At 66.2% G+C, this 54,546-nt stretch carries 54 protein-coding genes, 3 tRNA genes and 1 pseudogene (1 of these 58 only partly in view); 18 read left to right on the top strand and 40 right to left on the bottom strand.

Annotated elements, in window-relative coordinates; translation table 11 throughout:
• Positions 1–73: 73 nt before the first annotated feature.
• Together istA and istB are read left to right on the top strand one after the other, a co-directional pair.
• The gene (istA, locus tag ACQ3DC_RS02540; RefSeq protein ID WP_430751448.1) at positions 74–1,291 is read left to right on the top strand and encodes an IS21 family transposase; all 1,218 of its coding nucleotides are present in this window, start codon (positions 74–76) and stop codon (positions 1,289–1,291) included.
• Positions 1,291–2,079 carry an IS21-like element helper ATPase IstB gene (gene istB / locus ACQ3DC_RS02545; RefSeq protein ID WP_430751449.1) on the top strand — a complete coding sequence of 263 codons (789 nt, stop codon included), beginning with the start codon at positions 1,291–1,293 and terminating at the stop codon, positions 2,077–2,079. Before istA ends, istB begins: the two co-directional genes overlap by 1 nt.
• Before the next feature lie 6 nt (positions 2,080–2,085).
• Here the strand turns inward: istB and ACQ3DC_RS02550 are convergent, their stop codons facing one another.
• The 5 genes from ACQ3DC_RS02550 to ACQ3DC_RS02570 all read right to left on the bottom strand — a co-directional run bounded on the left by ACQ3DC_RS02550 (position 2,086) and on the right by ACQ3DC_RS02570 (position 5,691).
• Positions 2,086–2,334 carry a type IV toxin-antitoxin system AbiEi family antitoxin domain-containing protein gene (locus ACQ3DC_RS02550; protein ID WP_430751450.1) on the bottom strand — a complete coding sequence of 83 codons (249 nt, stop codon included), beginning with the start codon at positions 2,332–2,334 and terminating at the stop codon, positions 2,086–2,088.
• Between the two features lie 165 nt (positions 2,335–2,499).
• Positions 2,500–3,609 carry a winged helix DNA-binding domain-containing protein gene (locus ACQ3DC_RS02555; protein ID WP_430751451.1) on the bottom strand — a complete coding sequence of 370 codons (1,110 nt, stop codon included), beginning with the start codon at positions 3,607–3,609 and terminating at the stop codon, positions 2,500–2,502.
• A 73-nt stretch (positions 3,610–3,682) separates the two neighbouring features.
• Positions 3,683–4,750 carry a UDP-N-acetylmuramate dehydrogenase gene (locus tag ACQ3DC_RS02560; RefSeq protein WP_430751452.1) on the bottom strand — a complete coding sequence of 356 codons (1,068 nt, stop codon included), beginning with the start codon at positions 4,748–4,750 and terminating at the stop codon, positions 3,683–3,685.
• Between the two features lie 39 nt (positions 4,751–4,789).
• Positions 4,790–5,227, bottom strand: a complete 438-nt coding sequence (locus ACQ3DC_RS02565) for a MaoC family dehydratase (protein ID WP_430751453.1) — start codon at positions 5,225–5,227, stop codon at positions 4,790–4,792.
• A gap of 2 nt (positions 5,228–5,229) precedes the next feature.
• On the bottom strand, positions 5,230–5,691 hold the full coding sequence (locus ACQ3DC_RS02570; protein ID WP_321214102.1) for an FAS1-like dehydratase domain-containing protein: 462 nt from the start codon (positions 5,689–5,691) through the stop codon (positions 5,230–5,232).
• 120 nt (positions 5,692–5,811) lie between these two features.
• On the opposite strand from ACQ3DC_RS02570, the gene ACQ3DC_RS02575 reads away from it, so the two are divergent.
• Together ACQ3DC_RS02575 and ACQ3DC_RS02580 are read left to right on the top strand one after the other, a co-directional pair.
• Entirely contained in the window at positions 5,812–6,192 is a 381-nt protein-coding gene (locus ACQ3DC_RS02575; protein WP_321214103.1) for an ArsR/SmtB family transcription factor, read from the top strand.
• Positions 6,189–7,862, top strand: a complete 1,674-nt coding sequence (locus ACQ3DC_RS02580) for a SulP family inorganic anion transporter (protein WP_430751454.1) — start codon at positions 6,189–6,191, stop codon at positions 7,860–7,862. Before ACQ3DC_RS02575 ends, ACQ3DC_RS02580 begins: the two co-directional genes overlap by 4 nt.
• Here ACQ3DC_RS02580 and ACQ3DC_RS02585 read toward each other — a convergent pair.
• The 4 genes from ACQ3DC_RS02585 to ACQ3DC_RS02600 all read right to left on the bottom strand — a co-directional run bounded on the left by ACQ3DC_RS02585 (position 7,850) and on the right by ACQ3DC_RS02600 (position 11,862).
• Positions 7,850–8,074: a DUF3188 domain-containing protein gene (locus ACQ3DC_RS02585; RefSeq protein WP_321214105.1), complete on the bottom strand. Its 225-nt coding sequence runs from the start codon at positions 8,072–8,074 to the stop codon at positions 7,850–7,852. The two genes, ACQ3DC_RS02580 and ACQ3DC_RS02585, sit on opposite strands and share 13 nt — an antisense overlap.
• Before the next feature lie 103 nt (positions 8,075–8,177).
• On the bottom strand, positions 8,178–9,041 hold the full coding sequence (locus ACQ3DC_RS02590; RefSeq protein ID WP_157241578.1) for an HpcH/HpaI aldolase/citrate lyase family protein: 864 nt from the start codon (positions 9,039–9,041) through the stop codon (positions 8,178–8,180).
• A 167-nt stretch (positions 9,042–9,208) separates the two neighbouring features.
• Positions 9,209–10,150 (bottom strand): aldo/keto reductase, encoded by a 942-nt coding sequence (locus ACQ3DC_RS02595; protein ID WP_421092457.1) that lies wholly within the window; start codon positions 10,148–10,150, stop codon positions 9,209–9,211.
• The gene (locus ACQ3DC_RS02600) at positions 10,150–11,862 is read right to left on the bottom strand and encodes a glycoside hydrolase family 13 protein (protein ID WP_421092456.1); all 1,713 of its coding nucleotides are present in this window, start codon (positions 11,860–11,862) and stop codon (positions 10,150–10,152) included. The genes ACQ3DC_RS02595 and ACQ3DC_RS02600 overlap by 1 nt, the downstream gene beginning before the upstream one ends.
• Before the next feature lie 96 nt (positions 11,863–11,958).
• Between ACQ3DC_RS02600 and ACQ3DC_RS02605 the strand changes: the two genes are divergently transcribed.
• The gene (locus ACQ3DC_RS02605; protein ID WP_421092455.1) at positions 11,959–13,164 is read left to right on the top strand and encodes an ROK family protein; all 1,206 of its coding nucleotides are present in this window, start codon (positions 11,959–11,961) and stop codon (positions 13,162–13,164) included.
• 6 nt (positions 13,165–13,170) lie between these two features.
• Here ACQ3DC_RS02605 and ACQ3DC_RS02610 read toward each other — a convergent pair whose 3' ends face one another.
• From ACQ3DC_RS02610 to ACQ3DC_RS02640, 7 genes are all read right to left on the bottom strand, one after another.
• Positions 13,171–13,821, bottom strand: a complete 651-nt coding sequence (locus tag ACQ3DC_RS02610; RefSeq protein ID WP_157241574.1) for an NAD(P)H-binding protein — start codon at positions 13,819–13,821, stop codon at positions 13,171–13,173.
• 16 nt (positions 13,822–13,837) lie between these two features.
• Entirely contained in the window at positions 13,838–14,395 is a 558-nt protein-coding gene (locus ACQ3DC_RS02615; protein ID WP_157241573.1) for a dihydrofolate reductase family protein, read from the bottom strand.
• 70 nt (positions 14,396–14,465) lie between these two features.
• Positions 14,466–15,662: an acyltransferase family protein gene (locus ACQ3DC_RS02620; protein WP_430751455.1), complete on the bottom strand. Its 1,197-nt coding sequence runs from the start codon at positions 15,660–15,662 to the stop codon at positions 14,466–14,468.
• A gap of 153 nt (positions 15,663–15,815) precedes the next feature.
• A tRNA-Met gene (locus ACQ3DC_RS02625) sits at positions 15,816–15,889 on the bottom strand.
• A gap of 61 nt (positions 15,890–15,950) precedes the next feature.
• Positions 15,951–16,022 (bottom strand) — tRNA-Thr (locus ACQ3DC_RS02630).
• Between the two features lie 248 nt (positions 16,023–16,270).
• Entirely contained in the window at positions 16,271–18,415 is a 2,145-nt protein-coding gene (locus ACQ3DC_RS02635) for a DEAD/DEAH box helicase (protein ID WP_157241571.1), read from the bottom strand.
• A gap of 405 nt (positions 18,416–18,820) precedes the next feature.
• Entirely contained in the window at positions 18,821–19,477 is a 657-nt protein-coding gene (locus ACQ3DC_RS02640; protein ID WP_157241570.1) for an MOSC domain-containing protein, read from the bottom strand.
• A 195-nt stretch (positions 19,478–19,672) separates the two neighbouring features.
• Here ACQ3DC_RS02640 and ACQ3DC_RS02645 point away from each other — a divergent pair, with 195 nt between their 5' ends.
• The 3 genes from ACQ3DC_RS02645 to ACQ3DC_RS02655 are packed head-to-tail and all read left to right on the top strand — an operon-like array spanning position 19,673 to position 23,065.
• A complete protein-coding gene (locus tag ACQ3DC_RS02645; RefSeq protein WP_421092452.1) occupies positions 19,673–20,293 on the top strand; it encodes a Tat pathway signal protein in 621 nt (206 codons plus the stop codon).
• 2 nt (positions 20,294–20,295) lie between these two features.
• Positions 20,296–21,507: a glutathionylspermidine synthase family protein gene (locus tag ACQ3DC_RS02650; RefSeq protein WP_421092451.1), complete on the top strand. Its 1,212-nt coding sequence runs from the start codon at positions 20,296–20,298 to the stop codon at positions 21,505–21,507.
• Positions 21,508–21,520: 13 nt separating this feature from the next.
• A complete protein-coding gene (locus tag ACQ3DC_RS02655) occupies positions 21,521–23,065 on the top strand; it encodes an APC family permease (protein ID WP_430751456.1) in 1,545 nt (514 codons plus the stop codon).
• Positions 23,066–23,139: 74 nt separating this feature from the next.
• Here ACQ3DC_RS02655 and ACQ3DC_RS02660 read toward each other — a convergent pair whose 3' ends face one another.
• The 6 genes from ACQ3DC_RS02660 to ACQ3DC_RS02685 are packed head-to-tail and all read right to left on the bottom strand — an operon-like array spanning position 23,140 to position 28,823.
• Positions 23,140–23,910 carry an SDR family oxidoreductase gene (locus tag ACQ3DC_RS02660; RefSeq protein WP_421092449.1) on the bottom strand — a complete coding sequence of 257 codons (771 nt, stop codon included), beginning with the start codon at positions 23,908–23,910 and terminating at the stop codon, positions 23,140–23,142.
• A 34-nt stretch (positions 23,911–23,944) separates the two neighbouring features.
• Entirely contained in the window at positions 23,945–25,252 is a 1,308-nt protein-coding gene (locus ACQ3DC_RS02665; RefSeq protein WP_430751457.1) for an MFS transporter, read from the bottom strand.
• Complete coding sequence (locus ACQ3DC_RS02670) at positions 25,249–25,740, bottom strand: winged helix-turn-helix transcriptional regulator (RefSeq protein ID WP_157241566.1); 492 nt, start codon at positions 25,738–25,740, stop codon at positions 25,249–25,251. The genes ACQ3DC_RS02665 and ACQ3DC_RS02670 overlap by 4 nt, the downstream gene beginning before the upstream one ends.
• Positions 25,741–25,790: 50 nt before the next feature.
• Entirely contained in the window at positions 25,791–26,954 is a 1,164-nt protein-coding gene (locus ACQ3DC_RS02675) for a cystathionine gamma-synthase (protein ID WP_430751458.1), read from the bottom strand.
• A gap of 39 nt (positions 26,955–26,993) precedes the next feature.
• Complete coding sequence (locus ACQ3DC_RS02680) at positions 26,994–28,379, bottom strand: cystathionine beta-synthase (RefSeq protein WP_157241564.1); 1,386 nt, start codon at positions 28,377–28,379, stop codon at positions 26,994–26,996.
• Positions 28,380–28,415: 36 nt separating this feature from the next.
• A complete protein-coding gene (locus ACQ3DC_RS02685; RefSeq protein WP_430751664.1) occupies positions 28,416–28,823 on the bottom strand; it encodes a VOC family protein in 408 nt (135 codons plus the stop codon).
• Between the two features lie 163 nt (positions 28,824–28,986).
• Between ACQ3DC_RS02685 and ACQ3DC_RS02690 the strand changes: the two genes are divergently transcribed.
• A complete protein-coding gene (locus ACQ3DC_RS02690) occupies positions 28,987–29,970 on the top strand; it encodes a DNA-3-methyladenine glycosylase family protein (protein ID WP_321214119.1) in 984 nt (327 codons plus the stop codon).
• Between the two features lie 45 nt (positions 29,971–30,015).
• On the opposite strand, the gene ACQ3DC_RS02695 is transcribed toward ACQ3DC_RS02690, so the two are convergent.
• Both ACQ3DC_RS02695 and ACQ3DC_RS02700 read right to left on the bottom strand, forming a co-directional pair.
• Positions 30,016–30,957 carry a hypothetical protein gene (locus tag ACQ3DC_RS02695; RefSeq protein ID WP_157241562.1) on the bottom strand — a complete coding sequence of 314 codons (942 nt, stop codon included), beginning with the start codon at positions 30,955–30,957 and terminating at the stop codon, positions 30,016–30,018.
• Between the two features lie 153 nt (positions 30,958–31,110).
• Positions 31,111–32,787, bottom strand: a complete 1,677-nt coding sequence (locus ACQ3DC_RS02700; RefSeq protein WP_430751459.1) for an AMP-binding protein — start codon at positions 32,785–32,787, stop codon at positions 31,111–31,113.
• Between the two features lie 113 nt (positions 32,788–32,900).
• On the opposite strand from ACQ3DC_RS02700, the gene ACQ3DC_RS02705 reads away from it, so the two are divergent.
• On the top strand, positions 32,901–33,179 hold the full coding sequence (locus tag ACQ3DC_RS02705) for a putative quinol monooxygenase (protein ID WP_104999812.1): 279 nt from the start codon (positions 32,901–32,903) through the stop codon (positions 33,177–33,179).
• Positions 33,180–33,255: 76 nt separating this feature from the next.
• On the opposite strand, the gene ACQ3DC_RS02710 is transcribed toward ACQ3DC_RS02705, so the two are convergent.
• On the bottom strand, positions 33,256–33,681 hold the full coding sequence (locus ACQ3DC_RS02710) for a thioredoxin family protein (RefSeq protein WP_157241560.1): 426 nt from the start codon (positions 33,679–33,681) through the stop codon (positions 33,256–33,258).
• A gap of 159 nt (positions 33,682–33,840) precedes the next feature.
• Between ACQ3DC_RS02710 and ACQ3DC_RS02715 the strand changes: the two genes are divergently transcribed.
• Both ACQ3DC_RS02715 and ACQ3DC_RS02720 read left to right on the top strand, forming a co-directional pair.
• Entirely contained in the window at positions 33,841–34,764 is a 924-nt protein-coding gene (locus ACQ3DC_RS02715) for an ABC transporter ATP-binding protein (protein ID WP_430751460.1), read from the top strand.
• Positions 34,761–35,558: an ABC transporter permease subunit gene (locus ACQ3DC_RS02720; RefSeq protein ID WP_430751461.1), complete on the top strand. Its 798-nt coding sequence runs from the start codon at positions 34,761–34,763 to the stop codon at positions 35,556–35,558. Before ACQ3DC_RS02715 ends, ACQ3DC_RS02720 begins: the two co-directional genes overlap by 4 nt.
• Before the next feature lie 3 nt (positions 35,559–35,561).
• On the opposite strand, the gene ACQ3DC_RS02725 is transcribed toward ACQ3DC_RS02720, so the two are convergent.
• Positions 35,562–36,110 (bottom strand): acyl-CoA thioesterase, encoded by a 549-nt coding sequence (locus tag ACQ3DC_RS02725; protein ID WP_430751462.1) that lies wholly within the window; start codon positions 36,108–36,110, stop codon positions 35,562–35,564.
• A 70-nt stretch (positions 36,111–36,180) separates the two neighbouring features.
• Here ACQ3DC_RS02725 and ACQ3DC_RS02730 point away from each other — a divergent pair, with 70 nt between their 5' ends.
• Together ACQ3DC_RS02730 and ACQ3DC_RS02735 are read left to right on the top strand one after the other, a co-directional pair.
• Positions 36,181–36,912, top strand: a complete 732-nt coding sequence (locus ACQ3DC_RS02730) for a potassium channel family protein (RefSeq protein WP_157241557.1) — start codon at positions 36,181–36,183, stop codon at positions 36,910–36,912.
• A gap of 358 nt (positions 36,913–37,270) precedes the next feature.
• Positions 37,271–38,245, top strand: coding sequence for a LysM peptidoglycan-binding domain-containing protein (locus tag ACQ3DC_RS02735; RefSeq protein WP_430751463.1), 975 nt, complete (start codon positions 37,271–37,273; stop codon positions 38,243–38,245).
• Positions 38,246–38,341: 96 nt separating this feature from the next.
• Here ACQ3DC_RS02735 and ACQ3DC_RS02740 read toward each other — a convergent pair whose 3' ends face one another.
• The 5 genes from ACQ3DC_RS02740 to ACQ3DC_RS02760 all read right to left on the bottom strand — a co-directional run bounded on the left by ACQ3DC_RS02740 (position 38,342) and on the right by ACQ3DC_RS02760 (position 42,295).
• On the bottom strand, positions 38,342–38,773 hold the full coding sequence (locus tag ACQ3DC_RS02740; protein ID WP_157241555.1) for a CBS domain-containing protein: 432 nt from the start codon (positions 38,771–38,773) through the stop codon (positions 38,342–38,344).
• 139 nt (positions 38,774–38,912) lie between these two features.
• The gene (locus ACQ3DC_RS02745; protein ID WP_430751464.1) at positions 38,913–40,271 is read right to left on the bottom strand and encodes a CoF synthetase; all 1,359 of its coding nucleotides are present in this window, start codon (positions 40,269–40,271) and stop codon (positions 38,913–38,915) included.
• A 232-nt stretch (positions 40,272–40,503) separates the two neighbouring features.
• Positions 40,504–41,640 (bottom strand): hypothetical protein, encoded by a 1,137-nt coding sequence (locus ACQ3DC_RS02750; protein WP_430751465.1) that lies wholly within the window; start codon positions 41,638–41,640, stop codon positions 40,504–40,506.
• A 151-nt stretch (positions 41,641–41,791) separates the two neighbouring features.
• Positions 41,792–41,873 (bottom strand) — tRNA-Tyr (locus ACQ3DC_RS02755).
• A 167-nt stretch (positions 41,874–42,040) separates the two neighbouring features.
• A complete protein-coding gene (locus tag ACQ3DC_RS02760; RefSeq protein WP_430751466.1) occupies positions 42,041–42,295 on the bottom strand; it encodes a hypothetical protein in 255 nt (84 codons plus the stop codon).
• Between the two features lie 185 nt (positions 42,296–42,480).
• Here ACQ3DC_RS02760 and ACQ3DC_RS02765 point away from each other — a divergent pair, with 185 nt between their 5' ends.
• Complete coding sequence (locus tag ACQ3DC_RS02765; RefSeq protein WP_104998705.1) at positions 42,481–42,972, top strand: YajQ family cyclic di-GMP-binding protein; 492 nt, start codon at positions 42,481–42,483, stop codon at positions 42,970–42,972.
• A gap of 112 nt (positions 42,973–43,084) precedes the next feature.
• On the opposite strand, the gene htpX is transcribed toward ACQ3DC_RS02765, so the two are convergent.
• Positions 43,085–43,954: a zinc metalloprotease HtpX gene (gene htpX / locus ACQ3DC_RS02770; RefSeq protein ID WP_321214133.1), complete on the bottom strand. Its 870-nt coding sequence runs from the start codon at positions 43,952–43,954 to the stop codon at positions 43,085–43,087.
• Positions 43,955–43,986: 32 nt separating this feature from the next.
• On the bottom strand, positions 43,987–45,258 hold the full coding sequence (locus ACQ3DC_RS02775) for an MFS transporter (RefSeq protein WP_430751467.1): 1,272 nt from the start codon (positions 45,256–45,258) through the stop codon (positions 43,987–43,989).
• 93 nt (positions 45,259–45,351) lie between these two features.
• Between ACQ3DC_RS02775 and ACQ3DC_RS02780 the strand changes: the two genes are divergently transcribed.
• The 3 genes from ACQ3DC_RS02780 (at position 45,352) to ACQ3DC_RS02790 (ending at position 48,105) form a co-directional block, all read left to right on the top strand.
• Positions 45,352–45,837, top strand: coding sequence for a Fur family transcriptional regulator (locus ACQ3DC_RS02780; protein ID WP_157241553.1), 486 nt, complete (start codon positions 45,352–45,354; stop codon positions 45,835–45,837).
• A gap of 7 nt (positions 45,838–45,844) precedes the next feature.
• Complete coding sequence (locus tag ACQ3DC_RS02785; RefSeq protein ID WP_430751468.1) at positions 45,845–47,341, top strand: catalase; 1,497 nt, start codon at positions 45,845–45,847, stop codon at positions 47,339–47,341.
• 128 nt (positions 47,342–47,469) lie between these two features.
• A complete protein-coding gene (locus ACQ3DC_RS02790) occupies positions 47,470–48,105 on the top strand; it encodes a DUF2461 domain-containing protein (RefSeq protein ID WP_430751469.1) in 636 nt (211 codons plus the stop codon).
• On the opposite strand, the pseudogene ACQ3DC_RS02795 reads toward ACQ3DC_RS02790, so the two are convergent.
• From ACQ3DC_RS02795 to ACQ3DC_RS02825, 7 genes and pseudogenes are all read right to left on the bottom strand, one after another.
• A pseudogene (locus tag ACQ3DC_RS02795) lies at positions 48,083–48,805 on the bottom strand (ABC transporter ATP-binding protein); the annotation flags it as partial. The gene ACQ3DC_RS02790 and the pseudogene ACQ3DC_RS02795 overlap by 23 nt on opposite strands.
• A gap of 130 nt (positions 48,806–48,935) precedes the next feature.
• A complete protein-coding gene (locus tag ACQ3DC_RS02800; RefSeq protein ID WP_430751470.1) occupies positions 48,936–49,709 on the bottom strand; it encodes an ABC transporter permease in 774 nt (257 codons plus the stop codon).
• Entirely contained in the window at positions 49,706–50,548 is an 843-nt protein-coding gene (locus ACQ3DC_RS02805) for an ABC transporter permease (protein WP_421092436.1), read from the bottom strand. The genes ACQ3DC_RS02800 and ACQ3DC_RS02805 overlap by 4 nt, the downstream gene beginning before the upstream one ends.
• Positions 50,545–51,531, bottom strand: coding sequence for an ABC transporter substrate-binding protein (locus tag ACQ3DC_RS02810; RefSeq protein ID WP_157241548.1), 987 nt, complete (start codon positions 51,529–51,531; stop codon positions 50,545–50,547). Before ACQ3DC_RS02810 ends, ACQ3DC_RS02805 begins: the two co-directional genes overlap by 4 nt.
• 228 nt (positions 51,532–51,759) lie before the next feature.
• Positions 51,760–52,365 (bottom strand): TetR/AcrR family transcriptional regulator, encoded by a 606-nt coding sequence (locus ACQ3DC_RS02815; protein WP_157241547.1) that lies wholly within the window; start codon positions 52,363–52,365, stop codon positions 51,760–51,762.
• 77 nt (positions 52,366–52,442) lie between these two features.
• Positions 52,443–53,990, bottom strand: a complete 1,548-nt coding sequence (locus ACQ3DC_RS02820; protein ID WP_430751471.1) for an amino acid permease — start codon at positions 53,988–53,990, stop codon at positions 52,443–52,445.
• Between the two features lie 176 nt (positions 53,991–54,166).
• On the bottom strand, positions 54,167–54,546 hold the 3' portion of the coding sequence (locus ACQ3DC_RS02825) for a DUF779 domain-containing protein (RefSeq protein WP_430751472.1). The gene runs 28 nt beyond the window's last position; the window shows 380 of its 408 coding nt (coding positions 29–408); the start codon falls outside the window, past its right edge; its stop codon occupies positions 54,167–54,169.

Consider the following 54,546-nt stretch of genomic DNA (forward strand, 5'->3'; position numbering starts at 1 on the left):
TGTCGGTGATGGTCGAAAAGTGAGCCATTGTGACGGTTGAAAACTGAGCCACCCGTTCCAAACGATTGGGTGGGTGATCACAGTGGAGGATTGGGCGCTTATTCGGCGGTTGCATCTGGCCGAGGGTGAATCGATGAGGTCGATAGCGGCGCGGTTGGGGGTCTCCAGGAACACGGTCGCGAAGGCAGTCAGCTCGGAGGGTCCGCCAGCGTACGTTCGGGCGCCGCAGGACTCTGGTATCAAGGCTGTGGAACCGGCTATTCGTGCGTTGCTGCTGGAGAACCCGCGGATGCCGGCGACTGTGTTGGCTGAGCGGGTGGGCTGGTCTGGGTCGCCGGCGTGGTTCCGGGAGAACGTTGCCAGGATCCGGCCCGAGTATGCCCCGGCTGATCCTGCGGACCGGATCTCTTACGATCCCGGGGATCAGGCGCAGTGCGATCTGTGGTTTCCCGAGGTGCGGATACCCGTCGGCGCGGGCAAAGCCAGGGTGTTGCCTGTGCTGGTGATGGTGTCCTCGCATTCTCGGTTCATCATGGCCCGGATGATCCCGTCCCGGATGACCGGGGACCTGCTGGCCGGAATGTGGGAACTGCTCGGATCCCTGGGCGCGGTTCCGCGGCGGCTGATCTGGGACAACGAAACCGGCATCGGCCGGCGGAACAGCTACGCCGCCGGAGTCGCGGCGTTCGCCGGGGTCCTCGCGACCAGGATCGTGCAGGTTAAACCCTACGACCCGGAGAGCAAGGGCGTGGTGGAGCGGGCCAACCAGTTCCTGGAGACTTCCTTCCTGCCGGGCCGGGTTTTCACCTCTCCGGAGGACTTCAACACCCAGCTCGGGCAGTGGCTGCCGAAGGCCAACGCCCGGCTGGTCAGACGGACCGGCGCCCGCCCGTCGGACCTGCTCGCTGCGGACAAAGCGGCCATGCTGGCGCTGCCGCCGGTTCCACCGGTCATCGGTTTCACTTCAAGGGTTCGGCTGCCGAGGGACTACTACGTCCGGATGGGATCCAACGACTACTCCGTTCACCCGCAGGCCATCGGCCGGTTCGTCGACATCACCGCCGGCCTCGAATCCGTCACGATCAGCCTGGATGGCCGATGCGTCGGCACCCACGCCCGGTCCTGGGGCGCCGGCCTGACCATCACCGACCCGGACCATGTTGAGGCGGCACGGGCGCTGCGGAAGGCTTTCCAAACCCCGCAACCTGTGGGCGAGACCACCGCGCTGCGGGACCTTGCGGATTATGACCGGGCGTTCGGTGTTGTCCTGGACGACGGTCAGGTCGCCTGATGCCGGACGCTAAGGAAACCATCGGCCAGATCGAGTACTACTCCCGGGCGATGAAAGCACCCCGGATCCGGGAAGTAGCACCCCGCCTCGCGGACCAGGCCCGTGAAGGAGGCTGGACCCACGAGGAATACCTCGCCGCTGTCCTGTCCCGGGAAGTCGCCGCCAGGGAAGCCTCCGGCGCCGAGATCAGAGCCCGGGCCGCCGGGTTCCCGGCCCGGAAATCACTCGAGGACTTCAACTTCGATCACCAGCCCGGCCTCAAACGCGACACCATCGCGCACCTGGCCACCGGCGCGTTCCTCACCGAAGCGTCCAACATCGTCCTGCTCGGACCGCCAGGAACCGGCAAAACACACCTCGCCACCGGCCTGGGGCTGCGGGCCACCCAGCTCGGTCACCGGGTCCTGTTCGCCACCGCCATCGACTGGGTCGCCCGGCTCCAGGCAGCCCACCAGAACGGCAGGCTGCCTCAGGAACTGGTCAGGCTGCGCCGCTACGGACTGATCATCGTGGACGAAGTCGGCTACATCCCCTTCGAACAGGATGCCGCGAATCTGTTCTTCCAGCTCGTCTCATCACGCTACGAGCACGCCTCACTGATCCTGACCTCGAACCTGCCCTTCGCCCGCTGGGGAGACGTCTTTGGCGACCAAGTCGTCGCTTCGGCCATGATCGACCGCATCGTCCACCACGCCGAAGTCATCACCCTCAAAGGCTCCAGCTACCGCCTCAAACACACTCAGGTCAATTCGCTGCCCTCGACAAGACCGGAAAATACGGCAGAATAACCAGCGTCAAAGTGGCTCACTTTTCAGCCCGCGAAACGGCTCACTTTTCGACCATCGCTGACACCATGGCTTCAAACCGTGCCAGTAGGTGCTTCGGACGTACGCACCCCGACGCAGCCGGATGACCAGTCCCGTGCGCACTGCCGCCGTCAGTATCCTGTCTTCGAGGCCCACGCGCGACAACTGCTGAGTTGCTGCCACAGGGAACTCGGGCCAGCGCTCGTCCAGCAGTTCCCGGATCTTGTCAGGTTTCATGGTCCAAGAGTGGTCCGCCATGGCGCACTGGCGGAAGCAGGCCGCAGCAGGATGTGGACAGTCGCCACGACCTGATACCCGACAGCGGCTCTGCCCCGCACGAGCGGTCTTGGACAGCACCGCTTGTGCGGGGCAGCACCGCTCGTGCGGGGCAGGGCCGCAGAGTCAGTTGTCCAGGAACGTGAGGTAGCGTTGGGCGGCTTTGGCGAACGCTACCCTGGCGGCCGGCCCCAGCGGCTTGGTGGCGTCGAAGAGTTCGGGCACGACGGCGGCACGCGGGCCGGCGCCGTCGCGGGACCATGTGCCGATCACCTCTCCCCCGGCCACCAGTGTCTTCTTGAAGACGCCATTGCCGCCGGGCACGATCCTGTCGGAATGCTCGGGCGGCAGGACCGCGCGCCGGTCAGCATAGCCCAGCAGGAACTCGTCGAAGCCGGGCAGCAGGAGGACGGACCGCTGTCCGGGCAGGCCGCCGTCAAGGAAGGATGCTGTCTCAGCCGACAGCCAATAGGTTGTGCCCCGGAATTCCAGCTCAACCAACTCATGCTTGGCGTCCTCAAAGGCGGCGCGAACCTCGGTGAGGGGAAGCTGGGTCCACCAGGCGAAGTCACGAAGGGTGGCAGGGCCGTGGCTTCGGAGGTACCGCAGCAGGAACTCCGCGACGGCTTCCTGCCGCTCCAGGCTGCGCGAAACGGGTATCCATTCCTCGAACGGCACCAGCAACTGCTGGTTCTTGGCCAGCGGCCCCTGAACCAGCCACGCGTGCCGGCACAGGGCCCCCAGGATGTGGATGCCCCGTTGGCCCCGGGTCGGCTGCCCCGCTGCGTCGAAGGCGGCGAACAGTTCGGTGCGGCTGGCGGGACCGGCCCCGGCAATATGCTCCAGCGCGATGTCCCGGCACTTCTCGATGTCCGCCCACGTGATCTCCAGTTCCCGGTGCCGCGCGGCAATACTCCTTGTGAGCCGGTCCGCTGTGAGGTCAAGCATCCACCGCAGGTCCTCCGGAGCCACCAGGTGCAACGTTCCGCGCATCGGCCAGGACCGCACCACGGCACCTGAATCAATGGCGGACCGGACGTCGGTGAGGCCGCATCCGGAGACCCTGGCGCCCACAGCCCACATGGCTGCCTGGAGGTCCTGCGCCTGCATGGCGGTCATCCAACGCACCGCTTCGGCGACCGGGCCGATCGCGTGGGTTCCCCCTGCGAGGCCCTGCGAAACCATCCTCAGGCGGCCCAGGATTTTGGGGTTGCGCCGGTGCAGGTCGACAGCCATGTGGCCATCTTAGGCCCGGTTCCGGGACGCCCGCGCCTGGCCCGGGTGGTGGATGACCGCGGCGCCGCCTGGGCTAAAGCTCCGAGCCGATAAGCAGTGGTTCCGGGTGCAGCCGGATGCCAAAGCGCTTTTCGACGCCGGCGCGCACCTCCCGCGCCACCGCCAGCACGTCCTGGGCGCTGGCAGAGCCCCGGTTGGTAATGGCGAGGGTGTGCTTGGTGGACAGGGACGCCCGGCCCCCGCTCACACTGCCCGGCTCCAGTCCAAAGCCCTTGCCGAAGCCCGCCTGGTCGATGAGCCAGGCCGCGGACAACTTCACCAGCCCGTCATGGCCCGCCGGGTAGCGGGGTGCCTTTTCCGGAAGGGCTGCGGCGATTTCAGCGGGGACGATCGGGTTGGTGAAAAACGACCCCGTGGAATAGGTGTCCCTGTCCGCCGGGTCCAGCACCATTCCCTTTGATGCCCGCAGCCGCAGCACTTCCCGGCGCACGTCCGTGGAGTAGGCCCGCTTGCCCTGCTCCACGCCCAGCGAGCGGGCCAGCTCCGCATACCGGATGGGAGCGCTCATCCGGCCGATGGGCAGCTGGAACTCCACGGTCAGCACCACGTAACGCGGCGAGCCATTGGTGGTGGTCTGTTTGAGGATGGAGTCCCGGTAGCCGAACTTCAGCTCCGAGTTCGTGAAAGTCTTGACGGCGTTCCGCTCGCGGTCCCAAGTCCGGACGGCGGCGATGGTCTGGGACACGTCGGAGCCGTAGGCGCCGACGTTTTGCACCGGGGTGGCCCCCGTGGAGCCCGGGATGCCGGCGAGGGCCTCAATCCCGGACCACGCGTGCAGAACAGCGTATTCCACCAGCCTGTCCCAGTTGTGGCCGGCCTGCACCACCACGGCCACGCCGCCGCAGGAATCCTCCGCGTTGACCGTGAAGCCTTCCGAGGCGATCTTCACCACGGTACCCGGGAACCCGTCGTCGGAAACCAGCAGGTTGGAGCCTCCGCTGATGATCAGCAGGGCCTCCCCGGCAGCGTCGGCTGACCGGACGGCCTCGATGATCTCAGCCTCGGTGCGGGCCTCGATGTAGGTGCCGGCGGGGCCCCCGACGGCGGCCGTTGTGAGCTGGGAAAGCAGGGTGGAAGTCACCAGACAACCCTATCGGCAAAGTGGGACACGCTTCCCGGCTCAGCTGAGCCGGACGACGGCCTGGGCCTTCATCAGGACCTTTTGTCCCGCGGAAACAACGGTGAGGTCAACCCGCGCGGTGTTCGCCTCGGCGTCGAGCTTGCCAATGATGCCGCTGACTTCGATGGTGGCGCCGGGGTGGTCGGTGCCCGTGGTGTCGGTGACCAGGACGGGCTTGGTGAAGCGGGTCTGGAAGTCGACGACGGCGGCCGGGTCGCCTGCCCAGTCAGTGACCAGCTGCACGGCCGAGCCCATGGTGAACATGCCGTGGGCGATGACGCCGGGCAGTTCCACGCTGGTGGCGAAGGCTTCGTTCCAGTGGATGGGGTTGAAGTCGCCGGATGCGCCGGCGTACTTGACCAGGTCGGTGCGGCTGACCTCGATGGTGCGGCTGCCGATCTCCTGGCCGGCGCTGAGGTCGTGAATGCTGTGGCTCATGGTTACTGTCCCTCTCCGCGGACCAGGATGGACGACGTGGTGGTGGTGACGGGGTCACGGGAATCATCCGTACCGAGGGCAAAGATCTCCGAACGCGTGGTGATCATTGCACCGCCGCCCATGGCCCGGACGCCGTCGACGTGGAGTTCCGCCACGAGGCGGTCTCCGGCGAAAATCGGCCGGTGGTGGGTGAAGCGCTGGTCTGCATGGACCACGCGGGAGAAGTCGATGCCCGCTTCCGGATCCTCGATGAGCTGGGCGTCGGCGCGCTGGGCGATGATGATGGCAAACGTCGGAGGGGCAACGAGATCCGCGTGGCCCAGGGCCTTGGCGGCGTCGACGTCGAAGTGCGCGGGATGGGTGGCCTTCACGGCGCGGGCGAACTCGCGGATTTTCTCACGGCCAACGTCGTACACCTCTGCGGCAGGGTAGCTTCGGCCCTGCAGGTCCGGATTGATAGTCATGGGTTCCAGCCTATCGTTGCCCCGCCCGGCAGGGGACTTGCACCACCTTGATATGATGAATTTATCAATCCATCAATTCGCTGGCGCATTGGCCATCAGTGTCACGTCGAGGAGCTTCCCGTGCTGCCTTCCGCCCAGGCTCCGCTGTACGAAATCAAGGCCAACCTCTTCAAGGGGCTGGCGCACCCTGCAAGGATCCGCATCCTTGAGCTGCTGGCAGCGTCGCCGCAGGAGACCGCAGCAGTGAGCTACCTCCTGGCGGAGACCGGGCTTGAAGCCTCGCACCTCTCCCAGCACCTGGCCACGTTGCGCAAGCACAAGGTGGTCACCTCTGTGCGCACCGCCAATGCCGTGACCTACCGGCTGGCGCACCCCGGGATTTCCCAACTGCTTGCCATCGCGCGGACATTCCTCCTGGACAACCTTGCCGATTCAAACGAACAGCTCCGGCTGGCGCAGCAGTTGCCTGCGGGGCACCTCGCTGCCGGGCCCGCCTCGTGAAGCCGGGCGTAAGCACTGACAGGCGGCACCCCGGCCGGTTCCTGCCCTCGAAGCTGGATTACGCGGGACTTGGAACATCGTGGCGGACTGACCTGCTGGCCGGCATCACGGTGGGCATTGTTGCTTTGCCGCTGGCCCTGGCGTTCGGCGTCAGCTCGGGAGTGGGTGCGGAGGCCGGGCTCATCACGGCGATCGTCGCCGGCCTGGTGGCAGCCGTGATGGGCGGATCACCCGTCCAGGTGTCCGGCCCGACCGGTGCCATGGTTGTGGTGCTGGCCCCTGTGGTGGCAGTCCACGGCGCCGGCAGCGTGGCCCCGTTGTCACTGATGGCGGGGCTCCTGGTCTGTGTCCTGGGATTCAGCGGCCTGGGCCGGGCGGTCGCTTTCATCCCCTGGCCCGTGGTGGAAGGCTTCACCCTGGGGATCGCCGCCATTATCTTCCTCCAGCAGGTTCCGCCCGCCACCGGAACATCCGGCGTCCCGGGCCACAACACCCTCATCGCTGCAGTGGAAGCCGCATCCGCCGCAACGGTTCCGGCTGCCCTGCTGACCCTCGCGGTCGTGGCGGGAGTCGCCGTCGTGATGGTCCTGGTGCAGAAGCTGCTCAAGGCCCTGCCCGCCAGCCTGGTCGCGGTGCTCCTCGCCACGGCGGCCGCCGAGCTGTTCCGGCTGGACATCCCCAGGATCGGCCCCCTGCCGCATTCCCTGCCCGCCCCCGCGGTTCCCGTCTTTGACCTGGATCTGCTGGGCAGCCTGGCCATGCCCGCGGTGGCCATCGCCTGCCTTGCGGCCATCGAGTCGTTGCTGTCCGCCCGGGTTGCGGCAGGCATGACCGGGCCGGACGGCAGACCGAGTGGACCGTACAGCCCGGACCGGGAACTGACAGGCCAGGGCCTGGCGTCAATCGCTGCGGGCCTCTTCGGCGGCATGCCCGCCACCGGGGCCATCGCACGGACGGCTGTGAACGTCCGCTCAGGTGCTAAAACCCGCCTGGCTGCCGCTGTCCACGCCGTGGTGCTGCTCGCGATTGTCTACCTCGCCTCAGGCATGGTCAGCCGGATTCCGCTGGCAGCCCTCGGCGGAGTCCTGATGGTCACTGCGGTGCGGATGGTGTCCCGGCGGACCGTTGCGGCGATCCTCCGCTCCACCAGGTCCGACGCCGCCGTCTTCATCCTGACGGCGATCATCACGGTGGCGTTCGACCTGATCGTTGCCATCCAGATAGGGCTCGCGGCGGCAGCCCTCTTTGCCCTGCGCACGTTCGCCTCGCTGAGCAGCGTGCAGCGGGAGGAGATCCCCGGTCCGCGCGCCGAGGGTGACGAGCACATCGCCGTCCTCCGACTGGACGGGGCCATGTTCTTCGGCGCCGCCGAACGGATCCTGCAGGAGATCAGCCAGGTCAAGGACGTCCAGGTGGCCATCATCAGACTTTCCCAGCTGAGGATGCTGGACGCCACGGGCGCGCATGCACTGGTGGAGGTGGTCTCCGCGCTTGAGCTCCGGGGAATCACCGTTCTACTCAAGGGCGTCCGGCCGGACCACCTGCGGCTGGTGACCAACGTGGGAGTGATCCGGTCCCTGCGGCACCACAAGCACCTGTTCGGGCACCTCGGGGACGCAGTGGAACACGCCCGCAGCCACGTCCGCCGTAACGCCGGCTACCGCTTGTAGCCCTTCCGGATCGCCTGGCCGCGGACCACAATCCCGGCGATGTGCAGGACCAGGCCCAGCCCGATCAGCGGGAGGGATGCCGTGGCCAGGCCGGAGTTGCCGCTGGTGTTGCCTACCAGGTTGAGGATAATTCCGACGGCGATCAGTCCCATCGCACTGAAAACCAGGACTTTGTAGCGGGTGGGCGCGGTGGCCCAGAATTCGTTCAGCACCCTGAAAGTCTACCGGGCAGCCTCAGCCGCTCAGCCCGGGGCGCCATGCCTTGGCGGCTGACCGCACCTGTTGCGGAAGCCCCCCGTCGCGCGTTGCAAGGTCCTACAGGGCGGGCTGCACCCCGAAGGCTACCGCGAGCTTCATGATCTTTTCGGCGCGGCCCAGGCGGGGCAGGTCGGAACCGTCACGGATCACGCGGCCGTTGGCTTCGAAGTCGGCCATGAAGTCGGTGGCCCAGGCGACGTCCGACGGTGTGGGGCTGATGACTTCGTTGATGACGGGGGTCTGGTCGATGGCCAGGCAGAGCTTGCCGGTCATGCCCATCATCACGGTGATGCCGGTCTGCTCCCGCAGGATGGGGTGGTTGGTGCCGACGGTGGGGCCGTCGATGGGCCCGGGCAGGTTGCCGACGCGGCTGGCGACAACGAGCTTGGCGCGCGGGTAGGCCATGGCTTCCGGGGTGGCGGCCATGCCGGTGTCGCGGCGGAAGTCGCCGGAACCGAAGGCCAGCCGGAAGGCGCCCTGCGCCTTGGCGATGTTGTTGGCTTCCTCGATGCCGACGGCGGATTCCACCAGCGGGATCACGGGCGTATTCCCGTCCATGCGGTGGAAGCTCTCAGTGACCTGGTCCGCGGATTCGGTCTTCGCCAGCATGATGCCGAGCAGGCCCGGCGTGCCGCGGAGTCCGGCCAGGTCCGCTGCCCAGAACGGGCTGGTGGCGTCATTGATGCGGACCCAGGCCTTGCCGCCGGCGGTCAGCCAGTCAATGACGTTGTTCCGGGCATGGTCCTTCTGGGAAGGGTCCACGGCATCTTCAATATCCAGGATGATCGAATCGGCGCGGGACATTGCCGACTGGTCGAAGAGCTCCGTCTTCATGGCATTCACGAGGAGCCATGAGCGGGCGATCTCTGCTGGGATATTGCGTTCCGGCCTTACGGTCTCGGTGGCGATGGTAGACGTCATGTATCTACCGTATCCGCCCGGGCAGGGGCACGGGGCACAAAAACGGCCAGCTTGTGGGGTTCAATACGAACTAAACGGGATATGACGGCCGGGCAGCGAAAGTAGGTAGCAGCAGGTGTCGTTTCGGGGCGCCAAAACGACACCTGCTGCCAGTCAGTTGGGGTGGGTCAGGGGATGTTGCTGCCGCGCGCAGTCACCCAGAGTCGGTACCAGTCCGTCCGGGTCATCGCCTGGGCCACGCGGGCGGCGTCGGCACAGGCCCGGATCCGGCCCGGGTTGACGGTCCCGATCACCGGCGCGATGCCGGCCGGGTGCTTCATCAGCCACCCGAGCAGGACCGATTCCCCGGAGCTGCCGTACTCCCCCGCCAGCTGCGCCACGAGCTCGACGGTGGCTGCCTCCGCCGACGTCGGGCTCTCCGGTTCCGCGCCCGTGTACAGGCCCCTGGCGAGCGAGCCGTAGGCCTGGAGCGTGATGGAGTTCCGGACGCAGTACTCCAGGGTGCCGTGCGGGAAACTGTAGTCCAGGTGCTCGGCGTGGTTGACCAGCACCTGGCTCTCCAGCCACGCCCGCTTGAGCAGGCTCATTTCCAGCTGGTTCGCCACCACCGGGGTTTCCAGCCGGTCCTGCAGCGCCTCGATCTGCGCCCCGGACATGTTGGAAACACCCAGCTGCCGCACCTTGCCTTCGGCCATCAGCTGCCCGACGGCGGCGGCCACGTCCGCCGGGTCCGCCAAGGGATCCGGGCGGTGCAGCAGGAGGATGTCCACGTAGTCTGTCCGCAGCCGCTTCAGGCTTTCGTTGACGCGCTCCAGGATGGCCTCGCGGCTGAGGTCGTAGTGCCCGGGCAGCCCGGGTTCGCCGAGCCTGATGCCGCACTTGGTCTGCAGCCGGATGCGGTCACGCAGCCCGGGAGTGGACGCCAGCACCTCGCCGAAGACTGCCTCGGACTTGCCCCTGCGGTAGATGTCCGCGTGGTCGAACAGGGTGATTCCCGCGCCCAGGGCAGCCTCGACGGCGGCAGCGGCCTCGTCAACATGCTCGGTGGCATGCGGCTCGTCGGACCAGCTGCCGCCCAGGCCCATGCAGCCATAAATCAGTTCCTGCATCAGCGCAGCCATGCCGTGGTGTTGGCGGGCAGCTTGCCGTCCTCCAGGACGTCGCTGCTGACCAGGACGGTGCCTGCCGGGAGGTCGACGGCGGTGTCCCCGAAGTTGGTCACGGACTGCCAGCCGTTGGGGCGGCGGAAGTGGAGGACCTCCGGGTTGCCGGTTTCCACCCATTCCAGCGCTTCGTCCGTCTGCAGCTCGCGGCGGAGCTTCAGGGCCTTGCGGTAGAGCTCCAGCGTGGAACCCTCGGTCCCGTCCTGCGCCTCGACGGCGTACTTGCTGAACCAGTCAGGCTGCGGCAGGTGCGCGCCGCCGTCGCCGAAGCCGAAGGAGGTTCCCTCGACCTTCCAGGGCAGGGGCACCCGGCAGCCGTCCCGGCCGATTTCGACACCCTTGTTGCGGAAGAACGAGGGGTCCTGGCGTTCGGACTCCGGGATCTCCGCCACTTCCTGGAGTCCCAGCTCCTCACCCTGGTACAGGTAGGCGGAGCCCGGGACGGCGAGCATCAGCAGGGTGGCGGCGCGGGCACGGCGTTCGCCGAGCTCCACGTCCAGCTCCTCCTTGGGGCCGCCGGCCAGCAGCCAGTCCTTGCCGTCCTGGCCCTTGGTGCGCTCTTTGCCCTTGGAGACCTGCGGCAGGCCGTACCGGGTGGCGTGGCGGACAACGTCATGGTTTGAGAAGACCCAGGTGGAGGAGGCCCCCGTGGCAGCTGCCTCGGCAAGGTTGCGCGTGATGATTTCGCGGAACTCCGCCGCATCGAAGTCGGCCTGCAGGAGGTCGAAGTTGAAGGCCTGGCCGAGGCCCTCGGGGCTGGCATAGCGGGCCCGGCGGGTCGCGTGGACCCACGCCTCGGCGACGGCGGTGCGCGGCGGGTTGTACTCGTTGAACACCTCGCGCCACTCGGCGTAGATCTCATGCACTTCGTCGCGGTCCCAGAAGGGGTGCGTGCCGTCGTCGAAACCGTCCACGCCGGTGTTGGCCGCGCTCAGTTCCAGCTTGGACAGCAGCGGTTCGGTGAGGTCCTTGGTGAGCGCGTGCGCCACGTCCACCCGGAAGCCGTCCACGCCGCGGTCGGACCAGAAGCGCAGGGTCTTCAGGAAGTCCTCGCGGATTTCCCGGTTGGACCAGTTCAGGTCCGGCTGCTCCTTGGCGAAGATGTGCATGTACCACTGGCCCGGGGTGCCGTCCGGCTCGGTGATGCGTTCCCAGGCGGGCCCACCAAAGACGGAGTCCCAGTCCGACGGCGGAAACTCGCCGTTGGGGCCCTTGCCGTCACGGAAGATGTACCGGTCCCGTGCGGGGGATCCCTTGGGCGAGGCGAGCGCTTCCTTGAACCATTCGTGCCGGTTGGAGGAGTGGTTGGGGACGATGTCGGCGATGAGCTTGATGCCGGCCTGGTGCAGCGCCCTGGCCATCTCGTCAAAATCGGCCAGCGTGCCCAGCTTGGGGTCAACGTCGCGGTAGTCGTCCACGTCGTAGCCGCCGTCGGCAAGCGCCGAGGGGTAGAACGGGCTCAGCCAGACGGCGTCGATCCCGAGCGACTTCAGGTACGGGACCTTGGCGGTGATGCCCTTGAGATCGCCGATGCCGTCGCCGTTGGAGTCCGCGAAGCTGCGCGGATAGATCTGGTACACAGAGGCTTGGCGCCACCAGTTCGGATCGGCCAGGCGGTCGGAATCGGAAAGAGTTGCCAGAGTGGCGGTGGTGGACAAGGGGTGATCCTTTGCTGCTTGTCGACTATATTTATTTTGGTTCTAAATTTAGCTGCCCGATCATTATCTGGCGCGTTGCACGGAAAGGTCAACAGCATGGCTGAAACCACCGCCGCCACCCCCCAACTGCTGCGCCGTGTCAGCGCCGGCGCCGTACTGGACTTCATGCGCTCCTCCGGCGTCGTCACCGTCACCGAAGTCATGGAAGCCACCGGCCTCACCCGCGCCACCGCCATCTCCGTCTGCGAGGACCTCAAGGAGCGGGGCTGGCTCCGCGAACTGGAGAACCAGCGTGCATCCGGCGGGTACCGGAAGGGCCGGCCCGCCCGCCGCTTCCAACTCAACGAGCGTGCCGGCTACGTACTGGGCATGGACGTGGGGGTTTCCAAGGCCACGGTGGTGGTGTCGGACCTTCGCGGGCAGGTGCTGGGGCGGTCCACGCTGCCCTTCGCGGAAGCCGAAATTTCGGCCGGGGAACGCATCTCCGTCATCGACCGGGCTGCGATGACGGCACTTCGCAGCGTGGGCGCCGCCCCGGAGTCGGTCCTCGCCGTCTGCGCCGGCATTGCCGCCCCGGTGGACCGCAACGGTGACGTGCTGGTGGCCCAGCATTTCTGGGGATTGTTCGACGTCGGCCTGAAGGCAGCCATGCGGGACCGGCACGGCTGGACGGTCCTGCTGGAAAACGACGCCAACCTTGCCGCCCTCGGCGACCGCTGGCGGGGTGCGGCGGCGGGAGTGGACGACGTCGTGGTGATCCTTGCCAGTGAGCGTTTCGGTTCAGGGGTGATCGACGGCGGGCGGCTGCTGCACGGGAGCCGCGGCGGCGCCGGTGAACTCGCCTTCCTGGACCAGGTCGAGGGTGTGGGGGACACCTTCGGCATTGCAAGCCTCGCCAGGACGTGGGCGGCCGAGGCGCTGGCCGGCAAAACCCGGACATCCCTCCGGGATCATGCAGCCCAAGGCGGGGCGGAGGCTGAGCACGTCTTCGCGGCCGCTGCTGAAGGCGACGCCGTGGCCCTGCGCATTCTTGAACGCCTGGCGGACCGGCTGGCCCGGGTCATTGGCGCGGTGGCGACGGTGTTCAACCCGGAGCTTGTGGTGATCGGCGGTGCAGTGGCCAACTCCGCAGGCGTCCTGCTCGAACCGATCAAACGGCGGCTGAAGGATTTCACCGCCACTCCCCCGCGGATTGCGGTCTCGCCGCTGGGCGACTCGATCGTGACCGTTGGGGCCGTCCGGGGCGCGCTGGACTACGTGGAGAAGCATTCCCTCGACTTGCAGCTGGTCCCCCGCGCTTAGTCCGCGCTAGGGCTGCAGGGCGGCGGCGATGGGCAGTGTGCCGTCACAGAATTCGATGGTCCTGCCCGCGGTTTCCGGCAGGTCCAGCACGGCGGCCGCGACGCTTGCCGTGTTGCTCCGCGAGGTTTCCCGGCTGCCCCCGGGAGCGGGATCGACGTCGATCAGCCCGGTTCCCGGCCTGTCCGTCAACGCCCCCGGGCCCAGGATGGTCCAGGCAAGGCCGGTGCCGCGCAGGTACTCGTCGGCGGCGGCCTTCGCCTCGGCGTACGCAAAGAAGGAGTGGTCCTCCGGCACGCCGTGGTCCTTGCCGGCGCCCAGGTAGGACACCATCACGTAGCGGCCCACATTGGCTTCGGCGGCCGCATCCATCGAACGGATGGCCGCGTCCCGGTCCACCGCATAGGTGCGTGCCGGGTTGCCGCCGCCCGCACCGGCGGACCAGACCACCGCGTCATGGCCCTTCAACGCTTCGGCGAGTGCCGCCGTCGTCGCATTCTCAACGTCCAGGACCGACGGCACCGCCCCCGTAGCGGCGACGTCGGCTGCATGGTCCGGGTTGCGGATGAACGAGGTAACGCTGTGGCCTTCTTCCGTGAGCAGGGCGGACAGGTGAAGGGCCACTTTGCCGTGGCCGCCGATGATTGCGATTCGCGTCATGCCCCCATTCTGCCCTTCACCGCAGGACGCGGTAGCGCAGGTAGGCCACGCCGTTGCCGAAACGGCGCAGGTCGAGGAGCTCAAGCTTTGATTCCAGGCCGTCCGGCAGGGCCCGCAGGCCTCCCCCGACCACCACCGGATTGATCAGGAATCCGCACTCGTCCACCAGTCCTGCCGCGAATGCCAGTCCTGCCAGGTTGGCACCGCCGATGCTCATCGTCCCGTCCGTTGCGTCCTTCATCGCCCGGACGGCAGCCGGGTCGAAGGTGCGCTCGATCCGGGTCCGGGGCGTCTCAGCGACAGCAAGCGAAGAGGAGTAGACAACCTTGTCGGCCCCCTGCCAGATCCGGGCATAGTCCTGGATCACCGGCGGGTCTCCGGGGCCGCCCATGGTTTCCCAGACCGCCATAACGTCGTACATCCTGCGGCCGAGCAGGAACGTCCCGACGTCCCGTTCGAGGTCGTTGACGAAGGCGTGGACTTCCTCGTCGGGGGCGCTCCAGTCGAAATTGCCGTTGCGGTCCGCCACGTATCCGTCCAGGGAGGTGATGCAGGTGTAAATGAGCTGGCCCATGGTCCCTATTGTGGCCGCGAAGGCAGGCAGTTGGAAGCCGCCAGGGGCCGCGCGCAGTTCCCCGGCGCGGTCAGGCTGTCCGCCGGTGGTCCGGGCCCGTGCCGAGGAGCACCCGCAGTCCCGGCACCGTGCGGGAAACGTGGCCAAGGCCAAAGGAAAGGAGGAGCCCGAGCACGGCGACCAGGAGGAATTTGGCCCCGGCGGGCCAGGCAACCTGCAGGATCGCCACCTGGAGGCCCACGACGACGAAGATGTGCAGGATGTAGGCGGCATAGCTGGCCGTGGCCATCGCTGACACCAGCCGCACCGGCCGGCGGAAGAGCTCGCGCAACGTGACCAGCAGGCCCACTCCCAGGCCGGCGCAGACCAACGTCTCCAGGGCGACCCGCACCAGCGAACGCCAGTCCACTCCGCCCGTCGCCGTGGCAGCGCCCCAGAGTCCCAGTGCCTGCAGGGAGAAGATGGCCGCGGACGCCACAAGGCCCACAGCCAGCCAGGTGAAGCCGACGCGGCGCTGAATCCGCCGGAACCAGTCGTTCCGGTAGGCGAGGATGCCCAAGGCAAACAGGCTCACATACTGGGTGAGGTTTGCGGGTTCTGCCGGCATGACAAAGAAGAGTGGTACCCAGTCATCGACGGGAAACCACCACCGGACAACCCACGTAACCACGATCAGGGCAGCTGCGTAAGACAGGATGGCGCCGTGGCCGGGCGGCGGCAGCATCTGCCGCGGGGTCCCTGGTGAGGCCGGGCGCAACCAGCGGACCCGCTCCGCAAGCAGGACATAGGCGGCCGTATAAAGGAGGAGGTGTGCCAGGAACCAGAGGTGGAAGTAGGCGCCCTGCCAGGCGTCGTCATACAGCGACCTGACGAACTCCCCCGGCTCGGGACTTCCGGATGCCAGATAGGCGAGTGGAACGTTGACCGCCGCGACGAAGACCACGAGCGGCACCCCGATGCGGGCCCACCGTTCCTTGAGGAACCGGCGCGGACCTTTGCGCTCATAGGATCCGGGCAGGAAATAGCCGGCCACCAGGAACAACAGGCCCAGGCCCACGGCCGCGTTCACCGTGTAGAACGGCACGAACCAGTCGCTGGTGGCCTGGTCTTCCACCGGCCAGAAGCCGCCGGTGGGTCCGTACGCCTGGGCTGCATGGTGGATAATCACCATGGAGATAATCAGCACCCTCAGGACATCCACGAAGGCCAGCCGCCCTGTCCCGGCGGACACAGCGGCGGGCCCGCCGGACCCTGCTGCTCGGGACATCCTGAACCCTCCCTGCCGCCACCGTTGCTGCTTCTGACTCCATCGTGGCCCGTCTCACCCACGGCACCAGAGCCAAAGGACCTTCCGTGGGTGCCACGCAAAAAGGGCACAGAAAAGCCCCCGGAATCTTGGGGATTCCAGGGGCTTAGCCTGTAGCGGTGGGGAGGCTCGATCTCCCGACCTCACGATTATGAGTCGTGCGCTCTAACCAACTGAGCTACACCGCCACGAATGAGAAAAACCTGCGCCAAGCCGGTCAAAACCGCCTTGACACAGGCCCTCATCCAGAGCCCCCCACCGGAATCGATCCGGTGACCTCGTTCTTACCAAGAACGCGCTCTACCACTGAGCTAGGGGGGCAACGAGTAAATACTCTACCGGAAGATTTTCCCACCAACAAATCGGCGCTCCAGCGCAGCCCTGGCCCCTTAAAAGCGCAGAAAACCGGGCTTCAATGAGCCTTCGGTGCGCCGATGCAGGGCCGGCAGGGCCCGCAGTGAAACAGGTGTGACGAAGCGAACACGCCGGTCCCGCCGTCGTGCGTTAAACGCCGGTGGGCCGGCTCGAAAGCCGGCCCACCGGGGGAACTGCGTCAGGGTAGCTGACGGTTACCACTTGCCCTTGCGGTTGAAGTCGCGCTGGCCGCCCTCGTTGCCGTGGCGGGGCTTGCGGGAGCCGTCACCGTGGCCGCCGAAGCGGGAGTCGCTGGCCTGGCCGCGGTTGGCACCGCTGTCAGCGCTGAAGGAACGCTCGCTGTAGGAGCGGCCGCCGCGGTCAGCGGAGGATCGCTCGCCGTCGTTCTTGCGGAATTCCTTCTTGAAGCCGCCGTTGCCCTTGAAGTTGCCTCCCCGGTCACCGCCGCGGTTGCCCTGGTAGGAGCCGCGGTCGCCGGCAGGCTTGCGGCCGTTGTCCAGCTCGAGGTGGATCAGCTCGCCGCCGATCCGGGTGCGGGACAGCGCACGCAGCTGCTCGGGGCTCAGGTCCGCCGGGAGTTCCACCAGGGAGTGGTCCGAGCGGATGTCGATGCCGCCGATCTGTGCCGAGGAGATGCCGCCCTCGTTGGCAATGGCGCCCACGATGGAACCGGGCATGACGCGCTGGCGGCGTCCCACGGCGATCCGGTAGGTGGCATTTCCCTCGGTGAGCGTGCGGGTCGGTCCGCGGGAACCGAAGCCGTCCTTGGAGCGCTCGCGCTTCTGGAACTCCGGCGCTGCGGGCAGTTCCTTCACCAGCAGCGGCTGTCCGCCCTGGGCCATTACGGCAAGGGCTGCAGCGATCTCCGACGCCGGAACATTGTGCTCTTCCTCGTAGGAAGCGATGAGGTCGCGGAAGGGCGCCACGTCCTCCGAGGCGAGGGTCTCCGTGATGCGCTCTGCGAACTTGCCCAGGCGGAGGGTGTTCACGGTCTCCGCGGTGGGCAGGTGCATCTGCTCCACGGGCTGGCGGGTGGCCTTCTCGATGGAACGCAGCAGGTACTTCTCCCGCGGCGTCATGAACAGGATGGCATCGCCGGAACGGCCTGCACGGCCGGTGCGGCCGATGCGGTGCACGTAGGACTCGGTGTCGTGCGGGATGTCGTAGTTGATGACGTGGCTGATGCGCTCCACGTCAAGGCCACGGGCGGCGACGTCGGTGGCCACGAGGATGTCGATGCGGCCTTCCTTCAGGGCGTCAACGGTGCGCTCGCGCTGCTGCTGCGGGATGTCACCGTTGATCGCGGCGGCCTGGAAACCGCGGGACTTCAGCTTGTCAGCCAGGTCCTCGGTAGCCATCTTGGTGCGCACGAAGGCGATGACGCCGTCGAACTCTTCGACCTCGAGGATGCGGGTCATGGCATCAAGCTTGTGCGGGCCCATGACCTGCAGGTACCGCTGGCGGGTGTTGGCGCCGGTGGTGGTCTTGGACTTGACGGAGATCTCGGCCGGGTTGTTCAGGTACTGCTTGGACATGCGGCGGATCTGGCTCGGCATGGTGGCGGAGAACAGTGCCACCTGGCGGTCCGACGGGGTCTGCTGGAAGATCTGCTCCACGTCTTCGGCGAAGCCCATGCGCAGCATTTCGTCGGCCTCGTCCAGCACCAGGTACTGGAGTTCGGACAGGTCCAGGGAACCCTTGGAGATGTGGTCGATCACGCGGCCGGGGGTACCGACAACAACCTGGGCGCCGCGGCGCAGGCCGGCGAGCTGCGGGCCGTAGGCGGAACCGCCGTAGACGGGGAGGACGGTGAAATCGTCAATGTGCTTGGCGTACGAGGTGAAGGCCTCGGCAACCTGGAGCGCCAGTTCGCGGGTGGGAGCCAGGACCAGTGCCTGGGTCTTCCGGGACGGGCCGTTGAGGTCGTGGAGCTCGGCCAGACGGGACAGTGCCGGTACTGCGAATGCTGCAGTCTTACCGGTGCCGGTCTGGGCGAGACCCACGACGTCGCGGCCTTCGAGCAGCAGCGGGATGGTTGCTGCCTGGATGGGGGACGGCTTCTCGTAGCCGACGTCCTGGAGGGCGGCGAGGACGCGGCCGTCGATGCCGAGGTCGGCGAACTTGACGCCTTCTTCTTCGTCTTCCTCAGCCTTGGCAGCGGGAGCATCTTCAGCTTTGGGGGCGGGAGCTTCGTCAGCCTGGGCGGCGGGAGCGGCCGGCGCTTCAGCAGGGGCTTCGGCGGGAACCGTTGCGGCCTCGGCTGCGGGAGCAGCGGGCTCGGTGAATTCGATGCTGGCTGTTGCTGCGTCAGCGGCGGCGTCGTTGTGATTTTCGGGCATAGGGGAATATTCCTCATCCATAGGGGGCCAGGCGGCACTACCCGAGGTGAGCGGAGCCGCAGTACGTGTGACCAAAGGTGCCGGGCAAACGTTGACCGGCCGGTCACAGAAGTCCGGCGCTTTCGCAATCCCGTGGCAGGACTTCCCGCTGCATCTCTTGGCTGCTATCCCAGCAGTCTGTACAGCGTTTTCTTTAGCCGGCTCTCCCTATGAAAATGCCCGCATCGCTTGCGCGGGCCCCAACACTTGCCAGTCCTGCCTCAAAAATTGGGCAGGAATAAGGGATTTCCGGAGTGGGGGATATCTCCAGTGTAGGGCACGCGCCCGCTCCAGCGGAAATTGAGGGCACGACGGCGGCGGTGAGCTTGCGCACACCGCTCCCCTGCCGACCGCTTCAGCCTGCGGCTACCGGCCCAGCTGCCGTTCCAGCGCCTCGAACTTCTGCTCGAACTCCGGCTGCTGCAGGCGGATCTCCCCGTCGGCGTCGGCGTCGCGCAGTGCTTCCATTGCCTCCAGGTCCGGCTCGCTGAACCACTTGCCCACGGTGATGCCGTGCTTCGGGACATACAGCCGGTGGATATGGTCTCCCGCCTGGATGCTCCCGGTCCTGATGACGCGGAGATAGGCTCCCACCCGGCCCTCCTCCGTGAACCTCTTGACGAAGTGGGGCTCCCGCATCCGGCGTTGGAAGGTGGCGCAGGGGGTACGGGGCGAGGTCACCTCCACTTCGACGTCCAGGCCGATCCGCCAGCGCTCACCAATCACGGCGCCGGTGACATCGATCCCGGCCACCCGCAGGTTTTCGCCAAAGCTCCCCGGGGGCAGGTCCCGCCCGAGTTCACGGGACCAGTAGTCCGCATCCTGCTGGGAGTAGGCGTACAGGGCCTGGTCCGGTCCCCCGTGGTGGACGCGGTTCGCCTGGATGTCGCCCTGGAGGCCCAGCCGGTGCACCTTGACCGGGCCCTCGACGGGGCGCTTGTCGATGGCGGTGACGCCCACGTTCGAGGCATCCGGCAGGAGCTGGTGGACGCGGCACACGGCGAGGACGGAGGCGGTTTCCATGGCTCCAGTGTATGGCTCCCCTTCCCAGCTCCCACACCCAACCGGCTCGCATTTAATGGCGCCAAACAGCGGTTTCGCGACGTTTAATGCGAGCTGCTTCGGCCAGCGGGCACCGGCAGGGACTACGCTGATTTAAGGATTGCAATGGGGGTGCAGCGCTGTGCCCAATTCACGTGGACAACGGAGGGGGACACCATGGACCCGAACAAGGACCCGGACCCCGGGCGACCCGGCAGCGACCGGCCTGCGGGCGAGGGCGTCCCGCCGGCCGGAGACGGGCACAGCGGCGCCAAGCCTCCTCCCTGGCAGGTACCCAAGCCGGAGCTCCGCCCCGAACTGCTCAACGAGCCGGTTACCCCCGTGGACCCGTTCGCCCGGGACCGCGAACGGCAGCTCAACGAGGAAGCCTCCCGGAAGAAGCGCTCCCAGCGGCGCACCGTCGTCGTGGGTTTGGGTGTGACGGCGCTGCTCGCCGGCACCATCACCGCCGTGGTGGCCAGCAACCAGGATGATCCCGAGTACGCGCAGGTGTGTTTCAACGACGAAACTGGCGAGCGCGTGGAAGACACGAACTGCAACAGCTCCGCCGGCAGGGGCGGCGGCCTCTATGCCTGGTACTTCTTTTCCCGAGGCGCGTACGTCCCCGCCATCGGCCAGAACCGCTCCACAGCCCCCAGCTACACCAAAACTGTTCCCAGCGGCGCGAAAGCGTCCACGGGGTACAGCACCAAGGGCGGAACGGTCAGCCGCGGCGGCTTCGGCACCAGCGCCAAAAGCGGCACCAGCGGTGGCGGCAGCAAGGTCTCGGGGGGCTGAGCGTGAAGCGGTTGACGTCTGAGCCCCGTCCCGGCTGGAAGCAGAAAATCGAAGAGCAGGGCCTGGTGTTCTCCACCACCACCATGGAGGACGGGCGCCGGATCGAGTACTGGAACGAGTCTGCGTACTACGAATTCACCATGGAGGAGGTGGAAACCCTCGAGGCGACGGCCGAAAACGTGCACAAGATGTGCCTGGAAGCGGCCAAGTTCCTGGCCACCGGCGCCATGGGCCACATCGGCATCGGCCCGCAGGCTCTCGAACTGGCCGCGGAATCCCTCCAGGCCGGGGACGTGGACGTCTACGGCCGGTTCGACTTCATCTATGACGGGCAGGGCGGCCCGGCCAGGATGCTCGAATACAACGCGGACACCCCCACGGGCCTGATCGAAGCGGCGGTGGCGCAGTGGTTCTGGCTGCAGGACGTCTTTCCGGAAAAGGACCAGTGGAACGGCATCCACGAAGCCCTGATCCGGCAGTGGAAGAAGGTGCAGTACCGCACCGGGATGAGCACCCTGCACGTTGCCCACTCGGAGGTCGAGGAGTCCGGCGAGGACTGGATGACGGCGGCCTACATGCGGGACGTGGCCAGCCAGGCGGGCTGGACCACCATCGGCATCAACATGTCCGATATCGGCTGGGACCCCAACCTCAACCGCTTCGTGGACCTGGACAACTTCATGATCAGCACCATCTTCAAGCTCTACCCGTGGGAGCTGATGATGAAGGAACCGTTCGGGCACCGGCTGCTGGAACGCGCCCACAACCCCCGCTGGATCGAGCCGGCCTGGAAGATGCTGCTCTCCAACAAGGCCCTGCTGGCCGCGCTGTGGCACCTCTACCCCGAGCACCCCAACCTGCTGCCCGCGTACCTCAACGAGCCGGGGCCGCTGAAGGAATGGGTGGCCAAGCCCCTGCACGGCCGCGAAGGCGACAACATCAAGATCCATGCGCAGGGCATCAGCCTGGAGCAGCCCGGCGGCTACGGCCGTGAAGGCTGGTGCTACCAGCAGTACCAGGAACTGCCCGACTTCGACGGCAACCATCCCGTCCTCGGCCTGTGGGTGGTGGACGGGGAGTCCGTGGGCTGCGGCATCCGGGAATCGGACGGGCCGGTCACGGATTATTTTTGCCGCTTCGTGCCCAACACCATCGACGCGCCGGCGCCGCTTTCGGCCGGGGCATCCTCCAGCAAGGCAGGTATCGCACTATGAACCCGGTGACAGCATGAGCACGGAGATTACGACGACGGGAGGCCCGGGCGGCGCGCACGGGACCACAGTTCCGGCCAAGGGACTCCGGGCCGGCATCCTGGATCTCGGCGACTCCGTGATGATTGGCCTTGCCTCCACGGCGCCGGTGTACTCACTGGCGGCAACACTAGGCCTGATCGTGGCCGTCAACGGGAACTACACTCCCCTGATCCTGCTGCTGGGCTTCATCCCCGTCCTGTTCATCGCCTATGCGTTCCGCGAGCTGAACAGTGCCATCCCGGACTGCGGAACCACCTTTACGTGGTCACGCCGCACCTTCGGCCCCTGGGCGGGCTGGCTGGGCGGCTGGGGCGTGGCGCTCGCGGGCATTGTGGTCCTGGCAAACCTTGCACAGGTGGCCGGACAGTATCTATGGCTCCTGGTGGGCGACGGTTCCCTGGCAGAGAACAAGGCAGTGGTCACGGCCACGGGCGTGCTGTTCATCGCCGTCATGACCCTGGTCAACTACCGCGGCATCCGGCTGGGCGAGCACGTCCAGCGGGTCCTGACGTATGTGCAGTACATTGCGCTGGGCATCTTCGCCCTGGCCATCGTCGTCGGGATTGTCCGGGGCTCGGCGGGCGGCGAGACCACCATCCAGCCCTTCGATTTCGAGTGGTTCAGCCCGGCAGGTGCGTTCGCGGATCCGGGAGCAGTGGTCCACGGCGTGCTCCTTGCCCTGTTCATCTATTGGGGCTGGGACACCTGCCTTGCAGTGAATGAGGAAACCGAGAACCCCTCCACCACCCCCGGCCGCGGTGCCGTGATTTCCGCGTTCATCCTGGTGGCCATCTATGTGTCCGTCGCGCTGCTGGTGATGATGTACGCCACCGTGGGCACCGAAGGCATCGGTTTGGGCAACGAGGCCAACCAGGACGACGTCTTCCTGGCCATGCGGGACGTGGTGCTGGGCCCGTGGGGCTGGCTGATCGTCGTCGCGGTCCTGGCCTCCGTTCTGTCCTCCACCCAGACCACCATCCTGCCCACCGCCCGCGGCACCCTCTCCATGGGGGTCCACGGCGCACTGCCGGCCAAGTTCGGCGAGGTGCACCCGAAGAACCAGACGCCCGGCTTTTCCACCCAGGTCATGGGGGCGGCGGCCATCGCGTACTACGTGGCCATGAGCTTCCTCAGCGAAAACCTGCTCTCCGACTCCATCAGCGCCATCAGCCTGTTCATCGCGTTCTATTACGCCCTGACCGGTTTTGCCTGCTTCTGGTACTTCCGCAGCACCCTTCGGCACTCGGCGCGGAATCTGTGGTTCCGGGGCATCCTTCCGCTCGTTGGCGCCCTGCTGCTGACCGCCGCCTTCTTCGTCTCGGCCGTCCAGATGTGGGACCCCGCGTACGGCGACACCCAGATCTTCGGCGTCGGCGGCGCGTTCGTCAGCGGGGTGCTGCTGCTGGCCCTGGGCGTGGTGCTCGCCGTCGTCTGCCGTTTCCTGCCGTCCACCCGCGGCTACTTCACCGGGACCAACGTCCCAGGCCAAACCGCCGCCCCCTCCCCCAACCCCAAGTAAGTAGCGCTAAGTGTCGTTTTGAGGGGTCAAAACGACACTTAGCGCTACCTAGTTGGGCCAAGGGCGCAGAGGGGTCATGCCGAGAAGCCGCCGTCGGATTTGATGAGCTGGCCGGAGACCCAGCGGCCGGCGGGTGAGAGCAGGAACGCCACAGTGCCGGCGACGTCGGCCGGTGTGCCCAGGCGGCCCGTGGGCTGCCGGGACAGGACAGCCGAGCGGACCGCGTCGTCCATCCATCCGGTGTCCACCGGCCCCGGGTTCAGCACGTTCGCCGAGATGCCCAGCGGCCCAAGCTCCCGGGCGGCGGCAATCACGATCCTGTCCAGCGCGCCCTTCGAGGCGCCGTACGGCAGGTTGAACGCTGTATGGTCACTGGTCAGCGCAACGATCGCGCCGCCGTCGTCCGTTGCCTGCCGCGCGAAGGCGGCAATCAGCTGCCAGCTGGCACGGGTGTTGACGGCGAAGTGCCGCTCGAACGACTCAAGGCTGGTATCCAGGATCCCTGAATCGACCGACTCGGCGTGGCTCAGCACCATGCCGTGCAGCGGGCCCGCGAGCTGAACGGCGTCAGCCACCAGCTTCTCCGCCGTGGCAGGGTCCTCCAGGTCCGCCGGCAGGGTGTGGACCCGGGCTCCGATGGCTTCCAGTTCGGCTGTCAGGCGGACGACGTCGTCCGGTTCAGTTCCCCACGGCATGCGGGCGTCGTAGTCCTGCCAGTAGGCCAGCACCAGGTCCCAGCCCTCCGCCGCCAGCTGCCGGGCAATACCCGCGCCGATGGAGGCAAGGCGGCCCGCGCCCGTCACGAGGGCTACGTTTCGGACGGGAACTTCGGGTGGGGTCTCCATGGGACCAGCCTAGCGGCGGCGTCCCGGGGCGCTGTCAGGAGGGCGCTCCGGCCGGGGCGGGCTCGCGGGAGACCGCGTGCCTGCGGATGGTGGCGCTGATGACCGCCGCGACGGTGCACATCGCGGCGGCGCCGAACCAGGCGTAGGTGTACTGGCCGGTGGCGTCCCGGATGGCACCGGCGCCCAGGGCGGCGGCGGCCGCGCCGAGCTGGTGTGCGGCGAACACCCAGCCGAAGACCACGCTGCCGTCCGCGCCGAACGTTTCCCGGCAGATGGCTGCTGTTGGCGGCACGGTGGCCACCCAGTCAAGCCCGTAGATCACGACGAAAACGATCATGCTCGGCTGGACTTCGGCACTTAGCAAGAGGGGCAGCACCAGCAGGCCGATCCCCCGGAACTGGTAGTACACGGCCAGCAGGATGCGGGGGTTGAACCGGTCGGTCAGCCAGCCCGAGGCGATGGTGCCCACAATGTCGAAAATTCCGACGACGGCAAGCAGGCCGGCGGCGGTGGTTTCGGCCATGCCGTGGTCGTGGGCGGAGGGGATGAAGTGGGTGCCGATCAGGCCGTTGGTGGTGGCGCCGCAGATCGCGAAACCGGCCACGAGGGCCCAGAAGGTCCGGACGCGGCTGGCCCGCCGGAGGACCTGGAGGGCACGCACGGCGGCATTGCTGCGAGGGCCGCTGTGCGAGGGAGGCTCCGGTGCGGGGACTCCCCCTGCCAGCGCGGGTTCGCCGTACGGAAGGACCCCGACGTCGGCCGGCGAGTTTTTGAGGAACTTCAGCACCAGCGGGACCACAGCCAGTGCACCGGCGGCGATCAGCAATGATGCCTGGCGCCACCCCGGATCCTGCGCCAGCAAGGCGATGAACGGGAGGAAGACCAGCTGGCCGGCCGCACTGCCGGCGGTAAGGATGCCGATCACCAGCCCGCGGCTCCTGACGAACCAGGTGTTGGCAATCGTGGCAGCGAACACCAGCGCCATGGATCCGGTGCCAAGCCCGATGAGCAGGCCCCAGGTCAGCAGGGTCTGCCACGACTGGTTCACCAGCACCGTCAGGGCGCTGCCGGTGCCGATCAGCACCAGCGCGGTGGCTGTTACTGCCCGGACGCCGAACCGCTCCATCAGCGCGGCCGCGAACGGTGCCGTCAGCCCGAACAGGACGAGGTTGATGCTCACGGCCGCGGACAACACCGTGGTGGACCAGCCGAACTCCTGCTGCAGCGGAACCATCAGGACACCGGGGGCGGCGCGGAATCCGGCGGCTCCCACCAGCGCAAGGAAGGCGACGGCGGCCACGATCCACGCGGGGTGCAGGCGGCGGCTGTTGGTTTCCCTCATGCGGCGGCCGTGGCGAGCCGGACCGGTTCCGCTGAACGGGCCCTGCTGTGCCAGCTGGTGTTGGCCGCCGTCAGCCGTTCGCCGCATTCGGTGCAGGTGTCCGCCGAGGTAGTGGGTTTCCCGCAGCCGGTGTGGATCACGTAAAGATGTGCCTGGTCCGAGGGCGCCGGCAGGTGCTTTTCTGCCCAGATGGTGACGGCGTTCAAGACCGGGAGGGCGTCCTCACCCTTGGGGGTGAGCACGTACTCCTGGCGTGTGCGGCCGCCGTCGTCGTAGGCCTTCCTGGCCAGCAGCCCGGACTCAACCAGGCCCGCCAGGCGCTTGGTGAGCACGGAGTCCGCCACTTCCAGCCGGCTTTTCATGGCGTCGAAGCGGCCGTTCCCGAAGAAGACTTCGCGCAGCACCAGGATGCTCCAGGGGTCGCCCAGGACGTCAAGGCCGCGGGCCATGCTGCAGCTGCGTTGGGACCAGTCGGATCGAAGAGGCATAGGCAAAACCCTAGCTGGCTTTCTTCAAGAAAGCCAGACCCCTTCGTGGTTTACGGGATGGCCGAGAACGCCTGCTCCAGGTCCGCCACCAGGTCCTCGACATCCTCGATTCCGCAGGACAGCCGGAGCAGGTTCACCGGAACGGCGAGCTCGGTGCCCTTGACCGAAGCGTGGGTCATCTCGGAGGGGTAGTTCATGAGCGACTCGATCCCGCCCAGGGATTCCGCGAGGGTGAACACGGACGTGGACTCCGCCACCTTGCGGGCCGCTGCTTCACCGCCCTTGAACTGCACCGAGACCATGCCGCCGAAGCTCCGCATCTGCTTCCTGGCGAGCTCGTGGCCAGGGTGGGACGGCAGGCCCGGGTAGAGGACGGCCTCCACCTCGGGACGTTCCAGCAGCCACTCGGCCACGGCCTGGCCGTTAAGGCTGTGGCGGTCCATCCGCACGCCGAGCGTCTTCAGGCCCCGGGTGGTGAGGAAGGCGTCCATGGGGCCGGATACGGCACCCACGGCGAACTGCACAAAGCCGATCTTCTCCGCCAGTTCCGCGTCCTTGACCACCACGGCGCCACCCACGACGTCGGAGTGGCCGCCGATGTACTTGGTGGTGGAGTGGACCACGACGTCGGCACCCAGGGCGAGCGGGGTCTGCAGGTAGGGCGACGCGAAGGTGTTGTCCACCACCAGGAGGGCGCCGGCGTCGTGGGCTATCTCTGCGAGCGCCGCGATGTCGGTGATCTTCATCAGCGGGTTGGACGGCGTCTCCACCCAGAGGATCCGGGCTTTGTTCGCAGTAACCGCCCCGCGCACGGTGTCCAGGTCGGCCATGTCCACCGGTGTATTGCCGATTCCCCAGCCGCCCAGGACCCGGCTGATCAGCCGGTAGGTGCCTCCGTAGGCGTCGTTGCCGAGCACGATGTGGTCCCCGGGCCGGGCCAGGGCACGGATCAGCGAGTCCTCCGCTGCCAGCCCGGAGCTGAAGCTGTAGGCGTGCGTGCCCCCCTCCAGCGCGGCCAGCTGTTCCTGCAGGGCGTCGCGGGTGGGGTTGCCGCCGCGGCCGTACTCATAGCCCCCGCGCAGCCCGCCAATGCCGTCCTGGGCGTAGGTGGAACTGAAGTGCAGCGGCGGCACCACCGCGCCGGTGCGGGGCTCGAAAGCCTGGCCGGCGTGCACGGCGCGGGTGTTGAAACCTTGGTTTTGCGGGGTGGACATGGTGCTCCTTTACGGGTGGCGCAGGTCAGGTGAAGCAGTTCAGTTGCTGAGGTAGGCCAGGAGGTCGTGCCGGGTGAGGATGCCCACGGGTGCACCCACGAACGTGACCATGACGGTGTCCACGTCCGAGAGCAGTTCCCTCGCCGCGGAGATGGTTTCCAGGGAGCCGATGACGGGCAGCTTGGGGCCCATGTGCTCGGAGATCTTGTCCGTGAGCTTGGCTTCGCCGCGGAACAGCTTGGCCGTGAGGGTGCGCTCGTCCACGGCACCCAGCACCTCGCCCATGACCACCGGGGGCTCCTGGGACAGGACCGGGATATGGCTGACGCCGAACTCGTTCATGATGTTGATGACATCGCGGACGGACTCGTTCGGGTGGATGTGGACCAGGTCCGGCAGCTCGCCGTTCTTGGAGCTGATGACTTCACCCACGGAGGTCTCCTCGCCGCCGGACAGGAAGCCGTAGGAGCGCATCCACTGGTCGTTGAAGATCTTGGCGAGGTAGCCGCGGCCGGAGTCGGGAAGGATGACGACGACGACGGCGGACTCGGGCAGGTCCCGGGCCACCTGCAGGGCGGCCACGACGGCCATGCCCGAGGACCCGCCCACCAGCAGGCCCTCCTCGCGGGCCAGCCGCCGGGTCATGGCGAAGGAGTCGGCGTCGCTGACGGCGATCACCTGGTCGGGCACGGACTTGTCGTAGTTCGCGGGCCACATGTCCTCCCCCACGCCCTCCACGAAGTACGGGCGCCCGGTGCCGCCGGAGTAGACCGAACCTTCCGGGTCCGCGCCGATGATCCGGACCACGCCGCCGTCGGACGCCGGCCTGTCAGCCGAGACCTCCTTGAGGTAGCGGCCCGTGCCGGTGATGGTGCCGCCGGTGCCGGCGCCGATCACGCAGTGGGTGACCTTGCCGTCCGTATCCCGCCAGATCTCCGGCCCGGTGGTCTGGTAGTGGCTGCCGGGAGCGGCGGGGTTGGAGAACTGGTCCGGCTTGTATGCACCGGGGGTCTCCCGGACGATCCGGTCCGAAACACCGTAGTAGCTCTGCGGGCTGTCGGGCGGGACGGCAGTTGGCGTCACCACAACCTCGGCGCCGTAGGCCTGCAGGACGGCACGCTTGTCCTCGCCCACCTTGTCCGGGACCACAAAGATGCACTTGTAGCCCTTCTGCTGGGCCACGAGGGCCAGGCCTACTCCGGTATTTCCGGAGGTTGGCTCCACGATGGTGCCGCCGGGCTGCAGCTTGCCTTCCCGCTCGGCGTCCTCGATCATCTTCGCCGCGATGCGGTCCTTGATGGAACCGCCAGGGTTCAGGTACTCGAGTTTGACCAGGACAGTGGCCTTGATGCCTTCTGTCACGTGGTTGAGCTTGATGAGCGGGGTATTGCCGATGAGGTCCAGGATGGACTGGGCGTACTTCATGTGTACAAAGCTACCGCTTCCCCCGCATGCATGCCGTTACCCGGCAGCCTGGGCCTGCTGGTCCGGTGGCAGGTTCTCCCAGAGGCCCATGATGTTGTTCTCGGAGTCCTTGAAGTAGGCGAAGTAGCCCATTCCGGGGATCTCGTTCTTGGGCATCACGACCGATCCGCCCAGCCGCTCCACGGTCTTGAGGGTGGCGTCAATGTCCGGAACGTCCACCGTGATGACGGGACTGGTGATTTCACCTTCCCGGGCCATCATGCCGCCGTTGATGGCGCCCGCTTCCGTGGGCTGGCCGGTCGCCTCGTCCATCGGCGTGGTGATGACCATGTTGTAGTCCATTCCCGGGACGGCGTCGATTCGCCAACCAAGGGCCTCCCGGTAGAACTTTCTGGCCCGCTCCTGATCGTCAGCGGGGATCTCGAAATGCACCACTCCACCCATTGCGCTCACCTGGAATCTCGAAGGTAAGGCGCGGATGCCCCGCGCCACACCTGGGATTCTAGACCCGGAATGCCGGCTGGATAAGGGGCCTTTGGCAGGTGCGTCCGGTTGCCAAAGATGGTGGCGGCCGCCTGTTGTCGCTGGGCCGTGGGACGATGGCTGTATGACGATTGCAGAGGTTCCCGCCCGGCTGGCAGCCGCGGCGGACGCCTCTGTCCGGTGGTATCCGGGCGGCCCTTACCACCTTGCCCGGACCCTCAGTCCGCTCCTGCGCGGCAACAGCGATCCGTCCTTCAGTGTCCAGGGAAACGTCATCTGGAATGCGTTTACGACGACGGACGGCCCGGCCGCCGTGAGGTTCAGCTCCGCCGGCGGCCCGGGCCTGGAGCACTGCGTGGACGTCCAGGCCTGGGGCACGGGCGCCGCGGCGGCCGTGCGGGCAGTGCCGCGGCTCCTGGGCGGGGATGACGACTGGTCGGCGTTTGACGAGCCCTCCTTCCATGCCACCCTCCCCGGCATGGTCCGTGAGGCGCGGCGGCGAAGCCGCGACGTCCGGCTTCCCGCCAGCGGCCGCATGGTGGACCAGCTCGTCCCGATCATCCTTGAACAGAAAGTGACGGTGATCGAGGCCCGCCGGGCCTACCGCTACCTTCTGCATCGCTACGGCTCCCCCGCTCCCCAGGCCGGCGCGCTGGCTCCGGCCGGCCTGGTGCTGGCTCCCACCGCCGGCCAATGGCTGCAGGTCCCCAGCTGGGAGTGGCACCGGGCGGGCGTGGGGCCGCAACGTTCGGCCACCGTGATGCGGGCGCTGCGTTCCGCCGTCGCAATTGAACGGCTGGCCGCGCTGCCGGCGCTGGAGGCCGCCGAAAAGCTGCAGGTAATCCCGGGGATCGGCGTGTGGACAGCGGCCGAGGTGGTGCAGCGCACCCACGGCTGCCCGGACTCGGTCTCGGTGGGTGACTACCACCTGGCTGCCTACGTGGGCGCGGCGTTGACCGGCAGCCGGACGGACGACGCCGGCATGCTCCGGCTGCTGGAACCATGGCGGGGGCACCGCCAGCGCGTGGTGCGGATGATCCAGGCCAGCGGCTTCCGCAAACCGACGTTCGGCCCCCGGATGACCATCCAGGACCACCGCCGGCACTGACTCATCGGTGCAACGCGGGGTCACATACAGCCCGATAAACCCCAGTCATCGGCCCAAAAGTGACCCCGCGTTATGGCGGGAATAGGCCCGTTTGATTCTGGCTATGAGGTCCTGGAAACCGTTAGCGAGGTCATCTGCGTTCGGCTTGAAATAGGACCAACCCGCGTTGATGAAGAATTCGTCCCGACGGTTGTCGCGCGACTGTTGTTCCCTCGACCGGTGATGGGCGCCGTCGTACTGCACCGCGATCCGGTGCTTTCGATACCCAAGGTCGGCTGCAGGCGACCTTGGGTCGCCGGGGTCGAGACGGAGCTGCAATTCGGGTTCCGGGAGGCGCGCGTCCAAGAGCGCCAGCCGCAGGAACGTTTCCGGGAGGGAATCCGACCCTACCCGCATCTCATCCAACGCCAGTCGCGCTTTTTCGACACCTTTCATGTTGGGATGCTGCCGTATCAAAAGGCGCAGACCTTCCTTGTAGGCAAACGGCAGGCTGCGGAACTCCAACTCCGGCCGGGGAGTGCGGATCAGTTGGTCCCCCATGGCCACGAGATACCGCAAGGGAAGCTTATGGGCCAGGTCAAGCCACGTTCGAGCGGGACCGCTGACCCTGATCCCGTCAATCTCAATGACTTCACCGGGAATTACATGCACGCGGTGACCGATGACCCCGGCCCGACGGACCCTTGGTAATCCGTGAGGCTTGCTGAGGTGGATGAGCGGCTCCTGGCCAAGCCATGGAGGGAGACCCAAATCGAAGAAGATACCGGCAGTCTCGTGCGACACCCAAGCGTCCGGCGTAGCAGCACAGAGAACGCGTGCCCGCTCGACCATGGAAGGCTCGCGGCCGGCGTGCACCCGGATTAGGCGTCCTGCGCCCATCAGGTCCTTGGCCCGCAAACGGTTCGGCGCAACACCAAGGGCCCGCGCCTGATAGACCGTGAATGGCAGTTTTGAGAGCTCCTCGGGGAGTGGCTTCGCAGTAACCATGCCACCCAGTGTGCGCGTTCGGGCAGAACAGCGTCTCACGTTATCCACAGGGCGCCCTTCCCTGGGCAACGCGGGGTCACTCCCTGCCAGAGAAACCCGGATTATCGGGCGGAAAGTGACCCCGCGTTGCTGTAGGTTGCAGCGGAGGACGAATCAGAGACCCAGCCGGGCCACTGCTTCCTCGCGCATCTCCACTTTGCGGACTTTCCCGGAGACCGTCATGGGGAAGCTGGCCCGGATGTCCACGTAGCGCGGGATCTTGTAGTGGGCCAAACGGCCGCGGCAGAAGTCGGCGAGGGCAGAAGCATCCAGTGGTTCCGCCCCCGGTTCCAGGATGATGCAGGCCATCAGTTCCTCGCCGTACTGCGCATCCGGGACACCGATGACCTGCACGTCCCGGATGGACGGGTGGGTGTAGAGGAACTCTTCGATTTCCCGGGGATAGATGTTCTCTCCGCCCCTGATCACCATGTCCTTGATCCGGCCCTCGATCACCACGTAGCCGTCCCCGTCCATGCGGGCGAGGTCGCCGGTGTGCATCCATCCCTCGGCGTCGATGGCCTCGGCCGTCTTGTCCGGCTGGTTCCAGTACCCTTCCATCACCGCGTAGCCCCGGGTGCACAACTCGCCGATTTGCCCGCGCTCCAGGACATCTCCGGAGCCCGGGTCCACGATCTTGCTCTCCAGGTGCGGCATGGTCCGTCCCACGGTTTCGGTGCGGTGCTGCAGGGTATCGCCCTGCCGGGTCATGGTGGACACCGGGGATGTCTCCGTCATCCCGTAGCAGATGGCAACATCATGCATGTTCATCTCCGAGATCACCCGGTTCATCACCTCGATGGGGCACAGGGAGCCGGCCATAACGCCGGTGCGCAAGGTTGAGAGGTCGTAGGACGCAAAGTCGGGCAGCGCGAGTTCGGCGATGAACATGGTGGGCACGCCGTACAGCGACGTGCCGCCGAAATCCTGGACAGCTTCCAGGGCGGCAGCCGCGCTGAAACCGCGGCCGGGGATGATGGTGGCCGCACCGTGGCTCAGCGCGTTCAGGTTGCCGATCACCATGCCGAAGCAATGGTAGAAGGGCACGGGTATCACTACCCTGTCGTGTTCCGTATAGCCGAGCAGCTCGCCAATGGAAAACCCGTTGTTCAGGATGTTGTGGTGCGTCAGGGTGGCTCCTTTGGGGAATCCCGTGGTCCCGGACGTGTACTGCAGGTTGATGGGATCGTGCGGTCCGAGTTCAGCCATGCGGGCCTTCAGGCCGGAATGTCCGACGTCGTCCGCCCGCCGAAGCAGCTCGGCGTAGGTCAGTTCCGCGTCACTGAGGGGGACGCCGGCGTCGAGCCCTTCCCCGCCAGGCGAGGGAAGGAAGACCAGCTGGCGCAGGTCGGGGCACCCTGCGAGCGCCCGGCGGGCCATCCCCACGTAGTCGCTGTTCCGGTCCGACGGCGCCGTGACCAGCATCCGCATGCCGTTCTGCTTCACCACGAATTCCAGCTCGTGGCTGCGGTAGGCCGGGTTGACGTTCACCAGGATGGCGCCGGCCTTGGCCGTGGCGTACTGCAGCAGCGTCCACTCGGCGCAGTTCGGGCTCCAGATCCCCACCCGGTCCCCTTTGGCGACGCCCGTGGCGAGGAGCGCACGCGCCAGCCTGTCGACGTCGTCATTCATTTTTGTGTAGCTCCAGCGGCGCGCATCCGCCCCGGGAACAGGCGCCGCCTCAATCAGCGCGTCGTGGAAGGGGAACCGCTCCACCACCCGCTCAAAGTTCGTGCCGATGGTCTCTTCGAGCAGCGGGACGTCAGTGTCCCCGGCTGTGTAAGCGCGCATGGTGGCACGCTACCAAGTGGCCCCCGGCAATAAAAGCACCGCGGAACCACAACACCCGGGTGTCCGGCGCAACAGAGGCAAAGCCCTCCCCTGCTGCCGGTATTGTGAAATCCATGAGTTCACCCATTGACCTGCAGGCAACGTTCATCCCCAACGACGGCGAGTTCCACCGTGTAAAGCTGGCGCTCGAAATAGCCATCGATGAGGTGGTGAACGAACCGGGCTGCATCCGTTACGAGCTGACCGAAGCCACCGAAGAGAAGCTGGTCCTGACCGAGCAGTGGGCGTCGGAGGAGGATCTGGCCAAGCATTCCAAGGGCATCGCGGTGCAGGACCTCAACGAATCGCTGAGCGCGCTGCTGGCGGAACCGGTCAAGGTGGAACGGATCTAGCCTGTCCGAATCAGCTGCTTTAAAACGAATGCGGGACCTCCCAGTGGGAGGTCCCGCATTCGAAGTTAAGGGGGGATCAGGCGTCCGGGATCTGGGTTCCGTCCTGGGGGCCGGCCTGCCTGCCGGCCGTTGCAGCGGCTTCTTCCCGCTGGCGTGCCACATGGGCATGGACTTCCTCCATGTCCAGCGCCTTCACGGCATCCACCACCTGTTCGAGCTGCTGGGCGTTCAGCGCACCGGGCTGCGAGAACACCAGCACCTTTTCGCGGAAGGCCATCAGCGTGGGGATGGACGAGATGCCTGCCTCGGCGGCCAGCTGCTGCTCCGCCTCCGTGTCCACCTTGGTGAAGAGGACATCCGGGTGCTTCTCTGAGACCGCTGAGTACGTGGGCCCAAACTGCTTGCAGGGGCCGCACCATTCCGCCCAGAAATCCACCAGGACAATATCGTTGCCTTCGATGGTGGATGCGAACTGTTCACCTGTGATGTCAAGGGTAGCCATGTGTCAACGGTACGCGTGATGCCCGGGCCTGTCCTGTTCAGGGAGCCCTTGTTCGCTCCGCGCGTGATCGGGAATAACCGGGCGCCCTCCATGTACACGGCCGCCCGCGGAGCCTAGTCTGGGGGTCACCAGCCGCTGTGTTCGCGTCCAGGAGGGCTCATGGCCACCGCTGTTTCCGCCCGGTCCCTGACCAAGAGGTTCGGCCGCAGGGAAGTGCTGCACGGCATTGATTTCGAGGTGGAGACCGGAACGGTGTTCGGCGTGATCGGACCCAACGGCGCCGGCAAGACCACCACCATGCGCTGCCTGCTGGACATCATCCGGCCCAGCGGGGGCGAGATCCGCGTCCTCGGCATTGATCCGCGGCTGGGCGGACCCGGGCTTCGCCGCCGCATCGGCTACCTGCCCGGAGAGTTGTTCCTCGAAGGCCGGGTGACGGGCCGCAAGCTGCTGGCGCACTACCAGGCCATCAGCGGGCCCGTTCCGCCGGGGCGTATTGACTCGCTCGCCGAGCGGCTGGGGCTGGACCTCGACCGCCACACGCGCCAGCTGTCGAAGGGCAACAAACAGAAGCTCGGGCTGGTCCAGGCGTTTATGCACCAGCCGGAACTGCTGGTCCTCGATGAACCCACGAGCGGCCTGGATCCGCTGGTCCAGCAGGAGTTCCACGCGATGGTGCGGGAGGCGAAACACCGCGGACAGACCATCTTCCTCAGCTCCCACGTCCTGAGCGAGGTGCAGCAGACGGCGGACACGGTGGCCATCCTCCGCGATGGCCGGATCATCACCGTCGAGTCGGTCGAAGGGCTGCGCGAAGGGGCCGTGCGCCACGTCCGCTTCACCACGCACGGCATCCCTGCGCCCGACGCCGTGGCGCTGCTGTCGGGGGTGCCCGGCATCGGGCAGGCGGAGGTGCTTGAGGCGGACGGCAGCGTAACGCTGTCCGCCACGCTGGAGGGCGCCATCCAGCCGCTGGTCCGGATGCTGGCTTCCCTCCAGCTGACCGACCTCGTCCTGGAGGAGCCTGACCTGGAGGAAGCCGTGCTCAAGATGTACTCAGGCCAGCCGGAGGACGCGCGGTGAAAACACTCCCCTTGTTCCGCCGCGCCTTCCTCGACACGTGGCGCTCCACCCTGGGCTGGGCGGCCGGACTGGCCGCAGCCTGTTTCCTCTACCTCCCGCTGTACCCGTCCCTCGGCGGCAGCGCGGAAATGCAGGACATGGTCAACGCTCTCCCCCCGGAGATGACAAAGGCGCTGAACTATGACCAGATCGCCACTGGACCCGGCTACGCACAGGCCACCCTGTACGGACTCCTTGGCTTCATGCTGATGACCATAGCCTCTGTCGCCTGGGGCGCCGCGGCCGTGGGCGGGGACGAGGAATCGGGTCAGCTGGAACTGACCCTGGCCCACGGTGTGACCCGCGGCCAGGTGGTACTGGAGCGGGCGCTGGCACTGTTCCTGCGCGTGGTCCTGCTTGCTGCCCTGGTCTGTGCGCTCGTCTGGCTGCTGAACGGGCCCGCGCAGCTGGATATCAAGCTGGACAATCTGCTGGGTGCCACCGTCCTGTTTGCCGGGCTGGCGCTCCTCAGCGGAACGGCTGCCCTGTGCGTCGGCACTGTCACGGGCCGGCGGACCTATGGACTGGCCGCGGGCGCCACCGTGGCCGTGCTCGGTTACGTGTTCAACGCCGTGGGGCGCCAGAGCAAGGAGGTGGAGTGGCTGCTGGAGCTGAGCCCCTACCACTGGGCGTACGGCAATTCGCCGGTGGCCAACGGGGCGGACTGGGCGGCGGCAGCGTGGCTGTGGGGCATTTCGGCGGCACTCGTTGCGGTGGCCGCCGTCGCACTGGAACGGCGGGACGTGGGCGCTTAGGCGCTACGCTTCCCAGTCATGCGGCGCCGGCGTCCTGCTGCCAGGCAGCGCACTGGACGCCCGCCACTCGTGGATCCAGTCGGGGAGGACCAGGTCCGCAGGCGGCTCGCCGAACTCGCGCAGGATCTCCTCCTGGCTGACCGGCCGGCCCTTGGCCACCAGCCGGGTGGCGATGTACGCGCGGGCATAGACCTCGCCGTCGGCCACCATGCGCTGCTCGAAGAAGATCGCCTTGGCATCCAGCCCGATGATCCGGGTCTCGATGGCGTAGTGCTGCCACAGCTGGAGGGACTTCCGGAAGGCGATGGTCTCCGCGGCCACCACGGGGCCCCATCCGCGCCGGCGCATCCGCTTCCAGACTCCGCTGCGCACCATGAGGTCGAACCGGCCCAGGTCCATGAGGGACAGGTACATGCCGTTGTTGACATGCAGGGCGATATCGATGTCCGTGGGCAGCACCCGCAGCGGGAGTGAGGCACTGTCCCAGACCGTCACCGGCGGGCGGCGCGAGGATCGGAAGAGCATCAGGAGGGTTCTCAGGAGCAGGTGCATCCCCTTATGCTACCCGCCAGTAACATGCATGGCTGCAGCCGGCGGTGGAGCTGTTAGTAGGATTTCCTGCATGACCCAACAACGCTACCGGGACCTGGCGGACTGGCCGCTGACGGTGACTGCGCTCGTCTTCCTGGGAGCGTACGCATGGCAGGTGATTGGCAGGCTGGAGGGCAGTGCGGCCATCTGGCTCGAGGCAGTCATGTGGGCGACATGGGGCATCTTCGTGGTGGACTACCTGGCAAACCTGTGGCTCGCGGGCGACCGCAGCACCTGGTTCATCCGGAACCTGCATGAACTGGTGATTGTGGCCCTGCCGTTCTTCCGGCCGCTGCGCCTCCTCCGCCTGGTGACGCTGCTGTCCGTGCTGCACCGGACGCTGGGCGACACGCTCAGGGGACGCGTGGTCACCTACGTGGTGGGCTCGGCCACGATGCTGGTGTTCGTTGGAGCCCTCGCAGTCCTGGATGCGGAGCAGTCCGCGCCGGACGCGAAGATCATTACCTTCGGCGATGCCCTTTGGTGGGCCATGACCACCATCACCACCGTGGGTTACGGCGACATGTACCCGGTGACGCCGATCGGCCGCATGGTGGCGGCTGCGTTGATGATGAGCGGCATTGCCGTCCTGGGTGTGGTGACAGCGTCCATTGCGTCGTGGCTGGTCCAGCGGGTGGAGGATACCGCCGAGGCTGTGTCCGAGGCGGAGGAGCCGGTCCGTGCCGAAATGGCGGGGCTCGTGGCGGAAATTGCCGCGCTCCGGGCCGAGATCGCCGAGCTGCAGGAGCGGCGCACGCCGTAGTCCGCCCGGCTGCGGGCAAGTATCGGGTTGCCGGCGGTTGAGTAGTCGGTGCCGCGTTATCGGGTATCCCGCGCAAATATTCGGGTATTTCCTACTGGTGCCGCCCGCCGTGCTCCCTTCCTAGACTCGGGATTCCTAGGACCTGACACGTGCGGGCGGGTCCCCCGGGCTGGCTTCCCGGGGGTCCTGCCTCCTCACGGGGCCTCCGTATTTTCTGGGTATGCGGACGCTCCATCACGCGCCTTTTTGTGCAGCCCGGCAACAGCTGGGGGCGGCCGGGCGCATATTTCCTAAATCCGTCCTGCCTGCTGAAGCGCACAGCGCCAGCCTGCCTGGACCGAACCCGGATGGGCTACCCATGAACCAGCCATACCTCTCCACTCCCGAAGGCCCCAGCAGGAGCTTTGCCACCGATGAACCCCGCACCGACCTCACCGGCGTGCGGCCGGCCATCAGCAACAAGCTGTGGGCCGGCATGGCCACTGCCGCTGTGGTGGCCGCCGTCGGCGTCGGTGCCCTGGCGGCGCCTCCCGCGTCGCTGACCCAAAGCACGACGGCGATCGGCCAGGTTGCCGGAGCCGCGGCACCTGAAGTGCCGGCCGCCGCAGCGGAAGCTGTTTCCGCGGCAGAAGCGGCAGCCCCGGAAGCGGAAGCTCCGGCGCCCGCGGCTCCCGAAACGGCGCCACCGGCTGAACCGGCACCTGCCTCTGCTCCGGCGCCCGCCCCTGAACCCGCGCCTGCGGGTGATCCGAACGTCTACACCGTGGTGCCCGGAGATACTGTCGGGGCCATCGCGGCCAGTCACGGCGTGGACATGAACGCGATGCTCGCCGCCAACGGCCTCGGCCCGTTCAGCATCATTTACCCTGGCCAGACGCTGGTCCTGACCGGCCCGCCTGTTGCGGCGCCGGCGGCCGCTTCCCCCGCTTCCGCCCCCGTTGCAGCGTCCGTTCCCGCCCCGGCACCCCCAGCCGCCGCTCCGGCACCTGTCTTTGCCGCACCCGCGGTCCGCACCATTTATGTGGCGGGCGCCGGCGGCCAGGCCATGGTGGACGCCTGCATCGGTCCCATCCACTACACCCCCAATGACGGCTATTCGCTCTTCATCACGGAGCACGATTTCTGCGGCGGCTGGGCACGTTTCTCCGGCATTGGGGTGGGCGAGACGGTCAGCATCCCGGGCTATGGAACGTACACGGTTTCGGCACGGGGACAGGTGCCCAACCCGGGAACCACCAACGACGTGATTGCGGTCTTCGGCGGCTTCCCCCGGGCCATCCTGCAGACCTGCATCCCCGGCACCAGCCAGATGCTCCTGATCGCGCTGAACTGACTGCCAAGGTTGCCTTGGCATAGCTTGTCCGCGGTCCCTGGCCTTCAATGCAGGGAGCCGCGGACAAGGGCATGAACTGCGCCAGGAAGACCCCGGCTATGCGTTCATCCGCTTGCGCTCCGAGATATGCTCCACCAGTTCGCCCACGCGCTGTTCCGAGTAGTTGCGGGCGATGTCCCCCTGGCTGATGATGCCAACCAGCTTGTGGTCGGCGATCACGGGGAGCCGGCGGACCTGGTGTGTTTCCATCATTTCAATGGCGGCGTCAACGTTCGCGTCGGCATCGATCCAGTACGGCTTGCCCGAGGCGAGTTCGCTGGCCATCATTTCGCGCGGATCACGTCCGGCGGCCACGCACCTGATCACGATGTCACGGTCGGTGATCATGCCATGCAGCTTGCCGTCGTCGCCGCAGATGGGCAACGATCCGCAGTCCAGGTCCTTCATCATCCGGGCGGCATCTGCCAAGGACTGGTTTTCCTTAATACACTGTGCGTCCGTAGTCATGAATTCACGTACGGCACTCATTGGTCCTCCTTCATCGATTGGTATCGACGCAGGGCATCGGGCACATGCGCCGATGCTGCCAGACTACGCCCGGGCCGTGCCGATGTCGACGGCGGTTTGGCACCGTTCCGGGGCAGCTTCGGCCCCTGGACGGCCCACGTCAGTCAGCCGATGCCCGGCTCTTTTGGGCCCGGAACGTGAGGTCCAGCTCCCAGTCCTGGGGAGCCGTGGGGCCAAGTTGCCAGACGTACTCGTTCTTTAGCTTTGAACCGTCCGATGTGAAGGGGCCGGTGCGCAGCGGATAAAAAGCAATCGTCGGGAGGCTTGCCTCAGGTGAAGTAAGGATTGCGTTGTTGAAGTCACCGTTCATGCTTCTTAGTCGTTCAAGGATGTATGTCCGGTAGGAAGCTGCCTCGAAGGTGCCCTCGGTGGTGGCTTTCGAGGTGAGCTGAAGCGCGATGTGAAGCTGCCGGTTTCCCGACGCATCCTCAAAACTGACAAGCCGATGGTTTTCGACTGCTGACAGAAGGCTCTGGTCACTGCTAAGGACGTCGCGCAATGCATCCGGTGCCACAACTGCTCCGTTGAAGTCGACGGACAGGTCGCTCCTGCCGTAATGGAAGAGCACGGGCAGATCGAGGAACTGCTGGCGGATGACGTGTTCGAGCCCAAATTCCCGAAGCACAGCGTTGAGCTCACGCACGCGCAGCACGTGTCCGCGGTCATGAATGTTGTAACGGATCCGCGGGTTGACGTTCTCCTTGCGCACGATCGTGACGACGAGTTCGCCGTCCCCGTTCGTTTCGATGAGGTAGTCGTACGGGTTGAACTGGAAGATCATCGGGAGCACGCCGTATTCGTCCTGCCGGGTGAGCCGTGAGGACAGTTCCGGGTTGGCCGCGATCGCCTGGCGAAGCTCCACGGTGTAGTCCGTTTCGATGGCTATGTTGATCTCAAGGTCGGACGCACCGTAGGAGCCGAAGGCACTGTGGGCGTACTTCGTGATGTGGGCGCGCATGTTCTCGCTGATGCCCTCGCCGCCGAATGCCGCCACGATATCGTAGTCCTCCCAGATGATCCGATCGTCGTCGAACAGGGCTTTCAGGAAGGGCGGATAGCTAAGGATGATGTAGGTGTAATCCGGGCCGAACTCCAGCATCGTGGCGATTACCTTGTCACGGTCCGGGCCGATTGATTTGATCATTGTCACGTCTGTCAGGGAAGTCGTGACGTTCATCCCTGTTGCCCATGCTCCGAGTGAGAAGCAGTTGAGCACGAACGGCTGCTTCCTCAGTGTCTCGGCGGTGCGCGAAAAGCCAACTTGGAGCAGCTGCCTTGTGGCAAGACGTTCGTCGCGGCCACGCACCCAGCTGGTTGGAACACCCGAGCTTCCGGAAGATTCATCGACAACCACTCCATGGCGGGGAAGCACGCCGTCCACGCTGCGGGCAGGAATGGTCCAGCGTTTGATGTAGCTGTCCTTGTCCATCTCCGGCAGCGCGGCGAAGGCCTCCGCCACCGTCCTGCGCTTAAGGGAAAGCCTTCCACTGACGCCATGTTCGGAGAGGAACTCACGATAAGCAGGGACCCGTTTAGCCGCCATCTCAAAGGTCCGCCAGGCCCTCCAGCGTCCGGCGGTCCAACGGAAAGGTTCGATGCCCGGCATCAGCAGTATCCGGTGAGTTGAAACCCTTGGCGTAAAGACCCCGACGAATCTGTCCATAAGAAAGACGAACGCAAATATGAGCTTCTTATTCAAGGTGTGGCTCCTGTACGGACATGTCATCGGTGAGCAGCATCGAGGCCGCCGGGCGGCGGTGAGACTGTGGCGGGGTGTCGCTGTAACCGAACCTGAACAGCATCCACGCCATCCGGTTCGCTGTCTCGTTGATTCCAGCCTCCTCGACGAATTCTGCGTGAGAAGACGGGTTGGTGATCACAGTGCCAAAGGGGTGGAGGGATACGCCCTTTTCCGAAAAAAAGAGCCATACCTGCATGAACGTGCGCCCGGCTTCCAGGAAATGGCCCGGCTCCGCGAACGGGCCTTCCAACCATCCAAGCTGCCGCACGCCACGCATTGTGCGTAGATAGACGGCCTTTATGAAACCGCCGATGGCTGGGAAGGACCAAAGATTACGGTGCTTCATCGCGAATCGAAGCACCCGGCCGGGAATGATCATGGTCTCCGCGCTGAGACCGTCTGCCCGGGCTGCAGCCTCGTCCTTCGAAAACCGCAGCCACTCCATGATCTCGGCGTAGACCGCATTATTGCGCAAGTCGGAAAAGAGAGTTTTTTGATTGATCCGCACAAGCGATGAAACAGTGCGGCTGTCAGCGGTTGAATGAAATGCGTATCCTTGGCGGGCGGCAATGGAAGAAGCTGCCGTCAAAATCGCCTCATCGACCACCCGCTTGTCGTACGGCCGGCGCGACGTCCGCCTGGCCCGGAATGCGGCCAAAGCACTTTCGGCCAAGGGCGGGGAATGGGAGCCAGCTGCAGCAGGTTCCAATCGGACTGTGCCAATAAGATGCAGCCGGTCCTCGGCAGCGAAATCCATTTCGGAAAGCTCAAGGCTTTCCACGGTGCGGTAGCCCAGGGCCGCGGCCACCACGGACAGTGACTCCAGGAAGACCCCCGCGCACACGTGGCCGAAAGGGATTCCGAAAGATTCGGCAGGCAGCCCAAGGTCAAGGTCATAATAGACAACTGCAACGGTCTCGCTGATCGGCCTCAGCTTTATCGGCTGGGAATTATGCGGCGAGGGATACCAGCGGACCTCCTCGGCGATATCGAGCCAGGGTCCCTCAACATCGTCAGACATGCCGGCCACCGACAATTTCCCCCCATAAAAATTGCGAATATGTGAGAACACTATCTGCGGCATCATCAAGATCCGCCCAGATTTGTCACAGGATTGGAAAAAGATCGGGCAGCCTGCCCACCTGGCGTGATCCGAAGCCGATCCAGGGCGGCGGCCCGCAGCGGCCGGGCATGACAAAGGCCCGTAGCTTCCTGGAAACTACGGGCCTTTCCTTGGGTGGCAGATGAGGGATTCGAACCCCCGTAGGCGTTGCCAGCTGATTTACAGTCAGCCCCCTTTGGCCGCTCGGGTAATCTGCCGAACTTCAAAAGAAGTACCCGCCGATGCAGTCTGCAGAACGTCCGTTTCCGGGCCGTTCCGCTTCCAGTAACCGCGGGCAAGACAACTTTACAGAACTTCCGCCGAAGAATCGAATCGGGCCGCGCAGGCCCGGAAATCCCTTGAAACAACGGGGAAAGGAACGGATTCAGGCCTCTCCCAGAATCCTTCCGGCAAGCCGGGCCTCGAACTTCACGGCCTGCTCCTCAGTGATCTGGTTCAGCTGGACTGCACGCAGCAGGTCCTCGCTGACTCCCTCCATCCGGGATGAAGCATCGGCCACCGGAGCGAGGGCGATGGAGGCAGCCACCGCTGCTGCGGCCACCGACGACGCCGCTGCGGCCACCGCCCCCGCTGCTGCCGAGGTGGTGCGGGTGGCGTTACGGACGGCCTGGCGGTGCATGGTGTTCCCTTCGAACAACTTCCCAACACGTTCAACTGTTCTCCGCCCTCCTTCGTTCCTGCAGAGCGTCCGCTGGGAGGGAACTGTGAATCCCTGAGCCCCTCAACGCGGCCATCCGTATTAGGCTGGAATGCAGTGATAACCCCCTGTCCGCGCACAGGGCTTCCACCGGCAAAAGGAGAGTCATGGCAGGCGAGTCAACGTTCGACGTCGTAAGCAAGGTAGACAAGCAGGAAGTGGCCAACGCGCTGAACCAGGCGCAGAAGGAGCTGGCCCAGCGCTACGACTTCAAGGGCGTCGGCGCCGAGGTGGATTTCAGCGGCGAAAAGATCCTGATGAAGGCGAACTCCGAGGAACGCGTCCTGGCAGTGCTGGACGTGCTCCAGTCCAAGCTGATCCGCCGCGGCATCTCGCTGAAGTCGCTGGACGCCGGCGAGCCCTATGCGTCCGGCAAGGAGTACCGGCTGGAGGCCTCCATCAAGGAGGGCATCGCGCAGGACCTTGCCAAGAAGATCAACAAGCTCATCCGGGACGAAGCCCCCAAGTCGGTCAAGTCCCAGATCCAGGGCGACGAGCTCCGCGTGACGTCCAAGTCCCGCGACGACCTGCAGGCCACCATGGCCCTGCTGAAGGACTTCGAGGAAGCCGACCTGCAGTTCGTGAACTTCCGCAGCTAGCCGTCCGCCGCCGTCGTTCTCGACGCGCATAATTTCGGCCGACACGCAAGAGGCCGGCGCACCCGGAATAGGGCTGCGCCGGCCTCTTTGCGCGTCCCGGAGACGCCGGACGTCAGCCCAGCGGCCGGCCTGCCATCCGCTCCAGCCGGGAAATCCGGTCCCGCATGGGCGGATGCGTGGCAAACAGCTTGGTCATCGCACCGCCGCGGAAGGGGTTGGCGATCATCAGGTGCGAGGCATTCACCAGCCGCTGGTCCTGCGGCAGCGGTGCGATGGTGACGCCCCGCTCGATCTTGGCCAGCGCTGAGGCGAGCGCCAGCGGATCGCCGGTCAGCTGCGAACCGTCCTCGTCGGCGTCGTACTCCCGGGTCCGGGAAATGGCCATCTGGATCAGCGACGCCGCGAAGGGGGCGAGGAGCGCCATGGCCAGCATCGCCAGCGGATTGGAATTGCGCCGGTCACCGCCGCCGAAGAACAGGAGCATCTGGCCCACCGACGTGATCACGCCTGCGACGGCGGCGGCCACGGACGAGGTGAGGATGTCCCGGTTGTAGACGTGCATGAGCTCGTGGCCCAGGACTCCGCGGAGCTCCCGGGCGTCCAGCAACTGCAGCATTCCCTCGGTCACGCACACGGCGGCGTTCCGGGGATTGCGGCCGGTGGCGAAGGCGTTCGGGTTCATGGTGGGCGAGAGGTAGATGCGCGGCATGGGCTGGTTGGCGCGGACGGACAGTTCCCGGACCATCTGGTACAGCTGCGGCGCCTGCGGTTCCGTGACGGGGTAGGCCGCCATGGCGCGGATGGCGATCTTGTCGCTGTTCCAGTAGCCGTATGCCGTCGTGGCCACGCCCACGAGGGCCATGATCCAGATCGGCGCGGAGCTGCGGGTACTGGTGCCGATCAGCGCCCCGAGGCCCAGCAGCACCGCCCACAGCACCCCGAAGAGCGCCGCGGTCTTGAGCCCGTTGTAGTGTTTGTGCACGTCTCCTCCTTACTCACTATGGAAACGGCTGTCTAGGGGGCAGGGTTCCGCGCGTCGTACCTTCGGAAGCCCGGCTGGAGGCTGGCCGCCGCCCAGGCCCCGGCGATGCACAGCCCGCCGCCGAGCAGCAGGACCCAGCCCTCGGCCGCGAGCCTGGTGGCGCCGCCGGCCAGCAGGTCGCCGATCCTGGGACCGCTGGCCACCACCACGATGAAGACGCCCTGGAGCCGCCCGCGGAGGTGGTCCGGTGTGGCCGCCTGGAGGATGGTGTGGCGGAAGACGCCGCTGATGGAATCGGCAATGCCCGCGAGCGCGCAGCAGACTGCCGCCGGGAGAAGCCAGGGCGTGACCGCCCCGTCCGGTGCACGCCCGGCGAGCAGCACCACCAGGCCGAAGGCCGCCATGGACGCACCCCACCCCATTACCGAGATGACCACGGCGCTCCCTTGCCAGCGGACGCCGCCGAGGGGTCCGGAAAACAGGCCCGCCAGGAAAGCGCCGACGGCGGTGGACGCCAGCAGGACGCCTACGGTCGCTTCGCCGCCGCCGATCATGACGGCACCGATGGCCGGCATCAGCGCCCGCGGCTGGGCAAGGACCATGGCCACCAGGTCGATCACGAAGGTCATCCGGAGGTTGGGCCGCGTGCCGAGGAAGCGGAAGCCTTCGACGACGGAGCGGAGTCCGGGCCTGCCCGGGCTCCCTGACGGCGGCAGGGGCGGCAGCCGGTAGACCGCCCACAGCACGAACGCGAAACTGGCGAAATCAAGGGTGTACGTCCAGCCGAACCCCACCCAGGCCACCAGCACGCCGGCCAGCAGCGGACCGGCCGTCATGGCGAGGCCGAAGGACATCATGCTCAGTGCGTTGGCCGCGGGCAGGAGTTCGGTGCGGATCAGCATGGGAAGGATGGCGCTGCGGGCCGGCTGGTTGATGGCCTGCGCGCCGCTCTGCAGCGCCACCAGGAGGTACAGGACCCATACGTTGCCCAGCTGCAGCCAGGACTGCAGCGCGATCAGTCCGGTGGCCAGCCACATGACGGTGGAGGCCAGCAGCGCCACCTGGCGCCTGTCATGGGAGTCGGCGATGGATCCGCCCAGCAGCCCGCCGATCACCAGCGGCACCAGGGCGAAGACCGCCAGCAGGCCGACGTAGAGGCTCTCCCCGGTTATCCGGTAAACCTCAAGGCTCACTGCCACCAGGGTGAGCTGGCTGCCGACGGCGGATACGGCCGAGCCCACCCAGAGCCGGCGGAACGCAGGGCTCTCCCGGAGCGGCGTGATGTCAGCGAGCAGTTTCCCCACCCTGCAACCCTAGCGGCGGCGGTTTCTTCCCGTTCACAACGTATTAGCCGAGCCTTATTGTGAGATGCTCATAATAAGTGCTTGAATGGTGGCATGACGGAACACTTTGACGGCCACGAGGCATGGGCTGCCGCCCTGCGTGCCCACGGCCGCAGGGTGACCAAGCAGCGGCTGGCGGTCCTGGCCGCCGTCGAACGCCACCCCCACTCCCCTGCCGAGAGCATCCTGGCCGCCGCCCGCGCCGAACTGCCTGAGCTGACTGCACAGTCCGTATATGTGGTGCTCGGCGACCTGACGGACCTGCACATGCTCCGCAGGTTTGAGCCCCCGCACTCCCCCGCCCTGTACGAGACGCGGGTGGGCGATAACCACCACCACGCCATCTGCATCAGCTGCGGCCGGGTGGAGGACGTCGACTGCGCAGTGGGCCACGCACCCTGCCTCACCCCCCACTGGGATGAAAACGCCAAGCCGATGACCATCCAGATCGCCGACGTCATGTACCAGGGCATCTGCCAGGACTGCCAGCAGTCCCAACAACTTCCTTCCAATCGTCCCCCGCAAGAAATAGAGAAATAGGAGAACAATGACTGCCATTTCAACAACCCAGTCAGGTGCCCCCGTTACGTCGGACGCGCACTCGAAGTCAGTCGGTGCCGACGGTGCCATCATCCTGACTGACCACTACCTGGTGGAAAAGCTCGCCCAGTTCAACCGCGAGCGGGTGCCGGAGCGCGTAGTGCACGCCAAGGGCGGCGGCGCCTTCGGTACGTTCAAGGCCACCGAGGACGTGTCCAGGTACACCAAGGCAGCCTTCCTCCAGCCCGGCGTCGAGACCGAAATGCTGATCCGCTTCTCCTCCGTGGCCGGCGAAAGCGGCTCCCCGGACACCTGGCGCGATCCCCGCGGCTTCGCCGTGAAGTTCTACACCACCGAGGGCAACTACGACCTCGTGGGCAACAACACCCCGGTGTTCTTCATCCGTGACGGCATCAAGTTCCCGGACTTCATCCACTCCCAGAAGCGCCTGCCGGGCACGCACCTGCGCGACGCCGACATGCAGTGGGACTTCTGGACCCTGTCCCCCGAGTCCGCACACCAGGTCACCTGGCTCATGGGCGACCGCGGCCTGCCCGCCTCCTGGCGCGAAATGCAGGGCTACGGCTCGCACACGTACCAGTGGATCAACGCCGAGGGCGAGCGGTTCTGGGTCAAGTACCACTTCAAGTCCAACCAGGGCGTGAACTCCATGGGCAGCGAGCAGGCCGAGCAGCTGGCAGGCTCCGACGCCGACTTCTACATCCGCGACCTTTCCGAGAACATCGAGGCCGGCAACTTCCCGTCCTGGGACCTGCACGTCCAGGTCATGCCGTACGAGGACGCCAAGACCTACCGCTTCAACCCGTTCGACCTGACCAAGGTGTGGCCGCACGGCGACTACCCGCTGATCAAGGTGGGCACCATGGAGCTGAACCGGAACCCGGAAAACTACTTCGCGCAGATCGAGCAGGCCACCTTCGCGCCGTCGAACTTCGTGCCCGGCATCGCCGCTTCCCCGGACAAGATGCTGCAGGCCCGCATCTTCTCCTACGCGGATGCACACCGCTACCGCGTGGGCACCAACCACGCCCAGATCCCGGTGAACCAGCCCAAGAACCAGGTCAACAACTACAGCCAGGACGGTGCCGGGCGCTACCACTTCAACGCCCCGTCCGTGCCGGTCTACGCCCCCAACTCCGTTGGCGGCCCGGCCGCAGTCGAGCCGCAGAACCCGGCCGGCGGCTGGGAGAACGACGGCGAGCTGACCCTCGCCGCGCACTCCCTCCACGCCGAGGACAGCGACTTCGTCCAGGCAGGCACGCTCTACCGCGAGGTCTACGACGAAGCTGCGAAGGCCCGCTTCCTCGAGACCATCACCGGTGCAGTGGGCGGCGTCAAGAGCCCCGGCATCAAGGAACGCGCCATCCAGTACTGGACCAACGTTGACGCCGAACTCGGCGCCAAGCTGCGCGCCAACCTCGGTACCGCGGCTGCTCCGTCAGCTCCGTCCTCCGACGCTGAGGCTGCCAACAAGATCGGCTGATCCAGCTTCTTGCCGGGCTTCACGGCTTTGAGGGCACCCCGTCACGGTTTCCGTGGCGGGGTGCCCTTCTTTGCACATACGGGCCGGCGGCCGTGTCCATCTGCGTGGAGGGTCCCTAGGATCGCTGCATGACAACTTTCCAGGGCATACCTGCCGGCGCCTTCGGGTTCTATGAGGAGCTTCAGGACAACAACAACCGGGAGTGGTGGCAGGAACACAAGGACAGTTACCTGTCCCTGGTCAGGGAACCGCTTTCGTTACTGCTTGCGGAGCTGGAACCAAGGTTTGGGCCGGCGAAGCTCTTCCGGCCCAACAGGGACATCCGGTTTTCCGAGGACAAGTCCCCCTACAAGACGGCCCAGGGTGCGGTGGCATCCGTCCAGGAAGGGGTTGGCTACTACCTGCAGATAAGCGCTGACGGCCTGCTGGTGGGCGGCGGCTACCACTCGCATACGCCGGCGCAGCTGGCCAGGTACCGCAATTCCGTGGACGCCTCCGGCACCGGCGAGTCGCTCCGGCGGATCCTGGAGGCTGTTGCCGCGGCCGGCTTTGCCGTTGAGGGAGAGCAGCTGAAGACGGTGCCGCGCGGGTATGCGCGGGAGCACCCGCGGGCCGAACTCCTGAAGCACAAATCCCTCTCCGCCAGCGTCAACCTTGGCCGGCCGGACTGGCTGGCAACCCCTGCCGCGGTCCAGGACATCGCCGGGCTGTGGGAGGACCTGCGGCCATTGGTTGACTGGGTCAGCCGGCATGCTGCCCCTTGACCGGGGTCTCCTTCCCGGATGAGGCCGCGGCCGGGCGGTGCCCCTTCTTCGCCAGCTGGATCTGTTCGTACACGTGGTGGCGCAGCTCCGTGAAGCGCGGCAGGGAACGGGTATTAAGTTGGTCGCGCTCGTCCGGAAGGTCGATCGTAATATCCTCCTGGATCACGGTAGGCGAGCTGGAAAGGATGATTACCCGCTCGCCGAGGTAGACGGATTCGTCAATGTCGTGGGTCACGAAGAGCACCGTGACGCCCAGCTTTCTCCAGACCACCCGGATCAGGTCCTCAAGATCGGCCCGTGTCTGCGCATCCACGGCCGCGAACGGTTCGTCCATCAGCAGGACCTCGGGCTGGTACGCGATGGCCCGGGCAATAGCCACGCGCTGCTGCATGCCGCCGGAAAGCTGCCAGGGGTAGGACCGTGGCACATGCGAGAGCCCCACGGCCTCGAGGGCGTCATCCACCAGCCGGTCGCGTTCGGCCTTGGGCACCCCCTGGTTTTTCAGCGGCAGTTCCACGTTGTCGCGGACCCGCATCCACGGGAACAGCGAACGCCCGTATTCCTGGAACACCACGGCCATCTTCTTGGGTGGACCGGTCACCCGCTTGCCGTCCAGGAGCACTTCGCCTTCGGTCGGCGCCATGAGCCCGGAGATGCACTTGAGCAGCGTGGTCTTGCCGGAGCCTGAGGGCCCCACCAGGCAGGCCAACTCCCCCGCGCGCAGGTCAAAGGTGAGGTTCCGGACCGCCTCCACGTCACCGCCGTCGGTCTGGTAGACCTTCTTCAGCCCGCGGACGGAAAGGGTGGCCTCCGTTGTCGCTTGGGTGGGTTCAGGCTGCATTTTCTACCTCTTTCTGGCCGTGGTACCAGCGCAGGATGTTCCGCTCCGCCCACTGGAAGATGAAAGACATGGCCACGCCCAGCAGGCCCAGGACCACAATGCCGGACCACATTTCCGGGATGGCGAAGGACCGCTGGAACTGGACAATGATGAAGCCCAGCCCGGAGGACGAGGCAAACATTTCGGAAATCACCATGAGGATCAGCCCGAGGGACAGCGACTGGCGCACCCCGGCCATGATCTGCGGGCTGGCGGAAGGAAGCACCAGGTGCCGCACGCGCGCCCAGCCGCTGATGCCGTACGTGTGTGCCGAGTCGGAGAGCACCGGGTCCACAGCCCGCACACCCTCGATGGTGTTGAGCAGCACGGGCCAGACGCAACCGGAAATGATCACCATGACCTTCATGGAGTCGGTGATGCCCATCAGCAGCATCAGCACCGGCACCAGGACCGGCGGCGGGATGGCACGGAAGAATTCCAGCGTCGGTTCCAGCAGTGCCCGCAGCCACCGGATGGACCCGATCAGGACCCCGCCCACAACTCCGATGGCAATGGCCACCGCCACGCCCACCACCAGCCTGCCCAGGCTGGGCAGGACATCGGAAAAGAACCTGTCACCGAACCATACTTTGCCGAAGGTCCCCACAAGGTCGGCGGGCCGGGGGACAAAAAAGTTGACCGCTCCCAGGGTGGAGGACCACCAGACCAGGACCAGCAGGACGGGCAGGCCCACGATATAGCCGAGGTTTTTCAACGACCTCATACGATCACCTCCGAGCGCACAGACGAGTGCCATGCCAGGATCCGCTTCTCGATCTGGCGCATCACCATGTTGATCAGGACACCGATCAGGCCGGTGGCCAGCACCAGGGCGTACATGCCGGAGATGGCGCCGCCGGACTGGGCGAGGGCAATCTCCCGGCCCAGGCCCGGGGAACCGATCACCAGTTCCGCCGTGATGGCCAGGACCAGCGCCACCGCAGCGGCAAGCCGAACACCCGTCATCAGGTAGGGCAGGGCCGTCGGAAACACGACGTACCGGATGCGGGCCATCCGGCCCAGTCCGTAGGTCTTGGCAGTGTTGTTGGCGACCATGTCGACGTCGGCCACGCCGTAGAGCACCTGAATGAGGACCTGCCAGAAGGAGGCGTACACGATGAGCAGCAGGGACGACTCGATCTTTACCCCGAAGAGCAGCACGGCCAAGGGGATAAGGGCCACCGACGGGATGGGGCGCAGGAACTCGATGGTGGAGTTGGTGGCCTTCCGGAGGAAGCCGCTGGAGCCGATGATGAAACCGAGCAGGACGGCTGCGGCCACGGCGATCAGGAGGCCGAGGAACCACGCTTTCATGGTCTCTCCCACCGCAACCCAGAAGGCCGTGAGGCCGAAGTCAACAACCAGGGCGGCAACCACTTCACTGGCGGGCGGGAGGAACCGTTCATTAATCAGGCCGAGGCGGGGAATGAGCTCCCAGGTGGCCAGGAATCCGATGATCCCCGCGACTCCGAGCAGTTGTTTCGCCGCTCCCTTGCCGCCCTTCCTTCGGGGCCGCTCCGCCCGTGGAGCGGCCCCGCCGGTGGCCAGGGTTCCTGAACTCACGGGAGGAGGTCGTCCGCACTCGGCGCTTTGCTCAGGGTGCCGTACTTGGCCGCGGCATCGCCGAGCGTCTTGAAGGCATCCTTGTCGAAGTCAGTGCGGTAGCGCGGCAGGATCATCCTGGCCCGGGTGGCCTCGTCGATCTTCGTGTAGGTGCCCACGATGTCGCGGACTTCCTGCGGATGCTCCTGGGCGTACTCAAGGGACTTGTTCATGGCCCGGGTGAACTTCCCGGTCAGCTCCGCTTTGCCTTTGATGGTGTCGCCCTTGGTGAAGTAGCCGGCGATGTCCAGTTCCGGGCTCATTTCCACAAAGTTGGACGACACCACGGTTCCGCCTTCAGCAACGGCCTTCGACAGGAAGGGCTCCAGGATCCACGCGGCGTCCACCTGCTTGTTGGCCAGGGCCGCCGGGGCGTCCGGGAAGGCTACCTCCACGAACTTCACCCCACTTGGATCACCGCCGTCCTTCTCGATCACCGACTTGATGGTGGTGTCGCCGATATTGGAGAGGTTGTTCACGGACACCGTTTTGCCGGCCAGGTCCTTCGCGGACTTGATGTCCGAGCCGGCCGGGGCCACGACGCCGCCGATGTCCTTGCCCTTCTCGCCGGTGGTGGAGGCGCCGTTGGCCACGAACTTCAGGTCCAGCCCTTTGTCCTTGGCGACCATCACCGAAATCAGGTTGGAGAACGCGAAGTCGAAGCTGCCGCTGACCACGCCGGGGACAATCGCCGCGCCGCCCGTGGCCGTCTGGATGTCCAGCTGAAGGCCTTCGTCCTTGAAGAATCCCTGCTTGTCGCCAAGGTAGATGGGGGCACAGTCCACAATGGGGATGACGCCGACGCTGACCTTGGTCAAGCCCGCGCCGCCGCCCCCGGTGGCCGGTGCGCTTCCGCCGCCGGTGGAACTGGGCGAGCCGCTTCCGCAGGCCGCCAGCCCCAGGACAGAGGCAACTGCCAGGATGGAAATAAGACGACGTTTCATGATCACTCCTTCGTGCCCATGACCGGGGGCTGACCCGCCCCCAAGCCCAGTGTTCGACATTCGAACAGAAGTTCGACTATCCGATTCAATCATGGTACGACTGCCAGCACATCCGTGTACGGCTCATTGTTACAGCTCTGAGACGGCACCGTAAGGGACAGTTTCCAGTGGCCAGGCCTGGATTTCCGCAGTTCCTGCCAACGCCCGGCCTGCGGCGCCGGGGACGGCTCAGCCCTGCCCGCCACCGGGCGCCAGGCGCGTTTCCAGGTTGTTGAAGAAGACCGCCAGCATCAGCTCGAAGGCCTTGGTGGCCGCTTCCGGCTCATTCATGACCACGAAGTCGAACTGCAGCCCGTAGAAGGTGGACGTGAACAGCCGGGCGTCGGTGTCGGCAAACTCCTCCGGAATTCCCTGCACCATGAGCCAGTCGCGGGTTTTATGGTGGAGCATCCGGAAGTGCTCCTGCGACGTTCCCCTCGGTTCGGCGGCCACGATGTCCTGCGCCGTCGCTTCGAATTCCAGGCGCGTCAGGTGCCGGTTCCGCTGGGCCATGGTCCACTGCCAGGAGTCCAGCAGGAAGTCCCGCCAGGCGGCACGGTCGATGTCGTGCACATCGGTGTTGCGCATCCGGTCCAGCCGGGACTCGATGGAAACCACAATGTCGTTGATCAGCTGGTCCCGGCTTCCAAAGTGGTACACCAGCACATACGCGCTCATCCCCAGGCCCTCAGCGAGGCTCCGGAAGGTGAGCTCGGCAAGCGTTTTGTCCATCAGGTAATCCAGGATCGCGGCCAGGAGTTCTGCCTTGCGTTCGGATCGTGTGGGACGGGCCATGTGATCCATCCTAGAAGCCGGACATGCGAATGCCCGCCCTGGCCAGGCCAGGGCGGGGCGGGCATTCGCACGGGGTGTCAGGCGCGGGTGAGCTCGTCCTCGCCGTCGCGCACTTTGTCAGCAGCCGGTCCGTTGACCGCCGCGCTCGCGACGCCGAAGCGTTCGTTGAGGCGGGAGTGGCGCTGGCCGTAGGAGAAGTAGATCGCCATGCCGATGACCAGCCAGACCGCAAAGAAGATCCAGGTCTCCACCGCGAGGTTGGTCATCAGGTAGAAGCACAGCACGGCGGACACGACGGGCAGGACCTTGCCGAACGGTACGCGGAAGGCCGGCTTCAGGTCCGGGCGCTTCTTGCGGAGCACCAGGATGCCCAGGCTTACCACCACGAAGGCGGACAGCGTCCCGATGTTGATCATTTCTTCCAGCAGGTCCACGTTGGTCAGCCCGGCGACCAGGGCGACGGCGGCCCCGCAGATGATCTGGAGGCGCACCGGTGTCGAACGCTTCTGGCTGGTCTTGGACAGTGCACGGGGAAGTAGCCCGTCGCGGCTCATGGCCAGCACCACGCGGGACAGGCCCATGAGGAGCACCATGATCACGGTGGTCAGGCCCACCAGGGAGCCGAAGGCAATGATCTTGGCCGCCGAGGTGTCCCCCACTGCTTCGAAGGCCGTGGTGAGGGTGGGGTTCTCGGCCTCGGCAAGCTGCGTGTAGGACACCATGCCCGTGAGTGCCAGGGACACCAGGATGTAGAGCAGGGTTACCAGGGCCAGGCCGCCGAAGATGCCGCGCGGCAGCGTCTTCTGCGGGTTCTTTACTTCTTCCGCCGAGGTGGCCACCACGTCAAAGCCGATGAAGGCAAAGAAGACCAGAGCGGCGCCGGCGAAGATGCCAAGGGTGCCGTACTGGGCGGGGGCGGCTCCGGTGAGGAAGCCGAAGAACGACTGCTTCAGGACGTCGGCGCCACCGGCGCCGCCGGTCGGCTGGGCGGCCGGGATGAACGGGGCGTAGTTTTCGACCTTCACGTAGGTGAAGCCCACCACGATGACAAAGAGGACGACGCCGATCTTGATCAGGGTGAAGATGTTGCCTACGCGGGCGGACAGCTTAGTGCCCAGGACCAGCAGCACGGTGAAGACGGCCACGATCAGGAAGGCACCCCAGTAGAGGTCAATCCCGCCCAGGGAGATCGCCGGCGGAATATCGGCGCCCATGAGGGCGAATACCTTGCTGAGGTAGATGCCCCAGTACTTGGCGATCACGGCCGCGGCGGTGAAAAGCTCCAGGATCAGGTTCCAGCCGATGATCCAGGCCAGGAGTTCGCCCATGGTGGCGTAAGTGAAGACGTACGCGGAACCTGCCACGGGGATGGCGGTGGCGAACTCGGCGTAGCACATGATGGCCAGCGCGCAGGTTACGGCGGCGATGGCGAAGGACAGGGTCACGGCGGGACCGGAGAAGTTGGCCGCAGCCTTGGCGCCAACGGAGAAGATGCCGGCGCCGACAGCAACCGCGACGCCCATGATCATCAGGTCCCAGGTACTGAGGGAGCGCTTCAGCTTGCGCCCGGGCTCATCGGCGTCGGCGATCGACTGCTCGATGGATTTGGTCCGGAGAAGGTTCATTGGGGGATCACAATCCTGGTTTCGGATGGAAACAGACCTATTAACGGTAGTGTCCATCCACTGGACGGGCCCAATTGTCCCGAATGGTGAGACGGTTACTCTGCCGAACTTTATTCCGGCAAAGCACTTGGGACCCTTCAGATGAAGGGTCCCAAGTGGTAGTTGGTCGAACCGGCCTAGGCGGGCCAGTCCATCAGGGCGGACCGGATCAGGAACCTTTTTCCCTCCGGCGCCTCGACCGAAAAGCCGCTCCCCCTGCCCGGCACCACGTCCACCGTCAGGTGCGTGTGGCTCCAGTAGCTGAACTGCTCCCGCGACATCCAGAATTCCAGCGGCCGCGGTTCCAGTCCCTCGGAGAGGTCGAAGAGGCCAAGCAGGACGTCTGCTTCCGCGGTGATGAAGTCGCCCGCCGGATAGCACATGGGCGAGGACCCGTCGCAGCAGCCGCCGGACTGGTGGAACATGAGCGGACCGTGCTGGAGCCACAGTTTCCGCAGCAGCTGCACGGCCGCCGGGGTGAGCGCCACCCGGGAGAAGTCCTCCCCGGGCAGCGTCA

The sequence above is a fragment of the Paenarthrobacter sp. NEAU-H11 genome (genome assembly GCF_050573415.1).
In the GTDB taxonomy this organism is placed as follows: Bacteria; Actinomycetota; Actinomycetes; order Actinomycetales; family Micrococcaceae; genus Arthrobacter.

Excerpts from the sequence above, each read along its gene's own strand:
- istB (WP_430751449.1), top strand. The coding sequence starts at position 1,291 with ATGCCGGACGCTAAGGAAACCATCGGCCAGATCGAGTACTACTCCCGG.
- ACQ3DC_RS02590 (WP_157241578.1), bottom strand. The coding sequence starts at position 9,041 with ATGACGTCTACCATCGCCACCGAGACCGTAAGGCCGGAACGCAATATC.
- ACQ3DC_RS02750 (WP_430751465.1), bottom strand. The coding sequence starts at position 41,640 with ATGATGCCGCAGATAGTGTTCTCACATATTCGCAATTTTTATGGGGGG.
- ACQ3DC_RS02615 (WP_157241573.1), bottom strand. The coding sequence starts at position 14,395 with ATGGGCCAGCTCATTTACACCTGCATCACCTCCCTGGACGGATACGTG.
- ACQ3DC_RS02780 (WP_157241553.1), top strand. The coding sequence starts at position 45,352 with ATGACGGAACACTTTGACGGCCACGAGGCATGGGCTGCCGCCCTGCGT.
- ACQ3DC_RS02820 (WP_430751471.1), bottom strand. The coding sequence starts at position 53,990 with ATGAACCTTCTCCGGACCAAATCCATCGAGCAGTCGATCGCCGACGCC.
- ACQ3DC_RS02735 (WP_430751463.1), top strand. The coding sequence starts at position 37,271 with ATGAACCAGCCATACCTCTCCACTCCCGAAGGCCCCAGCAGGAGCTTT.
- ACQ3DC_RS02660 (WP_421092449.1), bottom strand. The coding sequence starts at position 23,910 with ATGGAGACCCCACCCGAAGTTCCCGTCCGAAACGTAGCCCTCGTGACG.
- ACQ3DC_RS02730 (WP_157241557.1), top strand. The coding sequence starts at position 36,181 with ATGACCCAACAACGCTACCGGGACCTGGCGGACTGGCCGCTGACGGTG.
- ACQ3DC_RS02675 (WP_430751458.1), bottom strand. The coding sequence starts at position 26,954 with ATGTCCACCCCGCAAAACCAAGGTTTCAACACCCGCGCCGTGCACGCC.
- ACQ3DC_RS02705 (WP_104999812.1), top strand. The coding sequence starts at position 32,901 with ATGAGTTCACCCATTGACCTGCAGGCAACGTTCATCCCCAACGACGGC.
- ACQ3DC_RS02700 (WP_430751459.1), bottom strand. The coding sequence starts at position 32,787 with ATGCGCGCTTACACAGCCGGGGACACTGACGTCCCGCTGCTCGAAGAG.
- ACQ3DC_RS02555 (WP_430751451.1), bottom strand. The coding sequence starts at position 3,609 with ATGGCTGTCGACCTGCACCGGCGCAACCCCAAAATCCTGGGCCGCCTG.
- ACQ3DC_RS02695 (WP_157241562.1), bottom strand. The coding sequence starts at position 30,957 with ATGGTTACTGCGAAGCCACTCCCCGAGGAGCTCTCAAAACTGCCATTC.
- ACQ3DC_RS02550 (WP_430751450.1), bottom strand. The coding sequence starts at position 2,334 with ATGAAACCTGACAAGATCCGGGAACTGCTGGACGAGCGCTGGCCCGAG.
- ACQ3DC_RS02710 (WP_157241560.1), bottom strand. The coding sequence starts at position 33,681 with ATGGCTACCCTTGACATCACAGGTGAACAGTTCGCATCCACCATCGAA.
- ACQ3DC_RS02690 (WP_321214119.1), top strand. The coding sequence starts at position 28,987 with ATGACGATTGCAGAGGTTCCCGCCCGGCTGGCAGCCGCGGCGGACGCC.
- ACQ3DC_RS02790 (WP_430751469.1), top strand. The coding sequence starts at position 47,470 with ATGACAACTTTCCAGGGCATACCTGCCGGCGCCTTCGGGTTCTATGAG.
- ACQ3DC_RS02570 (WP_321214102.1), bottom strand. The coding sequence starts at position 5,691 with ATGACTATCAATCCGGACCTGCAGGGCCGAAGCTACCCTGCCGCAGAG.
- ACQ3DC_RS02610 (WP_157241574.1), bottom strand. The coding sequence starts at position 13,821 with ATGACGCGAATCGCAATCATCGGCGGCCACGGCAAAGTGGCCCTTCAC.
- ACQ3DC_RS02605 (WP_421092455.1), top strand. The coding sequence starts at position 11,959 with ATGGCTGAAACCACCGCCGCCACCCCCCAACTGCTGCGCCGTGTCAGC.
- ACQ3DC_RS02635 (WP_157241571.1), bottom strand. The coding sequence starts at position 18,415 with ATGCCCGAAAATCACAACGACGCCGCCGCTGACGCAGCAACAGCCAGC.
- ACQ3DC_RS02670 (WP_157241566.1), bottom strand. The coding sequence starts at position 25,740 with ATGCCTCTTCGATCCGACTGGTCCCAACGCAGCTGCAGCATGGCCCGC.
- ACQ3DC_RS02640 (WP_157241570.1), bottom strand. The coding sequence starts at position 19,477 with ATGGAAACCGCCTCCGTCCTCGCCGTGTGCCGCGTCCACCAGCTCCTG.
- ACQ3DC_RS02810 (WP_157241548.1), bottom strand. The coding sequence starts at position 51,531 with ATGAAACGTCGTCTTATTTCCATCCTGGCAGTTGCCTCTGTCCTGGGG.
- ACQ3DC_RS02815 (WP_157241547.1), bottom strand. The coding sequence starts at position 52,365 with ATGGCCCGTCCCACACGATCCGAACGCAAGGCAGAACTCCTGGCCGCG.
- ACQ3DC_RS02740 (WP_157241555.1), bottom strand. The coding sequence starts at position 38,773 with ATGAGTGCCGTACGTGAATTCATGACTACGGACGCACAGTGTATTAAG.
- ACQ3DC_RS02565 (WP_430751453.1), bottom strand. The coding sequence starts at position 5,227 with ATGAGCCACAGCATTCACGACCTCAGCGCCGGCCAGGAGATCGGCAGC.
- ACQ3DC_RS02760 (WP_430751466.1), bottom strand. The coding sequence starts at position 42,295 with ATGCACCGCCAGGCCGTCCGTAACGCCACCCGCACCACCTCGGCAGCA.
- ACQ3DC_RS02655 (WP_430751456.1), top strand. The coding sequence starts at position 21,521 with ATGAGCACGGAGATTACGACGACGGGAGGCCCGGGCGGCGCGCACGGG.
- ACQ3DC_RS02800 (WP_430751470.1), bottom strand. The coding sequence starts at position 49,709 with ATGAGGTCGTTGAAAAACCTCGGCTATATCGTGGGCCTGCCCGTCCTG.
- ACQ3DC_RS02725 (WP_430751462.1), bottom strand. The coding sequence starts at position 36,110 with ATGCACCTGCTCCTGAGAACCCTCCTGATGCTCTTCCGATCCTCGCGC.
- ACQ3DC_RS02685 (WP_430751664.1), bottom strand. The coding sequence starts at position 28,823 with ATGGGTGGAGTGGTGCATTTCGAGATCCCCGCTGACGATCAGGAGCGG.
- ACQ3DC_RS02620 (WP_430751455.1), bottom strand. The coding sequence starts at position 15,662 with ATGTCCCGAGCAGCAGGGTCCGGCGGGCCCGCCGCTGTGTCCGCCGGG.
- ACQ3DC_RS02765 (WP_104998705.1), top strand. The coding sequence starts at position 42,481 with ATGGCAGGCGAGTCAACGTTCGACGTCGTAAGCAAGGTAGACAAGCAG.
- ACQ3DC_RS02645 (WP_421092452.1), top strand. The coding sequence starts at position 19,673 with ATGGACCCGAACAAGGACCCGGACCCCGGGCGACCCGGCAGCGACCGG.
- ACQ3DC_RS02595 (WP_421092457.1), bottom strand. The coding sequence starts at position 10,150 with ATGCAGGAACTGATTTATGGCTGCATGGGCCTGGGCGGCAGCTGGTCC.
- ACQ3DC_RS02680 (WP_157241564.1), bottom strand. The coding sequence starts at position 28,379 with ATGAAGTACGCCCAGTCCATCCTGGACCTCATCGGCAATACCCCGCTC.
- ACQ3DC_RS02665 (WP_430751457.1), bottom strand. The coding sequence starts at position 25,252 with ATGAGGGAAACCAACAGCCGCCGCCTGCACCCCGCGTGGATCGTGGCC.
- ACQ3DC_RS02715 (WP_430751460.1), top strand. The coding sequence starts at position 33,841 with ATGGCCACCGCTGTTTCCGCCCGGTCCCTGACCAAGAGGTTCGGCCGC.
- ACQ3DC_RS02785 (WP_430751468.1), top strand. The coding sequence starts at position 45,845 with ATGACTGCCATTTCAACAACCCAGTCAGGTGCCCCCGTTACGTCGGAC.